The organism is Neomesorhizobium albiziae, from assembly GCF_900114255.1.
GTDB lineage: Bacteria > Pseudomonadota > Alphaproteobacteria > Rhizobiales > Rhizobiaceae > Neomesorhizobium > Neomesorhizobium albiziae.
In genome coordinates this window covers 1-55,736 of sequence record NZ_FOSL01000001.1, presented here as the reverse complement: position 1 = coordinate 55,736, position 55,736 = coordinate 1, and the positions used below count along the sequence as shown (strand labels likewise).

The following is a 55,736-nucleotide window of genomic DNA, read 5'->3' as shown; positions in this document are numbered from 1 at the left end:
TGCAAACATGCAATTTCATGCTGATGAGGGAATGACTGGAATGAAGAAAACCGCAATTCTGGCCATGGTGGTTTCGGGGCTGGCTGTCGGCAGCGCCAGTGCGCAGGATTATGGCGATGCCTGCCTGATGTTCGAGCATGCCGGCTTTCGCGGCGAGGTCATCGCCATGGCCCCGGACCAGCGCGTCAGCTTCCGGGCCGGCCAGTTCTGGAATGACGCGGTGTCCTCGGTGAGGGTGGCGCGCGGCTGCACGCTGGTGATCTTCGAGCACGCGCGCATGCAGGGGGCATCCGCCGAAATTTCGCGGCGCGTGCCCAATCTGGGCCGGCGCTGGAACGACCGTATCTCGTCGGCCGAATGTTATTGCGACGACTACGACAACTATTGAGCCTCAGTGTATCGCATAACGCGTCCACGCGGGGGCGCGTTGTGCCCCGGTACTTCTAACGCGAACTCGGTCCGCCGGTGCGCGGCGAGAACAGCAGGATCGCCACCCCCAGCAAGCCTGATACCAGCGAGCCGCTGAGGATACCCACTTTCAGCGCGCCCTGCATGGCAACTGCGTCCGGGAAGGCCAGCAGGCCGATGAACAGGCTCATGGTGAAGCCGATGCCGCACAGGAAGGCGACGCCGAGCAGGTGACGCATCGAGGCATTCGCCGGCATGTCGGCAAGACCGAAGCGGATAGCCAGCCAGGCCGTGCCGAACACGCCGATCAGCTTTCCTAGGACCAGGCCGAGGGTGATGCCGAGTGTCAGCGGCTGGAGAAAGTAAGCCGCCGAGATGCTGCCGAGCGGCACGCCGGCATTGGCGAAGCCGAAGACCGGGATGACAAAGAACGAAACCGGCTTGTGCAGCGCATGCTCCAGCGTGTGCAGCGGCGAATCCGCGGGATGGTCCTGCACGCCCGGCGTGCGGCCGAGCGGGATGGTCAGCGCCAGGGCAACGCCGGCCAGCGTGGCGTGGACGCCGGATTTCAGCACGACCACCCACAGAAGCAGGCCGAGCACGAGATAGGGCGCAAGCCGCATGACGCCGAAACGGTTGAGGGCGACGAGCGCGGCAAGGATGGCGGCGGCCGCCGCCATCCAGGCGAGCGAAAGGCCCGAGGTGTAAAACAGCGCGATGATGATAACGGCGCCGAGATCGTCGATGATGGCAAGCGCTGTAAGGAAAACCTTCAGCGAGGCAGGCACGCGGTTGCCGAGCAGCGACAGCACGCCCAGCGCAAACGCGATGTCGGTGGCGGTGGGAATGGCCCAGCCGCGCAGCGTTTCAGGACTGTCGCTGTTCAAGGCGACGAAGATCAGCGCGGGAGCCGCCATGCCGCCGGCAGCCGCAATGCCGGGCAGAATGCGCCGCGGCCAGGTGGAAAGCTGGCCGTCGAGGAATTCGCGTTTGATCTCCAGGCCGACCAGCAGGAAAAACACCGCCATCAAGCCGTCGTTGATCCAGTGCGCGACGTTGAGCGGGCCGAGATAGGCCGACAGGGCGGAAAAATAGGATGGCGCCAGCGGCGAATTCGCAACCACCAGGGCAAGTGTCGCCGCCACCATCAGCACGATGCCGCCGGCGCTTTCGCTGGTGATGAATTCGCGAAACGCGGATTGGGGGTGTTTGGCGTGTGGGCTCATGCGCCGGCCTTTCCGTCGGGTCGGCCGCTGCGGCCATTCGCGTCGAACCTAGCAGCCCCTCCGGCCCGCTACCACCGGCAGCATCGTCGCAGTTCCGAAACGGCGGGGTTGCGCCGAGCCTCTAAGCGCTGGGATCTCAAGGGTTCACTCCCCGCACTTCAAGTCTTTGATATTTACGCGTGTCGTTTATCGCAAAATCGCTGCGCCTTTTTGCGTGACATGCTTATGCGGCGAGAAGCTGCTTGCGGTCGACGCGCTCCTGCTGCGGCGAGCGGGCGTAGAGTTCGCGGTAGCATTTCGAAAAATGCGACGCGGAGACGAAACCGCAGGCAACGGCGACCTCGACCACCGGCATCGACGACTGGATCAGCAGGTGACGGGCACGGTCGAGCCGGATTTCCAGGTAGTAGCGGGCCGGCGACCGCCCCATCTCTGTGCGGAACAGGCGCTCGATCTGGCGGCGCGAGAGGCCAACCTCGTCGGCGATCTCGATCAGCGACAGCGGCTCGGAGAGATTTGCCTCCATCAGTTCGATGATGGTCAGCACTTTCGCGTTTTGCACGCCCAGACGCGCGCGCAACGGCAGCCGCTGGCGGTCTGTCGGGCTGCGCACCCGGTCGGTCAGCACCTGCTCGCAGACGCGGTTGACGAGATTCTCGTCGAAATCGTCGCCGATCAGCTTCAGCATCATGTCGAGGGCGGCGGTGCCGCCGGCGCAGGTGTAGATGTTCTGGTCGACCTCGAAGAGATCGGCAAAGACATTGGCCTTGGGGAAGGCTTCGGAGAAGCCTGGCAGGTTCTCCCAGTGGATGGCGCAGCGCTTGTTGGAAAGCAGCCCGGCCGAGGCGAGCACATAGGCTCCGGTGCACAGGCCGCCGATGGCGACGCCGCGATTATATTCCTCGCGCAGCCAGGCGAAGGTCGACTTGTTCTGGTAGGTCTCGACATTGATGCCGCTGCAGACGACCACCATCGAGGGGCGGTCGGAGCCGGACATCTTCTTGCGTTCGTCTTCAAGCGAAGTGTTGACCGCGCATTCGACGCCATTCGAGGCCTGCACCGGTTTGCCGTCGAGGCTGGCGAGGCGCCATTTGTAAGCCTCATAGCCGAGCATCCGGTTGGCGATCCGCAGGGGATCGAGCGCCGTCGCAAAGGCGACCATGGTGAAATCGGGGACGAGGAAGAAAACAAGCGATCTTTTGATCGGATGCCTGATGACGTTCAAGGGGTCCTCACACGGCGGCAATGTCGCTGACAGGATGTCGCGATCAGCAAAGCGTCATCAGGAAAGATGTTTGCTGTCAATGGGGTGGGTGACGTTGCGGCATCAATATTTGCGACATTGCCTGGTTTGCCGCACTGCGGCTGCCGACCTGCGAGCAGGCCATGGCGGCACGATGCGGACGACAAAACGCCGCGCCGTGGCAAGGCCAGGGCGCGGCGTTCATGCAGTCGGCCGGCAGGGAAGCGGCCGGAAACGGGATGTCAGTTGACGAGGACGCCGAGACGCGCGCCCGCCATGGCAGCCGTCTGGCCGGGCATGGTCTTGCCGAGGCGCTGGCGCTCAAGGGCGGTGGTCAGGTTGGAGTCGCGGCGGCCGAAAAAGCGAGAGAAAAGTTTCATGACACGTTATCCATGCAGCTGAGTTACACGGGGTGCCTTCGCATAGTCGCCTAAGGAGTGGGGCAGCTCGTTTGATGACGCTGATATAGTGGTTGTGCGGCGCACACAAAGTGGAAAAAGCGAAGCGCTTGATATGAAAAGCGACACGAAAAACGACACTTTTTCGCCAATTCCGCCGAAATGCTGTTTATTTACAAGGCAGTAGGCTGATTTTTAAGGCGCTATGCGCCTATTTCATGTGCGTCATGCGTGCAGTGCATGACTGGGTCGGCGATGCTGCACCGCAGGAAGAGCAAATCCTGCGGTGCAGGCGAGATCGCGACCATCGGCGATCACCGGTAGTCGGACCGGGTCGAATTCCTGGTGAACTGGCGGCCTTCATTGCTGTCGGGCCAGCCGATGTCCTTCTGGATTTCGATCGGCAGCGAGCCGACGATGCGGCGGGTGCGGGCTTCGTCGCGGGCTGAACGCCACTCGGCGGCGATTGTGCTCAATGTTGAATAAACAGACATGTTCCTTCTCCTCTCTGTTGCGGCGGGCATTTCCCAACTCGCATCTTGACTATCTCCCGGTATTGATGTTCAATCAATCGAAATGAAGTGATCGTCCTGTTCAGAAAAATTGAAGAGCAAAGCCGATGACCGCACCACTCAATCACCCGCTGCCATTGCTCGATCTCGACGTGCTGCGCACCTTTGTGGCGATTGCCGAGACGGGCAGCTTCACCACCGCCGCGAATGCCGTGTTCCGCACGCCCTCGGCGGTCTCGATGCAGATCAAGAAGCTTGAAGATATCCTTGGCCGTTCGGTGTTCGCGCGCGACGCGCGCTCGGTGACACTGACGACGGATGGCGAGATGCTGCTCGGCTATGCCCGCCGCATGCTGGCGGTGAACCGGGAGGCGGTGTCGAAATTCATCATTCCCGACATCACCGGCGTGGTAAGGCTGGGGTCGCCGGACGACTACGGCGAGCGTGTGCTGCCCAACGTTCTCAAGCGTTTTGCGCAATCGCATCCCTCGATCGCCGTCGACGTCATCATCGACCAGAGCAGCAATCTGCGCCGCCGCATGGACGACAGGGCCCTGGACATCACGCTGCTCACCAATTCCAGCAAGATCGATGCCGCGGGCGCCGAAGTGCTGCTTACCGAACCGATTGTCTGGGCGGGCGCCAAGGGCGGCTGCGCACATATGCGCGAACCGCTGCCGGTCTCGGTTTGGGAGGAGGGGTGCGCCTGGCGGGCAGGGGCGCTCGAGGCGCTGGGTCGCGACGGACGCAATTATCGCATCGCATATATGAGTGCGCATACGGCGGGCCAGCGCGCCGCGATCATGGCCGACCTTGCGGTCGCGCCGCTGCCGAAATCCTTTATCACCAACGATATGGTGGAACTCGGCCCCAAGGCAGGCCTGCCGACGATCGGCAACTACAGCCTGGCGATGCTGGTGGCACCCGACGCGCAGGCGCCGGTAAGGGCTGCGGCCGACCATATCCGCGCTACCTTCGAGACGTTCAAGGAAACGGGGAAGTTCTGACCATGGACGCGGGGGGCGGAGCACGCCGCCTCCGCCTCGCGAATCGGCGGCGGGATGGATCGCTGTCCTGAAGAGGGGATGGTGGGCGATGACAGGCTCGAACTGCCGACATCTTCGGTGTAAACGAAGCGCTCTACCAACTGAGCTAATCGCCCTATCCGCGCGGACGTTTAAGCGGTTCCAATCGCGACCGCAAGGATAAATCGAAGTGCCGCAGGGTGAGCTTCATGCGGCTTTGCCGACTTCTCAAAAAAGCGTGATAGAGATGTCGGAAAGCGTGTTTGGCACGCTTGACACTCCACATCGAACCCCTTAATCCACCGCTCACCGACGCAACGCCTTGTTGCCGCCGGTAATGCGCGGGTGTAGCTCAGTCGGTTAGAGTGCCGGCCTGTCACGCCGGAGGTCGCGGGTTCGAGCCCCGTCACTCGCGCCATTTCTCCTCAAGGGTTTTGGACCCTTGCCTCCAGTAAGCTTCAGCTTTTAGCCGTCCTGGTACGACATTGGTTCGCCGGTCGCGGGTTTGTTTCGGTCCGCCTGCCGGCGTGTCCGTGCATCTGCTTTGCAGCGGAACCGCGTTCGCAAGTCGTTGATTTGGCCAATAAAGTTGAGTGAAAAAGTCCATATTTATTTGGGTCATGGTTCGGCCATGATGGACTTGCGCTGCCATGTCGCCTGCGCTAACCCTCGCCGCACTGCAGCAAGGCCGACGCGCGAAGGGCTGTTCCAGCCAAACTGTCGCGGTTCCGAAATCCGGTCCGATGCTGTAGTTATGGCGGATCGACCGCCAACGGAAAGTTGGACCATGAACGAACTCCTCAGTTCATATCTGCCCATCGTGATCTTCATCGGCGTCGCGCTCGCCGTGGGTCTGGCGCTTATTGTGGCGCCGTTCCTGGTCGCCTACCGCAACCCGGATCCGGAAAAGCTTTCGGCCTACGAATGCGGCTTCAACGCCTTCGACGACGCGCGCATGAAATTCGACGTGCGCTTCTATCTCGTGTCGATCCTGTTCATCATCTTCGACCTCGAAGTGGCGTTCCTGTTCCCGTGGGCGGTGTCGTTCGGCCAGATCGGCATGCTCGGCTTCTGGTCGATGATGGTGTTCCTCGCCGTGCTGACCATCGGCTTCATCTACGAATGGAAAAAAGGAGCGTTGGAATGGGATTGAACGACGCTTCCAGCACGCTTGTCGCACCGCGGCCGAAGGGCATCATCGACCCCAATACCGGCAAACCGATCGGTGCGGACGACCGCTTCTTCGGCGACCTCAACAACGAACTGTCCGACAAGGGTTTCATCGTCACCTCGTCTGAGGCGCTGATCACCTGGGCGCGCACCGGCTCGCTGATGTGGATGACCTTCGGACTGGCCTGCTGCGCCGTCGAGATGATGCATATCTCGATGCCGCGCTACGATGCCGAGCGCTTCGGCATCGCGCCGCGCGCCTCACCGCGCCAGTCCGACGTGATGATCGTCGCCGGCACGCTGACCAACAAGATGGCGCCGGCGCTGCGCAAGGTCTATGACCAGATGCCGGAGCCGCGCTACGTCATCTCGATGGGCTCCTGCGCCAATGGCGGCGGCTACTATCATTATTCCTATTCGGTGGTGCGCGGCTGCGACCGCGTCGTGCCGGTCGACATCTATGTGCCCGGCTGCCCGCCGACCGCGGAAGCGCTGCTCTACGGCATCCTGATGCTGCAGAAGAAGATCCGCCGCACCGGCACGATCGAGCGCTGAGAGACGATCATGAGCGAAGCCCTCGACACTCTCGCGGCCCACCTCAAGGCTAAGCTGGATGGCAAGATCCGCGATGCGGTGATGGCTTATGGCGAGCTGACCGTTTCGGTCGATGCCGCCGACATCGTCGCGATGCTCACTTTCCTGCGCGACGACAAGCAGTGCCAGTTCGTGTCGTTCATCGATGTCAGCGGCGCCGACTATCCGTCGCGGCCGAACCGCTTCGATGTCGTCTATCATCTGCTTTCGCCGCGCCAGAATGTGCGCGTCCGCGTCAAGCTGACGACCGACGAGGTGACGCCCGTGCCTTCGGTTACCGGCGTCTATCCCGGCGCCGACTGGTTCGAGCGCGAGGCCTACGATCTCTACGGCATCCTGTTCTCCGGCCATCCGGACCTGCGCCGGCTTTTGACGGATTACGGTTTTGAAGGCCATCCGCTGCGCAAGGATTTTCCGCTCACCGGCTTTGTCGAAGTGCGCTTCGACGACGAGATGAAGCGCGTCGTCTACGAGCCGGTCGAGTTGAAGCAGGAATTCCGCAATTTCGATTTTCTCAGCCCCTGGGAAGGCACCGATTATGTGCTGCCGGGGGATGAGAAGGCGAAACAGTGAATAGTGAGTGGTGAATGGTGAATGGACGAAAGGGCGGACCAGATACGCGACTACCGCGATCTGATCGTCTGGAAAGAGGCGATGGAAATCGCCGAACTGGTCTATTCGCTCACTCGCGCCTTCCCGCGCGAGGAGATGTTCGGCATGTCGTCTCAAATGCGTCGCGCCGCCGTCTCTATCCCATCCAACATCGCGGAGGGTTTCGGTCGGGCGCAACGCAGGTCGTTTGTGCATTTCTTGCGGATTGCGCAGGGTTCATTGAAGGAACTCGAAACGCAAACATTGCTATCCGGCCGTGTGGGTCTTCTGTCGGCGGAGCAAACTGCCGATCTGATGACGCGCTCGGAAAGGTTGGGGAAGCGATTCGTGCAGTTCGTCCGATCACTCAGTCAGACGGAGAATGGAGAATGACCATTCACCATTCACCATTCACCATTCACGGCGGATCGATCCATGGCTGAAACCTCTGTCCGTAACTTCAACATCAACTTCGGCCCGCAACATCCGGCCGCGCATGGCGTTTTGCGCCTTGTGCTGGAGCTCGACGGCGAGGTTGTCGACCGTGTCGACCCGCATATCGGGCTTCTGCATCGCGGCACCGAAAAGCTGATCGAAGCGAAGACCTATTTGCAGGCGATCCCGTATTTCGATCGCCTCGACTATGTCGCGCCGATGAACCAGGAACATGCGTTTTCGCTGGCTGTCGAGCGGCTGCTCGGCATCGATGTGCCGAAGCGCGGCCAGATCATCCGCGTGCTCTATTCCGAGATCGGCCGCATCCTGTCGCATCTGCTCAACGTCACCACGCAGGCGATGGACGTCGGCGCTCTCACCCCGCCGCTGTGGGGCTTCGAAGAGCGCGAAAAGCTGATGGTGTTTTACGAGCGGGCCTGCGGCGCGCGCATGCATGCGGCCTATTTCCGGCCGGGCGGCGTGCACCAGGACCTGCCGGATCAACTGGTCGAGGATATCGGCAAGTGGATCGACCCGTTCCTGCAGACGGTGAAGAACCTCGATGACCTGTTGACGCCGAATCGCATCTTCAAGCAGCGCAACGTCGACATCGGCGTCGTGTCGCTGGACGATGCATGGGCCTGGGGTTTTTCGGGCGTCATGGTGCGCGGTTCGGGCGCTGCCTGGGACTTGCGCAAGTCGCAGCCCTACGAATGCTATTCGGAGATGGATTTCGACATCCCGATCGGCAAGAACGGCGATTGCTACGACCGCTATCTCATCCGCATGGAAGAGATGCGTCAGTCGGCGAAGATCATGCGGCAGTGCGTCGATCTCCTGCTTGGCAAGGAGAAGGTCGGGCCTGTGTCCAACACAGACGGCAAGGTGGTGCCGCCGAAGCGTCCGGCGATGAAGCGTTCGATGGAAGCGCTGATCCATCACTTCAAGCTTTACACCGAAGGCTATCGCGTGCCGGCCGGCGAGGTCTATGCGGCGGTCGAGGCGCCGAAGGGCGAGTTCGGCGTCTACCTCGTCTCCGATGGCACCAACAAGCCGTACCGCTGCAAGCTGCGGGCGCCCGGCTTCGCGCATCTGCAGGCGATGGACTTCCTGTGCCGCGGCCACATGCTGGCCGACATCTCCGCCGTCCTCGGCTCCCTCGACATCGTGTTTGGTGAGGTCGACCGTTAAATGAGTGTCCGCCGTCTCGCAGAAGCCAGCGTCCAGCCAGCGTCATTCACCTTCAACAAGGCGATGACCGCGCAGGCGAAAACCTGGATCAAGAAATACCCCAAGGGGCGTGAACAGTCGGCCGTGATCCCGCTGCTCATGCTGGCGCAGGAGCAGGAAGGCTGGGTCACCAAGGCGGCGATCGAAAGCATCGCCGACATGCTGGAGATGCCTTATATCCGCGCGCTTGAAGTGGCGACCTTCTACACGCAGTTCCAGTTGAAGCCGGTGGGCACGCGCGCCCATGTTCAGGTGTGCGGCACCACGCCCTGCATGCTGCGCGGCTCGGAAGCGCTGATGGACGTCTGCCGCTCGAAAATCCATCACGACCAGTTCCACACCAATGAGGCCGGTACGCTGTCGTGGGAAGAGGTCGAGTGCCTCGGCGCCTGCGTCAACGCACCGATGGTGATGATCTTCAAGGACACGTTCGAGGACCTGACGCCGGAGCGCCTGGCCGAGATCATCGATACGTTCGAGGCCGGCAAGGGCGGTTCGGTGACGCCCGGCCCGCAGAACGGCCGCATCTATTCTGCGCCGGAATCGGGCCTCACGTCGCTTAAGAGCGAGAAGCCGATCCTGAAGGCAACGCGCGCGAGGGAGAGCAAGGCGGCCGTCAGGGCAGAGGCACAGGTCCCGCCTTCGAATGCGGCAAAGCCGAAGACCGACGCGCCCGAGACCGATCCGGCCCTGAAGGCGCCAGCCAAGTCGGCCAAGAGGCCCGCACCATCTGCCGAGACGGCGTCGCCGGCACCTAAATTCAGCGCCGTCCAGGCAAACAAGGCCGAACCCGCCGTGGAAGCCGTCGAAAACAGGCAGCGCAAGGGCGCTTCGCGCAAGGCGGCTCCCGAAGGCGCATACACGTCTCCGGAAATGCTGAAGGGCGAGCCGATCGGCGCTGGCGGCAAGAAGGCCACGGCCAAGCCGGCGAAGCCCTCGCTGGAGGACAAGAACCGTCCCGCCGGCATTGCGCGGCCGTCTGCCGTCGATGACCTGAAAATGATCTCCGGCGTCGGTCCGAAGATTGAAAAAACGCTGCATGATCTCGGCATCTTCACCTATGCGCAGGTGGCTTCGTGGAAGAAGGCCGAGCGCGAATGGGTCGACGGCTATCTGAGCTTCCATGGCCGCATCGAGCGCGAGGACTGGGTGAAGCAGGCCAAGGCGCTCGCCAAGGGCGGGGTCGCCGAGTACATCCGGGTTTTCGGCAAGAAGCCGGTCTGAGGGACGAACAATGCTTCAGGACAAGGACCGCATCTTCAACAATATCTACGGCCAGTTCGACAAGTCGCTGGCCGGCGCGATGTCGCGCGGCCATTGGGACGGCACCAAGGGTCTGATCGACAAGGGCCGCGAGTGGATCGTCAACGAGATGAAGGCGTCGGGCCTGCGCGGGCGCGGCGGCGCCGGCTTCCCGACCGGCCTGAAATGGTCGTTCATGCCCAAGCAGAGCGACGGTCGGCCGAGCTATCTCGTCGTCAATGCCGACGAATCCGAACCCGGCACCTGCAAGGACCGCGATATCCTGCGCCACGACCCGCATACGCTGGTCGAGGGCTGCCTTATCGCCGGTTTCGCTATGGGCGCGGTTGCCGCCTACATCTATGTGCGTGGCGAGTTCATCCGCGAGCGCGAAGCGCTGCAGCGCGCCATCGACGAGGCCTATGACGCCAAGCTGATCGGCAAGGGCAACAAGAACGGCTACGATTTCGATATCTACGTCCATCACGGCGCCGGCGCCTATATCTGCGGCGAAGAGACGGCACTTTTGGAAAGCCTCGAGGGCAAGAAGGGCCAGCCGCGCCTGAAGCCGCCATTCCCGGCCAATGTCGGCCTTTATGGCTGCCCGACGACGGTCAACAATGTCGAGTCGATCGCGGTGGCGCCGACCATTCTGCGCCGTGGCGCTGCCTGGTTCTCGTCCTTCGGCCGGCCCAACAATGTCGGCACCAAGCTGTTCTGCATCTCCGGCCACGTCAACAATCCGTGCACCGTCGAAGAGGCGATGTCGATCCCGTTCCGCGAACTGATCGAGACGCATTGCGGTGGCATTCGCGGCGGTTGGGACAATCTTCTGGCGGTCATTCCGGGCGGAGCTTCGGTACCGCTGGTGCCGGCCGAGCAGATCATCGATGCGCCGATGGATTTCGACGCGCTGCGCGACTTGAAATCCGGTCTCGGCACGGCGGCGGTCATCGTCATGGACAAGTCGACCGACATCGTGAAGGCGATCGCCCGGCTTTCCTACTTCTACAAGCACGAGAGCTGCGGCCAGTGCACGCCGTGCCGCGAGGGCACCGGCTGGATGTGGCGGGTGATGGAGCGGCTGGTGCGCGGTGAAGCGCAAAAGCGCGAAATCGACATGCTGCTCGACGTGACCAAGCAGGTGGAGGGCCACACGATCTGCGCATTGGGCGATGCGGCCGCGTGGCCGATCCAGGGCCTGATCCGGCATTTCCGCCCGGAGATCGAGCGCCGCATTGACGAGTTCACCCGCAACGCGCATCGCGCCGAGCCGGTCATGGTGGCGGCCGAATAGACGAAGAACGAAAGTGCGGACCGAAGGTCCGAAAGGAAACGGCAGGAAGAGGGTACCCGGAACGGCAAGGAGGCGAACACCAATGTCGATATTTCCAACTCCCGATGAACTGTTGCCCGATTTGAAAAAACTGGAAGCGATGAACAAGGAAATTTCCGCACTGATGCCGAAGGAGTTCACCGGCGCCGTCAATCTGATGGTGCATCCGGTGGCCAGCGTTGCTGCGGTTTCAGCGCTGGGGCTAGGCGTTGCCAGCCAGGTGTTCGGCGTCTGGATGGGCACTGTCGCCGGCGCCGTCGAAGTGTCGCAGCGCATGTTCCAGCCGTTCCTCGACGAGGCGACGGCCGACGATTTCCGCGACCGCACGAAAACGCCGGCAAAGCGCGCGCGTGACGCAGCGGACACGCTGATCGCCGAAGCGAAGACGGTGACGCGCGATGCGGTGGAGACAGTCGCCAAGGCGGCTGAAGCAAGCGTCAGTGATGTCGAAAAGGCTGGCACGCCCGAAGTCGTGGCGAAGGTTGACGCGCCCGAAGTCGCGGCGAAGCCTGTCAAAGAGCCGAAAATACCGGCTGCTCCCATCGCGAAATCCGTGAGCCAGGCGCCGCAAACCATTGAAAAAATTGCCGAAGAGCCCGCTGCACAAGTCAGCGTCGAAGCCGCTGCCGACCTGATGCCGGAGGATTTCCGGCAGCCGCAGGCGGTGGAGAAGCCGAGGAAGCCAGACGACCTGAAGCTGATTTCCGGCGTCGGCCCCAAGCTTGAAACCGTGCTGAACGGTCTTGGCATCTGGACTTATGGACAGGTGGCCGCGCTCAGCCGCGAGGAAACCGCCTGGCTGGACGACTATCTCGGCTTTAAGGGCCGTATCGGCCGCGACGGCTGGATCGAACAGGCCACCGCGCTGGCCAAGACGACGAAGCGTGCCGGCAAGCCGGCCAAGAACGTGCACTAGGAGGCGGCGAGGCCGCTTCGGGGAAAGACAATGGCGAAACTCAAGGTCGATGGCAAAGAGATCGAGGTACCCGACCACTATACGTTGCTGCAGGCGGCGGAAGAGGCGGGCGCCGAGGTGCCGCGTTTCTGCTTTCACGAGCGGCTGTCGATCGCCGGCAATTGCCGCATGTGCCTGGTCGAGGTGAAGGGCGGACCGCCGAAGCCGGCGGCCTCCTGCGCCATGGGCGTGCGCGACCTGCGTCCCGGTCCCAACGGCGAGGCGCCGGAAATCTTCACCAACACGCCGATGGTGAAGAAGGCCCGCGAGGGAGTCATGGAATTCCTGCTGATCAACCATCCGCTGGATTGCCCGATCTGCGACCAGGGCGGCGAATGCGACCTGCAGGACCAGGCGATGGCCTTCGGCGTCGACGCCTCGCGCTATCACGAGAACAAGCGCGCTGTCGAAGACAAGTATATCGGCCCGCTGGTGAAGACGATCATGAACCGCTGCATCCACTGCACGCGGTGCGTACGCTTCACCACCGAGGTTGCCGGCATTTCCGAACTTGGCCTGATCGGCCGCGGCGAGGATGCCGAGATCACCACCTATCTCGAACAGGCGATGACCTCGGAACTGCAGGGCAACGTCATCGACCTCTGCCCGGTCGGCGCGCTGACCTCCAAGCCCTACGCCTTCCAGGCGCGGCCGTGGGAACTGACCAAGACGGAGTCGATCGACGTCATGGATGCGGTCGGGTCGGCGATCCGCGTCGATAGCCGGGGCCGCGAGGTGATGCGCATCATGCCGCGCGTCAACGAAGAGGTGAACGAGGAGTGGATCTCCGACAAGACCCGCTTCATCTGGGACGGGTTGCGCACCCAGCGTCTCGACCGCCCCTATGTCCGCTCGGGCGGCAAGCTGAAGCCGGCGACCTGGCCGGAAGCCTTCGCGGCGGTGAAAAAGGCCGTCGACAAGGCCAGTGTTGAAAGGATCGGCGCGATTGCCGGCGATCTTGCGACCGTCGAGGAAATGTATGCGCTCAAGCTTTTGATGCTGTCGCTCGGCTCCGCCAACATCGACTGCCGCCAGGATGGCGCCGCGCTCGACCCGACGCTCGGCCGCGCCAGCTATGTCTTCAACCCGACCATCGAAGGCATCGAGCAGGCGGACGCCGTGCTCATCATCGGCGCCAATCCCCGCTTCGAGGCGTCGGTGCTTAATGCCCGTATCCGCAAGCGCTGGCGCATCGGCAACCTGCCGGTCGGCGTGATCGGCGATGTCGGCGACCTCAGATACGATTACGAGCAGCTTGGCGCGGGACCGGAGACGCTGAAGGAACTGGCCGATGGCGCCGGCAAATTCTTCCAGGTGCTGAAGCAGGCGTCGCACCCGCTGATCATCGTCGGGCAGGGGGCTCTGGCCCGCGCCGACGGCAAGGCGGTGCTCGGCCTTGCGGCGAAACTCGCCGCGGCGGTCGGTGCGGCAACGCCGGAGTGGAACGGCTTTGCCGTGTTGCATACGGCAGCTGCCCGCGTCGGTGGCCTCGATCTCGGCTTCGTGCCGGGCCAAGGCGGCAAGGACGCTGCCGAGATGCTCGGATCGTCCGACGTGCTGTTCCTGCTTGGCGCCGACGAGATCGATCTCAAGAAGGCGGTCGAAACCTTTGTCGTCTATATCGGCTCGCACGGTGATGCCGGCGCGCACCGCGCCGACGTCGTGTTGCCGGGGGCTGCCTACACCGAAAAGTCCGGCACCTACGTCAACACCGAAGGCCGCGTACAGCAGACCAACCGTGCCGGGTTCGCGCCTGGCGAGGCCAAGGAAGACTGGGCTATACTCAGGGCGCTTTCCGACGTGCTCGGCAAGAAGCTGCCGTTCGATTCGCTGGCGCAGTTGCGCACCCGGCTGCATGCCGAGTTCCCGCATTTCGCAGGCGTCGACAGAATCGCCCCGGCGGATGCGGGTGCGGTTTCGGCGGCAGCCAAGCTTGGCGGGCGTCTTGGCAAGACAGCATTTGCCTCGCCGGTGAAAGACTTCTATCTGACGAACCCGATCGCGCGGGCCTCCGCCGTCATGGCCGAATGTTCGGCCCTGGCGAAGGGCGGCTTCAAGCAGGCAGCCGAGTAAGGGCGGGGCATGGAAGACACATTTTTCTCCTTCTACGTGCTGCCGGCGCTGATCATCCTGTTGAAGTCGGTCGTGCTGATCGTCGTCCTGCTGATCTTCGTGGCCTACATCCTTTATGCCGACCGCAAGATCTGGGCGGCGGTGCAGCTGCGCCGCGGTCCCAACGTCGTCGGGCCATGGGGCCTCCTGCAGGCATTCGCCGACCTTCTGAAGTTCGTCTTCAAGGAGCCGGTCATTCCGTCCGGTGCCAACAAGGGCGTCTTCCTGCTGGCCCCGGTGGTTTCGGCGGTGCTGGCGCTGGCCGCCTGGGCGGTCATTCCCGTTGCTGACGGCTGGGCCATCGCCAACGTCAATGTCGGCATTCTCTACGTCTTCGCCATCTCGTCGCTGGAAGTCTACGGCGTCATCATGGGCGGCTGGGCGTCGAACTCGAAATATCCGTTCCTCGGCGCGCTGCGCTCCGCCGCGCAGATGGTGTCCTACGAAGTCTCGATCGGCTTCGTCATCGTCTGCGTTCTTTTGACCGTCGGCTCGCTGAACCTCACCGACATCGTGCTTTCGCAAGGCGACGGCCTCGGCACCCGTCTCGGCCTGCCCAACACGTTCCTCGACTGGAACTGGCTGGTGCTGTTCCCGATGTTCATCGTCTTCTTCATCTCGGCGCTGGCCGAGACGAACCGCCCGCCTTTCGATCTGGTCGAGGCCGAGTCGGAACTCGTGGCCGGCCACATGATCGAATATTCGTCGACGCCGTTCCTGCTGTTCTTCCTCGGCGAATATGTCGCGATCGTCCTGATGTGCGCGCTCACCACGATCCTGTTCCTCGGCGGATGGTTGCCGCCGTTCGACTTCGCGCCGTTCACCTGGGTGCCGGGTGTCATCTGGTTCGTGCTGAAAGTGTGCATGGTGTTCTTCATGTTCGCCATGGTGAAGTCCTTCGTGCCGCGCTACCGCTACGACCAGCTGATGCGCCTGGGCTGGAAGGTATTCCTGCCGATCTCGCTGGCGATGGTGGTCATCACGGCGGTAGTCCTCAAACTCGCGGGGGCGGCGTGATGTCGGCTTCGCTGGTCGGCGCATTGGTGGGTTTGGTGATAGCGGCTGTCGATTTCGCGCTGCTTCGCCTGCTCGCCAGCCGCGTCGATCTGCCTGAGACCAAACGCGTCCTCAATATTACCGGCCTCAGCCAGTTCGTGCTGATGCCGCTCGTGGGCTGGTTCGTCGGCCCGCTATTTGCTGGAGAATGACATGTCAGCGCTAGCCCAAGCCGCCAAGTCGCTGCTTTTGAAGGATTTCGTCGGCGCCTTCTTCCTGTCGATGCGGCAGTTCTTCGCGCCCAAGGCGACGCTGAACTATCCGCACGAGAAGGGGCCGATCTCTCCGCGCTTCCGCGGCGAGCATGCGCTGCGCCGCTATCCCAACGGCGAAGAGCGTTGCATTGCCTGCAAGCTGTGCGAAGCCATCTGCCCGGCGCAGGCCATCACCATCGAGGCTGGCCCGCGTCGCAATGACGGCACCCGCCGCACCGTGCGCTACGACATCGATATGGTGAAGTGCATCTATTGCGGCTTCTGCCAGGAGGCCTGCCCGGTCGACGCGATCGTCGAGGGGCCGAATTTCGAATTCGCGACGGAAACGCGCGAAGAGCTCTATTACGACAAGGACAAGCTGCTGGCGAACGGCGACCGGTGGGAGCGCGAGATCGCGCGCAACATCGCTTTGGATGCGCCGTACCGGTGAACTTTGAACGATGGACGGGCGCGGGATGCTCGTCTAAGGAACACGCGGCTCGGCAACCGGAGGCGGGGTGCAGGGCCAGAGAGGAGCAGGGTGCTTCGGCATCCTTCTCAGGAAGATCGGGAAACCCATGCTGAACGGACTAGAGGCGGCATTTTTCTACCTCTTTGCCTTCATTCTGATCGGAGCGGCCTTCATGGTCATCTCCGCGCGCAACCCCGTGCATTCGGTGCTCTACCTCATCCTCACCTTCTTCAATGCGGCGGGCCTGTTCCTTCTGATGGGGGCCGAATTCCTGGCGATGATTTTGCTCGTCGTCTACGTCGGCGCGGTCGCCGTGCTCTTCCTCTTCGTGGTGATGATGCTCGATGTCGATTTCGCCGAACTGAAGAGCGGCGCGCTGCAATATGCGCCGGTAGGCGCGCTGGTCGGGCTCATCCTGGCGGCTGAATTGATCGTCGTGCTCGGCGGTTACGCGTTCGCGCCGCAGCTTGCCGGCGGCGTCGCCGCGCCAACCCCGGATATCGCAGTGAGGCACAACACGGCAGCCCTCGGCGACATCCTCTACACGGACTACATCTTCTTCTTCCAGATCGCCGGCCTCGTGCTCCTGGTCGCCATGATCGGCGCCATCGTGTTGACGCTGCGCCACAAGGAAGGGGTCAAGCGCCAGTCGATCCCGGCGCAGGTGGCGCGCACGCCGGCCACCGCGATCGAGGTCAAGAAGGTCGAAACGGGCAAGGGAATCTAACGATGGTCGTCGGCATCGCACACTATCTGACCGTTTCGGCCGTGCTGTTCACGCTTGGCGTGTTCGGCATCTTCCTGAACCGCAAGAACATCATCATCATCCTGATGTCGATCGAGCTCATCCTGCTTGCCGTGAACATCAATTTCGTGGCGTTTTCGGCCGCGCTCGGCGATCTCGTCGGGCAGGTCTTCGCGCTGTTCGTACTGACGGTCGCCGCCGCCGAAGCGGCGATCGGGCTTGCCATTCTCGTCGTCTTCTTCCGCAACCGCGGCTCCATCGCGGTCGAAGACGTCAACATGATGAAGGGCTGACGGGGTCAAGATGCTTTACAACGCCATCGTCTTCCTTCCGCTTCTCGGCTTCCTGATCGCCGGCCTGTTCGGCAATCAGATCGGCGCCAAGGCCTCGGAATACATCACCTCGGGTTTCCTGGTGGTGTCGGCCGTGCTGTCCTGGGTCGCCTTCTTCTCGGTCGGCTTTTCCGAGACCGAAACCTTCACCGTGCCGGTGCTGCGCTTCATCCAGTCGGGCTCGTTCGAAGCCGACTGGGCGCTGCGCATCGACACGCTGACGGTAGTCATGCTGGTGGTGGTCAACACCGTCTCGGCGCTGGTGCACATCTATTCGATCGGCTACATGCACCACGATCCGGACCGGCCGCGCTTCTTCGCCTATCTGTCGCTGTTCACCTTCGCCATGCTGATGCTGGTGACGGCCGGAAATCTCGTCCAGATGTTCTTCGGATGGGAAGGTGTCGGCCTTGCCTCCTATCTGCTGATCGGCTTCTGGTACAAGAAGCCGTCTGCCAATGCCGCCGCAATCAAGGCGTTCGTCGTCAACCGCATCGGCGATTTCGGCTTCATCCTTGGCATTTTCGGCGTCTTCGTCCTGTTCGGCTCGGTCAATCTGGACACGATCTTCGCCAACGCGGCGTCGTTCATTCCGGCTGCCCCGCATGGCGCGGAAGCCGGTGCGGCGGCGGCCGAACATGGCGAGACGGTGCTGAATTTCCTCGGCTATGCGCTGGACAAGCAGTCCGCACTCACCGTCGTCTGCCTGCTGCTCTTCATGGGCGCGATGGGCAAGTCGGCGCAGGTGCCGCTGCACACCTGGCTGCCGGACGCCATGGAAGGCCCGACGCCCGTGTCGGCGCTGATCCATGCCGCCACCATGGTGACCGCCGGCGTTTTCATGCTGGCGCGCCTGTCGCCGCTGTTCGAGCTGTCGCACACCGCGCTGGTGGTGGTGACGTTCATCGGCGCCTTCACGGCTTTCTTCGCGGCGACCGTTGGCCTCGTGCAGAACGACATCAAGCGGGTGATCGCCTATTCGACCTGCTCGCAGCTCGGCTACATGTTCGTGGCGTTGGGCATGGGCTTCTATTCGGCCGCGATCTTCCACCTGTTCACCCACGCCTTCTTCAAGGCGCTGCTGTTCCTCGGTTCCGGCTCGGTCATCCACGCGGTTTCCGACGAACAGGACATGCGCAACATGGGCGGGTTGAGGAAGCTGATCCCCTATACCTACTGGATGATGATCATCGGCACGCTGGCGCTGACCGGTGTCGGCCTCCCGCTCACCATCATCGGCACCGCGGGCTTCTTCTCCAAGGACGCCATCATCGAAGGCGCCTTCATCGCCCACAGCCCGATCGCCGGCTTCGCTTTCATCATGCTGACGATCGCCGCCTGCTTCACCAGCTTCTATTCGTGGCGCCTGATCTTCATGACCTTCCATGGCAAGCCGCGCGCCAGCCACGAGGTCATGCACCACGTGCATGAATCGCCGCCGGTCATGCTGGTGCCGCTGGTCATCCTGGCCGCCGGCGCGCTGTTTGCGGGCGTGCTCTTCCACGGCGCCTTCATCGGCGAAGGTTATGAGGATTTCTGGAAGACCGCGCTGTTCACGCTACCTGACAACCATATCCTGCACGATTTCCACGATGTGCCGGTGTGGGTGAAGCTGGCGCCCTTCGTCGCCATGCTCGCCGGCTTCTTCGTCGCCTATCAGTTCTACATCCGCTCGCCGGAAACGCCGAAGCAGCTCGCCGCCCAGCATCGCGGGCTCTATGCCTTCCTGCTCAACAAGTGGTACTTCGACGAGCTCTACGACTTCCTGTTCGTCAGGCCGGCCAAGCGGCTCGGCACCTTCCTGTGGAAGAAGGGCGATGGCTGGTTCATCGACGGCCTGGGGCCGGATGGTGTATCGGCGCGCGTCATCGACGTCACCCGCAATGTCGTCAGGCTGCAGAGCGGCTATCTCTACCACTATGCCTTTGCAATGCTGATCGGGGTCGCGGCGCTGGTCACCTGGATGATGCTCGGGAGCTCGTTCTAGATCATGACCGACTGGCCAATCCTTTCCGCGGTCACATTCCTGCCCCTGGTCGGCGTGCTGCTGATCCTGTTCGTGCGCGACGACAATGAAAGCGCGCGCCGCAATGTGCGCATGATCGCGCTGTGGACGACGATCGTCACCTTCGTGCTGTCGCTCTTCATCTGGACGGGCTTCGATAATGCCGATCCGGGCTTCCAGTTCGTCGAAAAGCGCGAATGGCTGGATTCGGGCATCTCCTACCACATGGGCGTCGACGGCATTTCGATGCTGTTCGTCATTCTGACGACGTTCCTTATGCCGCTCTGCATCCTGGCCAGCTGGGAAGCGGTACAGAAGCGCGTCAAGGCGTACATGATCGCCTTCCTGCTTCTGGAAACGCTGATGATCGGCGTCTTCTGCGCGCTCGACATCGTGCTCTTCTACGTGTTCTTCGAAGCCGGCCTGATCCCGATGTTCATCATCATCGGCGTCTGGGGCGGCAAGCGCCGCGTCTATGCGAGCTTCAAGTTTTTCCTCTACACGCTGCTCGGCTCGGTGCTGATGCTGCTCGCCATCATGGCGATGTTCTGGCAGGCCGGCACCACGGACATCCCGACGCTGTTGACGCACGACTTCCCCGCCAACATGCAGACATGGCTATGGCTCGCCTTCTTCGCCTCGTTCGCGGTGAAGATGCCGATGTGGCCGGTGCATACCTGGCTGCCCGACGCACACGTCGAGGCGCCGACGGCGGGCTCGGTGATTCTGGCTGCGATCCTGTTGAAGATGGGCGGTTACGGCTTCCTGCGCTTCTCGCTGCCGATGTTCCCGCTTGCCTCGGAATATTTCGCACCGTTCGTGTTCACGCTGTCGATCGTCGCCATCATCTACACCTCGCTGGTGGCGTTGATGCAGGAGGACATGAAGAAGCTGATCGCCTATTCGTCGGTAGCCCATATGGGCTACGTGACCATGGGCATCTTCGCGATGAACCAGGAGGGCATCCAGGGTTCGATCTTCCAGATGCTGTCGCACGGCCTGGTCTCGGGCGCGCTGTTCCTGTGCGTCGGCGTCGTCTACGACCGCATGCACACCCGCGAGATCGCCGCCTATGGCGGGCTGGTCAACAACATGCCGAAATACGCCGTGGTGTTCATGATCTTCACCATGGCCAATGTCGGCCTGCCGGGCACCTCGGGCTTCATCGGCGAATTCCTGACGCTGCTCGGCATCTTCAAGGTGAACACCTGGGTGGCGCTGTTCGCCGCCAGCGGCGTCATCCTGTCGGCGGCCTACGCACTCTGGCTCTACCGCAAGGTGATCTTCGGCGCGCTGACCAAGGAAAGCCTGAAGGGACTGCTCGATCTGTCCGTGCGCGAGAAGGCGATCATCTATCCGCTGGCGGTCCTCGTCATTTTCTTCGGCGTCTATCCGGCTCCGGTGTTCGATGCGACATCGGAATCGGTCAAGTCGCTGGTCAACAACATCACCGTATCGCTGGGTGCTGCGCAGAGCGCGGCGGCGAACTGACAAGGCCGGACCATGGATCTTTCAACGAGCCTTTCGCTGGCGACACCGGAACTGATCATCGCGGTCGGCGCGATGGTGCTCTTGATGCTCGGCGTCTATTCCAGCGAGCGCATGAACACGACGATCAGCGTGCTTGCAGCCGTGCTGCTGCTCGTCGCCGCCGGCTGGATGCTGCTTAATCCGCAGGACGGCTCCGCTTTCAACGATGCCTTCGTCAGCGATCCGTTCTCGCGCTTCATGAAGCTCCTGGCGCTGGTCGGCTCGGCAATCACGCTGATCATGTCGCTCTCCTTCGCCCGGCAGGAAAAGTTCGACAAGTTCGAATTCCCGGTGCTCATCCTTTTGTCGACGCTTGGCATGATGCTGATGATCTCGGCCAACGACATGCTGACGCTCTATCTCGGCGTTGAGCTGCAGTCGCTGGCGATCTATGTGCTGGCCGCCATCAACCGCGACAGCCTGCGCTCCACCGAAGCGGGCCTCAAATATTTCGTGCTGGGCGCGCTGTCGTCGGGCATGCTGCTCTACGGCATCAGCCTCGTCTACGGCTACACCGGCAATACCGGCTTCGAAGCCATCGCCGAGGCGCTGACCGGCGCGGAGCGGCAGCTCGGCCTGGTGTTCGGCCTGGTCTTCGTGCTCGCCGGCCTGGCGTTCAAGATCTCGGCCGTGCCGTTCCACATGTGGACGCCCGACGTCTATGAGGGCGCGCCGACGCCGGTGACAGCCTTCATGGCCGCGGCTCCCAAGATGGCGGCGATGGCGCTGACCGTGCGCGCCACGATGGGGGCGTTCGAGCCGATCGCCGCCGACTGGCAGCAGATCGTCGTCTTCATCGCCATCGCCTCGATGGCGCTCGGCTCCTTTGCCGCGATTGGCCAGACCAACATCAAGCGGCTGATGGCCTATTCGTCCATCGGCCATGTCGGTTTCGCGCTCGTGGGCCTGGCTGCGAATTCCGAGGCCGGCGTGCGCGGCGTCGCCATCTACATGCTGATCTACCTGGCGATGACGCTCGGCACCTTCGCCTTCATCCTGGCCATGCGCCGCAACGACCGGAATGTCGAGCAGATCAACGAACTGGCCGGCCTTGCTGCCACCAACCCGGCGATGGCGACGGTCCTCACCATTTTGATGTTCTCGCTGGCTGGCATCCCGCCGCTCGCGGGCTTTTGGGGGAAATGGTACGTGTTCCTGGCCGCCATCGACGCCAAGCTCTACGCGCTGGCTGTGATCGGCGTGCTGACGTCGGTGGTTGGCGCTTATTATTATCTGCGCATCATCAAGATCATGTGGTTCGACGAGCCGGTCGGCGCTTTCCAGCCGATGGCCGGCGAACTCAGGGTGGTGCTCGGCCTCTCCGGCGCCTTCGTGCTGTTCTATGTGCTGATCGGCGGCCCGATCGGCGCCATGGCGGGCGCGGCCGCCAAGACCTTCTTCTGATGGCGAAGCTGCCCTTTATCCCTTCTCCCCGTTCACGGGGAGAAGGTGACCCGAAGGGTCGGATGAGGGGCAGCGCCGGCCTTGGGGAGTTAACGCAGCCCCTCATCTGCCTGCCGGCATCTTCTCCCCGTAAACGGGGAGAAGAGAGCTGATCCGATGACCTTCGCGCTCGCTCCCACGGCCGAAAACTATCGCCTCGAAGCCTTCGACACGATCGGCTCGACCAACGCGGTCGCCCTGCAGCGTGCGCAGGCGGGCGATCCGGGCAAGCTCTGGATCGTCTCGAAGAAGCAGGAAGCGGGCAGGGGACGGCGCGGTCGGCCGTGGCAGACGCCGGAGGGGAATCTCGCCGCAACGGTGCTGGTCGTCGGCCGCTACGAGCCGAAGATTGCAGCGACCCTTGGCTTCGTCGCGGGTCTGGCGCTTGCCGATGCGCTCAACGCGGTCGTGCCGCAAAAAAAGCTTTCCGTTGGCATCGACGGCGGCGGGGCAGGGCGAAATCGCTTCGAGCTGAAGTGGCCGAACGACGTTCTGGCGCATGGGGCGAAGCTCTCCGGCATATTGCTGGAATCGATGCTTTTGCCCGATGGGCGTTTTGCCATCGCGGTCGGCATCGGGGTGAATGTCGTGGCCTACCCCGATGATGTGCCTTATCCGGCGACCTCGCTGCGGGCGCTCGGCGCGGATTGCGACGCCGAGACCCTGTTCCTGGCGCTGTCGGACGCTTGGGTGGACAACCATGCGCGCTGGGCGGAAGGGCGTGGCCTGGACGACATCAGGCGGCGCTGGCTGGACCAGGCGGCCGGGCTCGGCAGCGAAGTGGCGGTGAGGCAGGATGGCCGCATCGTCCGGGGAATTTTTGAAACGATCGACAGCGATTGCCAGTTCGTGATCCGCGACAGGCAAGGCGTTGAATTGCGGATTGCCGTTGGCGACGTCCATTTTGGCGCCGTCGCCTCCGCGGACGCGGATTGAAAGGCTGAACATGGCAAAAGGCGACAACAACGAGCTGGTGTTTGTCCCGTTGGGCGGTGTCGGCGAGATCGGCATGAATTTCGCGCTGTATGGCTACGGTCCGGCATCGAAACGCGAATGGATCATCGTCGATGTCGGCGTGACGTTCCCCGGACCCGAACTGCCGGGCGTCGATCTGGTGCTGCCCGACATCCGCTATATCGAGGAGCAGCTCGGCAGCCTCAAAGGCATCGTCATCACCCACGCGCATGAAGATCACTACGGCGCGCTGCACGATCTGTGGCCCAAGCTCAAGGCGCCATGCTGGATGACGCCGTTCACGGCCGGCCTGCTCGAAGCGAAGCGGCAATCGGAGCAGGGGGCGCCGCAAATTCCGGTGAACATCTACCGGGCCGGCGAAACGTTCACGGTCGGACCGTTCGAGATAGAAGCGGTGGCGGTCACCCACTCCATTCCGGAGCCGGTGTCGCTGGCGATCACCACGCCCGCCGGCACCGTCGTCCATACCGGCGACTGGAAGATCGATCCGGCGCCCGAAATTGGCCCGATGACCGACGAGGCGCGTTTCCGCGCGCTCGGCGACAAAGGCGTGCTGGCGCTTGTCTGCGATTCCACCAACGCCATGCGCGAAGGAGATTCGCCGGCCGAACAGGAGGTGGGCAAAGGCCTGCGCAAGGTGATCGAGGAGGCCAAGGGCCGCGTGGCCGTCACCACCTTCTCCTCCAATGTCGGGCGCATCCGTTCGATCGCCGAAGCCGCGCGTGATTGTGGGCGGCAGGTTCTGATACTTGGCCGTTCGCTGAAACGCGTCATCAGCGTTTCGGACGAGCTCGGCTACATGGACGGCCTGCCGGAATTCATCGCCGAGGAGGATTATGGTTTCATCCCGCGCGAGAACCTGGTGATCATCTGCACCGGCAGCCAGGGCGAGCAGCGCGCGGCGCTCGCCAAGCTCGCCCGCGACGAAATGAAGACGGTCGCGCTGTCGCCGGGCGACACGGTGGTGTTTTCCTCGCGCACCATTCCCGGCAACGAGAAGGCGATCCTCGAAATCAAGAACGGCCTGATCGACCAGGGCGTTAAGATCATCGAAGACGGCGACGCTCTGGTGCATGTGTCCGGCCACCCGCGCCGCAACGAACTGAAGCGCATGTACGAATGGGTGCGGCCCAGGATCGGCGTGCCGGTTCACGGTGAAGCCGCCCATCTGGTGGCGCAGGGTTCTCTGATGGCCATGTCGGGCATCAAGGAGGTGGCCCAGGTGCGCAATGGCGACATGCTGCGGCTTTCACCGGGAGCGGCCGAGATCATCGACCAGGTGCCGTTCGGCCGCATCTACAAGGACGGCAAGTTGATCGGTTCCGACGAGGCCGTCGGCATTCGCGACCGGCGCAAGCTGTCGTTTGCCGGGCATGTCGCGGTGAATGTCGTGCTCGACGAGAAATACGAGCTCGCCGGAGACCCGGATCTGGTCGCCATCGGCGTCGCGCTTGAAGATGCGCGGGGCGAGGATCTCGAAGACCTGATGCTCGATGCGGCAATCGGCGCGGTGGACTCCATACCGCGCCAGCGCCGAAAAGACCTGGACCTCGTTTCGGAGGCTGTGCGCCGCGCCGTTCGTGGCGCCGCAAACGAAGCGTGGGGCAAGAAGCCGCTGGTGACGGTGTTTGTCACAAGGTGAATGGAAAAATGGTGAATGGTGAATGGTCTAAACGACCGCTCACAGTGGATCGTAGATATGGATTACGTTGCCTGGCTAAGGCTGCGACAGTCCAATCCATTCACCATTCACCATTCACCATTCATGGTAACGGAACCCACTGATGCTCGGACGCCTCAACCATGTCGCCATTGCCGTGCCTGACATCGCCGCGGCAAGTGCTGTCTATCGCGACACGCTGGGTGCCAGTGTGACTGCGCCGCAGGCGTTGCCGGAACATGGCGTCACCGTTGTCTTCATCGACCTCGGCAACACCAAGATCGAGTTGCTGGAACCGCTGGGCGATTCGCCGATCGCGGCGTTCCTGGCCAAGAATCCGGCTGGCGGCATGCACCATGTCTGCTACGAAGTAGATGACATCATCGCCGCGCGCGATCGTCTCACCGCCGCCGGCGCCCGCGTTCTGGGCGACGGCAACCCGAAGATCGGCGCACACGGAAAGCCGGTGCTTTTCCTGCATCCCAAGGATTTTATGGGTACGCTCGTCGAACTGGAGCAAGCTTGACCTTCGCTCGCAGGAAAAAGATCAGGACGAACCGATGACCTGGGTATCGTTTCTCGCGGTTTTCTTCATCATCTGGTGGACGGTCCTGTTTGCCATGCTGCCGTTCGGCCTGCGCACGCAGGATGACGAGAAGGACGTGACGCTGGGCACTGTGTCCAGCGCGCCGCGCGGCGCCCATATGCTGAAGGCGGTTATCCGCACGACCATCGTTTCCGTGCTGATCGTCGCGGTTTTTTACGGGCTGACCAAAGGTCTGGGTTACAGCTTCGACGATATTCCGCGTTTTGTGCCGAAGGGCAACTGAGCGGATGCATTGTTACTTGCCAGCATAAGGCAAGTAACCAAAGCCGGCAAAGCAACGAACAGCCCAAAAAAAATGCAAGGCACAAGGCCTTGCAGTTAAACGCGTCCGATCCGATTTCCGGTGATCCGGCGGCTGCGAGTTACCGCGCCAGGATCGCATCCTCCCAAGACTTTGACCGCGCAGGAGAGTAGATTTGCCTCTACTCTCTCAGTTATCGGGGCACATTAGCCTAACGCAAAACAAAATGTCACGCAGAATTTTGCTTCGAAACGGGCAATCATGTGCTGCAATGCACAATGGAAAGGCAGCGAATGCCCGCACTTTAGGCCGCAGCCGCGTTGCGCGGGATCGGGTTTCCATTCCGCCACGAAATGGCTATGAAGCGCTTGCATTCATGTTCTGACATGAGACCGCCGATTCCGGCGGTTTTATCCCACTTTCGACGGAATTCCTCATGCGGCTTTCGCGCTATTTCCTGCCTATTCTGAAAGAGAACCCGCGCGAAGCGGAGATTGTTTCGCATCGGCTGATGCTGCGGGCCGGCATGATCCGTCAGCAGGGGCAGGGATCCTTCACCATGCTGCCGCTCGGCAAACGGGTGCTGGACAAGGTCTGCCAGATCATCCGCGAGGAGCAGAACCGGGCAGGGGCGCTGGAGATCCTGATGCCGACGATCCAGTCCGCCGAACTGTGGCGCGAAAGCGGCCGCTACGACGACTACGGCAAGGAAATGCTGCGCATCAAGGACCGGCAGGACCGGGACATGCTGTACGGCCCGACCAATGAGGAGATGGTGACGGAAATCTTCCGCTCCTACGTCAAGTCCTACAAGGACCTGCCGCTCAATCTCTACCATATCCAGTGGAAGTTCCGCGACGAGGTGCGGCCGCGCTTCGGCGTGATGCGCGGCCGCGAGTTCCTGATGAAGGACGCTTATTCCTTCGACCTGAACTTCGAGGGCGCCAAGGCGGCCTACAACCGCATGTTCGTGTCCTATCTCCGCACCTTCACCCGGATGGGCCTGAAGGCGATCCCGATGCGCGCCGACACCGGCCCGATCGGCGGCGATCTCAGCCACGAATTCATCATCCTGGCCGAGACTGGTGAAAGCCAGGTCTATTGCCACAAGGACTATCTCGACCTGCCGGTGCCGGGCGAAGCGACCGACTTCGCCAACGACGGCGAGATTGCCGGCATCGTCAAGGAGTGGACCACGCCCTACGCGGCGACCGACGAGATGCATGACGAGGCGGCCTGGACGGCAGTGCCCGCGGACAAGCAGCTTTCGGCGCGCGGCATTGAGGTCGGCCACATCTTCCACTTCGGCGAAAAATATTCGAAGCCGATGAACGCGAAGGTGCAGGGGCCGGACGGCAAGGAGCATTTTGTGTCCATGGGCTCCTACGGCATCGGCCCGACGCGCCTGATCGCCGCGATCATCGAGGCAAGCCATGACGACAACGGCATCATCTGGCCGGAAAGCGTGGCGCCCTTCGACGTCGTCATCAATAACATGAAGCCGGGCGATGCCGATTGCGATCGCATCAGCGAGCATCTTTATGCTGCGCATCAAGCTGCAGGGCTGGACGTGCTCCTCGACGATACCGACGAGCGCGCCGGCGCAAAATTCGCCAAAGCCGACCTGATCGGCATTCCGTGGCAGGTCATCGTCGGACCGCGCGGCGTCGCTGCCGGCGAAATCGAGGTCAAGCGCCGCGCAACCGGAGAGCGCGACACCAAGAAAATCGAGACGCTGCTGGCGTCGCTCGGACCGACGCCATGAGCGCGGCATCCGCAGGAACCGCGTCGGTGCAGGCCAAAAGCCCCAAGGGCGCCGGGCCGTTCTCGTATTTCGAGCGCATGGTCGCCTGGCGCTATCTGCGCTCGAAGCGCAAGGAAACGGTGATCTCGGTGATCGCCTCGATTTCCTTCATAGGCATAATGCTGGGCGTCGCCACGCTGATCATCGTGATGGCGGTGATGAACGGCTTTCGCGCCGAGCTTTTGACCCGCATTCTCGGCATCAACGGCCACCTCATCATGCAGCCGGTCGATACGCCGCTCGAGGATTACGAGGCGGTCGCGGCACGCATTGCCGGCGTTCCCGGCGTCAAGCTCGCGATGCCGCTGATCGAAGGGCAGATTTTTGCCAGCGGCCAGATCGGCCCGGGCACCGGCGCGCTGGTAAAGGGCATTCGCGGCGACGATCTCGCTAAGATCAAATTGGTCGCCGACAACATCAAGTATGGTTCGATCGTCGGCTTCGACGGCAGCGAAGGCGTGGCGATCGGCACCCGCATGGCCGACAATCTGGGGCTTTCGCTGGGCGATACCATTTCGTTGATTTCGCCCGACGGCGACGTCACGCCGCTTGGCACGACGCCGCGCGTGAAAGCTTATCCCGTTGTGGCGATCTTCGAGATCGGCATGTCGGAATACGACGCGTCGATCATCTTCATGCCGTTTGCCGAGGCGCAGCTCTACTTCAATCAGGAGGGCAAGGCGCAAACCATCGAAATCTACGCGGACAATCCCGACGGCATCGACACGCTCAAGCCTCTGGTCGAAGCGGCGGCGCAGCGGCCGCTCTATCTGGCCGACTGGCGGCAACGCAACCAGACCTTCTTCTCGGCCCTGCAGGTCGAGCGCAACGTGATGTTCATGATCCTGACGCTGATCGTGCTGGTGGCGGCGCTCAACATCATTTCCGGCCTGATCATGCTGGTGAAGGACAAGGGCGGCGACATCGCGATCCTGCGAACGATGGGCGCCTCGAGCGGCTCGGTGATGCGTATCTTCCTGATGACGGGAGCCGCGATCGGCGTCACCGGCACGCTTGCCGGCGTGCTGCTCGGCGTCGTCGTATGCCTCAACGTCGAATCGATCCGGCAGTTCTTCTCGTGGCTGTCGGGCACGACCATCTTCAACCCGGAACTCTATTTCCTGAGCCAGTTGCCCGCGATCATGGATTTCCGTGAGACGGTTTCGGTGATCCTGATGGCGCTGGTACTGTCCTTCCTCGCTACCCTGTTTCCTGCCTGGCGCGCCGCCAAGCTCGATCCGGTCGAAGCGCTGAGGTACGAGTGACGTGACCGACGCCATCATCGAACTCAAGGGCGTCGAACGCCATTACGTTCAGGGGTCGCGCAAGCTGACCATCCTGAACAATGCCGACTTTTCGCTGAAGCGCGGTGAGATGGTCGCCCTGGTTGCGCCGTCGGGTGCGGGCAAGTCGACGCTGCTGCACACGGCGGGCCTCCTGGAAAAGCCGGACGCCGGCGACGTCCTCCTGGCGGGCAGGGCGTGCGGCCGGCTCTCCGACGACGAACGCACGGCGATCCGCCGCAACGACATCGGCTTCGTCTATCAGTTCCACCATCTGCTGCCGGAGTTTTCGGCGCTGGAAAACATCATGATGCCGCAGCTGGTGCGCGGCCTCTCCGTCGCCGAAGCGCAGGGCAGGGCGGCCCAGTTGCTCGACTACATGAAGATCGGCAAGCGGGCGCATCATCGCCCGTCCGAGCTTTCCGGCGGCGAACAGCAGCGGGTGGCCATCGCGCGCGCAGTCGCCAATGCGCCGCTGGTGCTTCTGGCCGACGAGCCGACCGGCAACCTCGACCCGGTGACGGCATCCTATGTGTTCGAGGCGCTGGAGGCGCTGGTGCGCCAGTCCGGCCTTTCGGCTCTCATCGCCACCCACAACCACGAACTCGCCGGCCGCATGGACCGGCGGGTGACGCTTGCCGAGGGCAAGGTCGTCACGCTGTAGCCGGCGCGTCACCGTGCCGGGTTACGCTCTTATTCTCAACCGTTCGCGCGCAGCCAGTCGGCAAGCGAGGGCCGCAATCGCCGATCACGCCCGCGCATCGCCTCGGCGGCGCACATCGAATTGAGCACAGCCTCCTGCGTGGCTTCGGTCGCGGCGCGGAACACGGAGTCGATGCGGTTTTCGTTCAGCACTTTCATCGTAACGAAGTCGTTCGGCTCGTCGTGGTCGAAGCGCACGCCGGTGCTGAAACCGATGGCGATATCGCCGCTGCCGTGGCCCCAATAAGCGCCAAGGCGTGCGAGGCCTGCCCCGCAGCGGCGCGTCACGCGCCTCAGCTGGCGGTGCTCCATTGGAATGTCGGTCGCCAGCACGGCAATCACCGAGCCTTTCTCGGCGGCGGCCGTTGCCTTCGGGTGAGGGCGGCGCCCGTCCGGCAGCACAAGATCGCCCGCCCTGCCGAAATTGGAAAGAACGAGCACGCCAAGATGAAAGGTCCCGCCATCCAGCGTCAGCCGGCGCGACGCAGTCCCGATGCCGCCCTTGAAGCCGAAGCAGCTCATGCCTGTTCCCGCGCCGACATTGCCTTCCGCGACCTCGGCGCTCGCGGCAGCGAGCGCCATGCGGGCGTGCTCCTCGCCGACGGCCATCGCCTGGATGTCGCTCAGCGCGCCGTCGTTGCATTCGCAGACCACGGGATTGACGGTCGCGGTCTCGCGGCCAATGTCCGGGTTCGCCGCGATCGCCGCTCTTATCAGCGCGTTGGCGCAGGCGCCGACGCCAAAGGTGTTGGTGAGCAGGATCGGCGTTTCCAGCGTGCCCAGTTCGTCGACCTGCACCAGGCCGGTGCTCTTGCCGAAGCCGTTGAACACCTCGCTCGCGGCAAGCACCTTGCTGCGGTAGAGGTTTCCGCCATGCGGCAGGATGGCGGTGACGCCGGTGTTGATCTCGCCATCGCGGATCGTGTGGTGTCCGACCAGCGCGCCCGGAACATCGGTGATGGCATTGTCGGCGCCGGTGGGCAGGGTGCCGCAGACGATCCCGAATTCGCGTGCAAACATCGACATGGCGAATTTCCCCCGTTGCGTCCGCTCGGCGTCGCCCAGCTGCCTCGATTAGCTCCTGAGGCCCGGCGCTTCCTGGCCGGTGCGTTCCACATATTCGGTGTAGCCGCCGCCATAGGTGTGGATGCCGTCGGGCGTCAGTTCCAGAACGCGGTTCGACAGCGCCGCCAGGAAGTGGCGATCGTGCGAGACGAACAGCATCGTGCCCTCATACTGCGACAGCGCAGTAATAAGCATCTCCTTGGTCGCGATGTCCAAATGGTTGGTCGGCTCGTCCAGAACCAGAAGGTTCGGGGGATCGAACAGCATCATCGCCATCACCAGCCGCGCCTTTTCGCCGCCCGAAAGCACCCGGCATTTCTTCTCGATCTCGTCGCCGGAAAAGCCGAAGCAGCCGGCGAGCGCCCGCAGCGGCGCTTGGCCTGCCTGCGGGAATGCATCTTCCAGCTCTTGGAACACGGTGCGGTCGCCGTCGAGCAGATCCATGGCATGCTGGGCGAAATAGCCCATCTTGACGCTCGGGCCGCGTGCGACCGAGCCGTCGTCGGGCTCCGAGGCGCCGGCAACCAGCTTCAGCAGTGTCGACTTGCCGGCGCCGTTGACACCCATGATGCACCAGCGTTCCCGGCGGCGAACCTGGAAATCCAGCCCTTCATAGATGGTCCGGCTGCCATAACGCTTGTGCACGTTCTTCAGCGTCACCACGTCCTCGCCAGAACGCGGGGCCGGCTGGAACTCGAATGAGACGGTCTGGCGGCGCTTCGGCGGCTCGACCTTGTCGATCTTCTCCAGTTTCTTGACGCGGCTCTGCACCTGCGCTGCATGCGAGGCGCGCGCCTTGAAGCGTTCGATGAAGCTGATTTCCTTGGCCAGCATCGCCTGCTGGCGCTCGAACTGGGCCTGCTGCTGCTTGTCCGCGATGGCGCGCTGCTGCTGGTAGAATTCGTAGTTGCCGGAATAGGCGGTCAGCGAGCCGCCGTCGATCTCCACCACCTTGTTGACGATGCGGTTCATGAACTCGCGGTCGTGCGAGGTCATCAACAGCGCGCCGTCGTAACCCTTGAGGAAGTCTTCAAGCCAGATCAGGCTTTCCAGATCGAGGTGGTTGCTCGGTTCGTCGAGCAAAAGCGCGTCGGGACGCATCAGCAGGATCCTGGCGAGCGCCACGCGCATCTTCCAGCCGCCGGACAGCGCGCCGACGTCGCCGTCCATCATCTCCTGCGAGAAGCCGAGACCGTCGAGCACCTCGCGCGCCCGGCCGTCGAGCGAATAGCCATCCAGCTCCTCGAACCGTCCCTGCACCTCGCTGTAGCGTGCAATGATGTCGTCCATTTCGCCGGCGCGCGCCGGATCGCACATCGCGGCTTCGAGCTCGGTCATCTCCGCGAGCAGGGCGCTCACCGGGCCGGCGCCGTCCATGGTTTCGGAAACCACGCTGCGGCCGGACATTTCGCCGACATCCTGGCTGAAATAGCCGATGGTGACGCCGCGATCGACGGCGACCTGTCCCTCGTCGGGCAGTTCCTGCCCGGTGATCATGCGAAAAAGCGTTGTCTTGCCCGCACCGTTGGGGCCGACAAGTCCGACTTTCTCGCCTTTCTGGAGCGCGGCTGAGGCCTCGATAAAGACGATCTGCCGGCCGTTCTGCTTGCCGATATTTTCGAGACGAATCATGATTTCTTGGGGACCCAGGGCATTGCGGGGCGGTTATTTCTGAGAGCCCTGCGGAGAAGCTTGCCCGTAAATCATTCAACGCTTTTCGACGCAAGCGTCCTTGTTGCCGCAACGCTGGCGACTGGCGGCGACATCCCTCCTTTCGTCATCCACGGCGGAGCAGGCCGAAGCTCTGTCGCTGAAACTGCCAATCTCCCCACCCGTGGGGGAGATGGCCGGCAGGCCAGAGGGGGGCGCGAGGGAACTCGAGTTCTCCGGAAACCGGCCTCTCTTTCGCGCCTCCACCAGCCCCATTGGTCAGCATCTGTCAGCAGTCTTTGTTTTCCTTTTATCCACATCCCTTTCGGGCTGCCGCATAGTTGTCGGCAGTTTCTCCTGCGGGAACGCCGATCATGACGGTGGTTTGCGGGGAGGAACCGGCGCTTCGGGCAAGCGGCTAACGTGGCCGTGGAGACGAAGGGCTGTCCCAGAGTCTCTACGATTTCCCGCGTTGACGGGAACCAGGCGCGGTATGATCTGGCGCTGACACGTAGAAACCACCGGTGCATACCGGAAGGTCCGATGTTGGGAGATGGGATGGCCGAAAAACGCCGGCGGGGCGCTGGGAAGGCGCCAGATTACTTACTTACGAGGTGCTGACCCAGCGCCCCGCTTCCCGACTATCTTTCATGCAATGGCCAGACGCGAAAGCGGGCGTGGCAACGGAGAGGCTTGTGCTGATGAAAAGACCCCCTCTCCGTCTCGGCTTCGCCTCGACACCTCTCCCCCGCTTCGCAGGGGCGAGGAACCGCTGCCGCGATGCCAGCGCCCTTCCAGCTTGGGTTCCTCGCCCCTGCGAAGCGGGGGAGAGGTGGTTTGCGCAGCAAACCGGAGAGGGGGCCTGAAGCCTATCAGCAAACCCCCCAGGCCGGAGCGCGTGCGAAGGAATGCCTCCCGAAAAACCGTCATCCCCGCTCACCCCGCCTTGCATCGTTCAGAGATGCGGTTTACGCCCTTTCCGCCTTGTTTGAGGAACAGACCATGCTTGACATCAAATGGATTCGCGAAAACCCGAAAGCTCTCACCGAAGCGCTCACCAAGCGCTCGTGGTCGTCGGATGACGCGCAGTCCACGGTCGACGATCTGATCGCCAAAGACGAGGCGCGCCGCGCTCACGTGGCGAAGCTCCAGGAGGCGCAGGAACGCCGCAACGCCGCCTCGAAGGAGATCGGCAAGGCGATGGGCGCCAAGGACACCGCGCTTGCCGAAAGGCTGAAGGTCGAAGTCGCGGAGATCAAGGGTTTCATCCAGTCGGGCGAAGCGACCGAGCGCGAGCTCGACAAGGCGCTGAACCACGCGCTGGCCGTGCTGCCCAACGTGCCGCTGGATGAAGTTCCTGTCGGCAAGGACGAGCACGACAACGTCGAGGTCCGCCGCTTCGGCGAGGAGTTGATCGCCAGGCGGCAGCCGCGCATGGGCAACAAACCCAAGGAGCATTTCGAGATCGGCGAAAAACTCGGCCAGATGGATTTCGAGCGCGCCGCCAAACTATCCGGATCGCGCTTCACAGTGCTCAGCGGCCAGATCGCGCGCCTCGAACGCGCGCTCGGCCAGTTCATGCTCGACCTCCACACCACCGAGCACGGCTACACCGAAGTGCAGCCGCCGCTGCTGGTGCGCGATGACATTATGTACGGCACGGGGCAGCTGCCGAAGTTCGAAGAGGATCTGTTCTTCGTGCCGCATGGCGAAAGCCGGCTTGGCCTCATCCCCACCGCCGAAGTCTCGCTCACCAATCTCGTGCGTGAGGAAATCACGGCGCATGAAAAACTGCCGCTGCGCTTCACTGCACTGACGCCGTGCTTCCGCTCGGAAGCAGGCTCGGCTGGGCGTGATACGCGCGGCATGCTGCGCCAGCACCAGTTCTACAAGGTGGAGTTGGTCTCGATCACCGACCAGGAATCGTCGCTCGAAGAACACGAGCGCATGACCGAATGCGCCGAGGCCGTGCTGAAAAAGCTCGAGCTGCCGTTCCGCACCGTGACGCTGTGCACCGGCGACATGGGGTTCGGCGCGCGCAAGACCTACGACATCGAGGTTTGGCTTCCGGGGCAGAACGCCTACCGCGAAATCTCGTCCTGCTCGGTCTGCGGCGATTTCCAGGCGCGCCGCATGGACGCCCGCTACAAGGACAGGGATGGCAAGGGCAACCGCTTCGTCCACACGCTGAACGGGTCGGGCACCGCCGTCGGCCGCGCGCTGATTGCCGTCATCGAAAATTACCAGAACGAGGACGGCAGCGTAACCATTCCTGAAGTGCTGCGGCCTTACATGGGCGGTCTGGAAAAAATCGAATCGAAGTAGAACGATGCGCATCCTGCTCACCAACGATGACGGCATTCACGCGGAAGGTCTGGCGGTGCTGGAGCGCATCGCCAGGCAGTTTTCCGACGATGTCTGGGTCGTGGCGCCGGAAACCGACCAGTCCGGCTTTGCCCATTCGCTGTCGATTTCGGAGCCGCTGCGGCTGAGGAAGATCGGCGACCAGCATTATGCGGTGCGCGGCACGCCGACCGACTGCGTCATCATGGGCGTGCGCAAGATCATGCCGGAGCCGCCGGATCTCATCCTTTCCGGCGTCAATTCCGGCGCCAACCTCGCCGACGACGTCACCTATTCGGGCACCGTCGCCGGCGCCATGGAAGGCACCATGCTCGGCATCCGTTCGATTGCGCTGAGCCAGGCATACAATGTCCAGGACGGCGCCCGGCTGGTGCCGTGGGATACGGTGGAGGCGCTGGCGCCCGCGCTCCTGCAAAAACTGATCGGCGCCGAACTGCCCGCCGGCACCTTCCTCAATGTGAATTTTCCGAACTGCCCGCCGGACGAGGTCGAGGCCACCCTGGTCACCACCCAGGGCAAGCTGGTTCACAGCCTGTGGATAGACGAGCGGGCCGACGGCCGCGGCTTTCCCTATTTCTGGCTGCGCTTCGGTCGCGAGCCGCCGGAATTGAAGGAGGGCACCGACGTGCATGCGGTCAGGAGCAAATCGGTGTCGGTGACGCCGCTGAAGCTCGATCTGACCGCCCATGAGGTCAGGGACAGTCTGGCGAAGGCGCTCGCATGAATACCATGCTCGACGACCGCGAAGGTTTTGCTGCTTTCCTGCTCCGCCTGCGGGCGCTGGGCACCCCGCCGCGCGATCTGGTCGCGGCGATGGAGGCGACGCCGCGCAAGACATTCGTGCCGGGGGCCTGGCAGTCGGTCGCCTGGTCGGACCGCATGGTGCCGATCGAGTGCGGCGAGACCCTGGAGGGCGCCGACCTGCAGGCGGCGGTGATCGCGGCCCTTCAGCTTGAACCCGGCCATCGTGTTCTGGAAGTCGGCACCGGTTCCGGATTTACCGCCGCGGTGATGGCGCGGCTGGCCGCCCGGGTGGTCACCGTCGACCGCTACAAGACGCTTGCCGAGCAGGCCAAGCAACGCTTCGAGGCGCTCGGCATCACCAACGCTTTCGCTCGCCAGGCCGACGGCTCCAACGGGCTGCCGGGCGAAGGGCCCTTCGACCGCATCGTGGTGTGGGCGGCGTTCGACAACCTGCCGCGCGCCTTCGTCGATCAGCTTTCCACCAACGGAATCATGATCGCGCCGATCGGTGCTGCCGAGGACACTCAGCTTCTCGCCAAGCTCACCAAGATAGGCAGCCGCTTCGAGCGCGAGGACATCGCCAAGGTTCGGCTTCAGCCAGTCATCAAGGGCGTTGCCGCGGTAATCTGAGCAGACATTTGGATTCACAAAGAAATTTCTATCCGTGATCGGCGTCTTAACCGACCAGTAACATTAACGCGCTTTAATCATACCAGTTGTGTTGGGTACGCGCGGGTTAAAGCGATGCGGTTGAGTGATTTGAATAAGAGCCAGCGCACTTTGATGCGGAGTGCAGCCGTCCTTCTGATAGGCGGTCTGGCGACAGGTTGCAGTTCCAGCGTGGCGCGCTTCGGCGGCGTCGACGACATTTTCACCGCCACCACGAATCAGCGCCAGATCATTCCGCCGGCCAGCCAGCCTTATCCGGCGGAACAGACGGCCCAGGTCGACACTTCGGCCGCCAATCGCGGCGCGGTGCAACCGGCCAACGTCTCAAGCGGTCCGATCGGGCGCTCCGCACTTGCACCGGTCGCTGGAACGCAGGTCGCGAGCGCCGATCAGCGCCCGGCCATGGCGCCGGTTCTGGAGCCGGCGCGCAACGCCGCCCCGGCTCTCGCTCCTGCGGCTTCCGCCCGGATCGACAGCACCGCCACTGGCGCTGTCATGCAGGCGGAACCCGCCGTTCATGCGGCCGGCGAAGAGATCAAGGGATGGTCGCGGGCAGGCGGCAGCCAGATCACCGCCAAGGAAGGCGAGACGGTCTACAATCTGTCGCGGCGCTTCGGCGTTCCTGCCGACGTCATCATGAAGGCCAACGGCCTCAACCAGCAGGCCGGCCTGCAGGCCGGCCAGAAGATCATCATCCCGACCTACGTCTACTCCGACAAGGCCGGCGTTTCGGCGCCTGACAACAATCCGAAGGTCGCCGAAGCCAAGTCATCGCGCGGCACCAAGAGCGATGTGCCGGCAAACCAGGTACCTGCCGGAGCGCCGGGCGAAAAGGTAGCCATGCTGCCACAGCCGCCGAAGGTCAGGGAAGCCGAGGCGACACAGCCGTCCACCGCTGCCACGCCCAATGCCAAGACCGCCGGTGCGCCGGGCACCTACAAGGTCCAGGAAGGCGACACGCTTTCCCGCATCGCCAAGAAGACTGGCGCCAGCGTCGGCGCCCTGAAGCAGGCCAACAATCTGCAGGACGGGTTGATCCGTGTCGGCCAGACGCTGACCGTTCCGGCCGCAGGCGCCACGCAGGTAGCAGCTGCGGCACCCGCCAAGGTCGACAAGACGACCACCGGTGCGACGAACCCGACCGCGAAAGTCGAGCCCGTCTCAGCCTACACGCCGCCCAAGAAGGCGGAAAAAGTGATCGAGCAGGCCGAGCAGGATACGGCTGCCGCACCCGACGCTACGGGCATCAGCCGCATGCGCTGGCCGGTGCGCGGACGCGTCATCTCCGGCTATGGCGCAGGCAGCGGCAAGAATGGCGACGGCATCGACATCGCCGTGCCGGAGGGCACGCCGGTCAAGGCCGCCGAAAACGGCGTCGTCATCTATGCCGGCGACGGGCTGAAGGAATTCGGCAACACCGTTCTCGTCCGCCACGAGAACGGCCTGGTTACCGTCTACGGCCATGCCAGCCAGCTGAAAGTGACGCGCGGCGAGAAGGTGAAGCGCGGCCAGGAGATCGCCACCTCAGGCATGAGCGGCACCACGGACATGCCGAAGCTGCATTTCGAGGTGCGCAAGAACTCGGCGCCGGTCGATCCGTCGACCTTCCTCGAATAATCCGTACAAGGACATCGCTATTGAAATCAGGCCGGCCAAGTCCGGCCTGATTTCGTTAGAGTTTGGCGGGAATTGCTCGGTCAGTCCTTCAATGTCTGGCCGAGGCGCCCGGCGAGATCCTGGGTGAACTGCCAGGCAACGCGGCCGGAACGGCTGCCGCGCGTCGTCGCCCACTCCAGCGCATCGGCGCGCAGAACGTCCGGCTCGATCTGCAGTCCGTGATAGCGGATGTAGCCATCGATCATGTCTAGATATTCGTCCTGCGAGCATTTGTGGAAGCCGAGCCACAGGCCAAAACGGTCCGACAGCGAGACCTTCTCCTCCACGGCTTCCGACGGATTGATGGCGGTGGAGCGCTCGTTGTCGATCATGTCGCGCGGCAACAGATGCCGCCGGTTCGACGTGGCGTAGAAGATGACGTTTGCCGGCCGGCCTTCGACCCCGCCTTCAAGTGCCGCCTTCAGTGATTTGTAGGACGTGTCGTCATGGTCGAACGAAAGATCGTCGCAGAACAGGATGAAACGGTGCGGCGCCGTCTTGAGGATGCCCATCAGCTTTGGCAGCGTGTCGATGTCCTCCCGATGAATCTCGATCAGCTTGAGCGCTTCGCTGCCCTTGCGCTCCACATTGATGGTGGAATGCACTGCCTTCACCAGCGACGACTTGCCCATGCCGCGTGCGCCCCACAGGAGGACGTTGTTGGCCGGCAGGCCGGCGGCGAACCTCTCGGTGTTGTCGACCAGGATATCGCGCACCCGGTCGACGCCGCGGATCAGGCCGATATCGACGCGATTGACGCGGTGAACAGGCTCGAGAAAGCCGGGATCGGCGGCCCAGACGAAGCAGTCGGCTGCCTCGAAATCCGTCGGCGGAGCCTCGCGCGGCGCCAGCCGCGATACGGCGGCGATCAGCCGGTCGAGTTTCTCTTCAAGGGATTCGCTCTGCTTTTTGGGCATCAATCTAAATGCGTCCTGGTCGAATGCTGTGACTAATCCGCTCTAACATGCTCAAACCAGCCGGAAAAGCGCCGCCGAATAGGCCAGCCGCAGTTGCAAAGGTGGCTTTAGCGACTATATTCCGGCCACATTTCAAGGGGGGTCGTGCGCGGCCCGCAAAATCACGTCTCAGGAGTTTTCGATGTTCGTCACGCCGGCCTATGCCCAGACCCCGGGCGCAACGCCCGACATGCTCATCAGCATTTTGCCGTTTGTCCTGATTTTTGTGATCATGTATTTTCTGATCATCCGCCCGCAACGTACTCAGTTGAAGAAGCGCGGCGAGATGCTTGCCGCAATCCGTCGTGGCGATACCGTTGTCACCGGCGGCGGTCTGATCGGCAAAGTGACGAAGGTCATCGACGACAATGAACTCGAAGTCGATCTCGGCGGCGGCAACAAGGTGACCGCGCTGCGCTCGACGATTGCCGACGTAAGGGTCAAGGGCGAACCGGTCGCCAACCAGAACGCCAAGAAATAACCGCATTCAAGGCGGAACCGGAACGGTCGGCCCTACTGAAGAGGCACAATGCTTTATTTTTCGCCCTGGAAGACGTTCTCGATCTGGTTCGTCGTTTTAATCGGCATCGTGTTCACGCTGCCGAACATGTTGCCTCAATCGGTTCTCGATTCATTGCCGAGTTGGGCGCCGAAGAAGACCATGACGCTCGGCCTCGACCTGCAGGGCGGCTCGCACATCCTGCTTCAGGTCGATAAGCAGGATCTTATCAATGAGCGCCTGCAGGCAACGCGCGACGACATCCGCACCATGCTGCGCGACGCCAAGATCGGCTACACCGGACTTTCGGGAACCGGCCGTACGGTTCAGGTGCGCATCCGCGAGGCCAACGAGGTCGACCAGGCAAAGACAGCGCTCGCTTCGCTGACACAACCGGTTGCTTCGGGTGTATTCGGCACCGGCTCCACCACGGAGCTGGAACTTGACGAGCCGGAACCCGGCCTGCTCCGCTTCACGCTGACCGAAGAGGGCGTCACCTACCGCACCAGTTCGGCCGTTACCCAGTCGATCGAGGTCATCGGCCGACGCGTCAACGAACTTGGCACCACCGAGCCAATCATTCAGCGCCAGGGCGTTGACCGCATTCTGGTCCAGGTGCCGGGCTTGCAGGATCCGCAGCGCCTTAAGGAAATTCTTGGCCAGACCGCCAAGTTGACCTTCCAGATGGTCGACCAGACCATGCCGGTGCAAGAGGCGATCGAGGGACGCCCGCCATCCGGCTCCACCGTACTTTACTCGATGGACGACCCGCCGGTGCCGTATCTCATCGAGAGCCGCGTCATTGTCTCCGGCGAAAACCTGGTGGACGCGCAGGCGACATTTGATCAACGCACCAGCGAACCGGTGGTTTCGTTCCGCTTCGACGCCAAGGGCGCCCAGCGCTTCGGCCAGGCGACGCAGCAGAATGTCGGCAAGCTTTTCGCCATCATCCTCGACAACCAGGTGATTTCGGCGCCGCAAATCCGCGAACCGATCCTTGGCGGAACCGGTCAGATTTCCGGCAATTTCACCGCCCAGAGCGCCAATGACCTGGCTGTTCTGCTGCGCGCCGGCGCCTTGCCGGCTGACCTGACCATCGTCGAAGAACGCACCGTCGGCCCGAGCCTCGGCGCAGACTCCATCGAGGCCGGCAAGTTTGCATCGCTGATCGCCGGTATTCTCGTCGTCAGCTTCATGGTTATCGCCTACGGCACGCTGGGTGTGATCGCCAACATCGCGCTTGCTGCCAACGTCGCGTTGATCATCGCCATCCTCACCGTCCTTGGCGCGACGCTCACCATGCCCGGCATCGCCGGTATCGTGCTGACGGTCGGCATGGCGGTCGATTCCAACGTCATTATTTACGAACGTGTGCGGGAAGAAAGGAGGGGCGGGCGATCGCTCGTGCAATCGCTGGATTCCGGCTTCGCCCGTGCATTGTCGACGATCGTCGATGCCAACTTCACCACTTTCATCGCCGCCATCATCCTTTTCTATCTCGGTTCCGGGCCGGTTCGCGGCTTTGCAGTGACCCTGGCGATCGGTATCGTGACGACGGTATTCACGGCGTTCACACTGACGCGCTGGCTGATCGCCGTCTGGCTGAAGCGTATGAAGCCGAAGGAACTTCCAAAAGGGCTGGTCAGATTTGTGCCGGACGACACCAGGGTTCCTTTCATGTCGTGGCGCAAGTACGCATTCGCACTCTCCGCGGCGCTGTCCATCGCGGCGATGGTGCTGTTCTTCACAGTTGAGATGAACTACGGCATCGACTTCCGCGGCGGTTCCAGCATCGAGGTGCAATCGAAGGCCGAAGCCGCCGACCCGGGCAATGTGCGCGAGCGGTTGAACGAGCTCAACCTTGGCGATGTCCAGGTGCAGGAATTCGGCTCGGCGCGGGATCTCCTGATCCGTATCGAAGGGCAGGGCGGCGGCGACAATGCCGAACAGAGCGTTGTCGAAAAGGTCAGGACGGAGCTCGCGTCCGACTATGACTTCCGCAAGGTCGAATCTGTCGGTCCCACTGTGTCGGGAGAGCTGGCATTCTACGGCACCATGGGCATTCTTGCCGCGCTGGTGGCAATGCTGATCTACATCTGGTTCCGGTTCGAGTGGCAGTTCGGTCTCGGCGCCGTCATCGCTACGGTACACGACGTCACCATGATGGTCGGGCTTTATGTCATCTCCGGACTGGAGTTCAACCTGACCAGTATCGCGGCCATCCTGACGATCGTCGGTTATTCCATCAACGATACGGTCGTCGTCTACGACCGGGTGCGCGAGGATCTGCGGCGATACAAGAAGATGCCGATCGAGCGACTGCTCGATTTGTCGATGAACCAGACATTGTCGCGAACGGTTCTGACCGGCATGACCACGCTGCTTGCCCTCGTCGCGCTCTACCTGTTCGGCGGCGAAGTCATCCGCTCGTTCACCTTCGCGATGATCTTCGGCATCCTGGTCGGCACCTATTCGTCGATCTTCGTGGCCGGGCCGCTGCTGATCCTGTTCAAGCTCCGGCCTGACAGCGTCAATGAAGGCGAGAAGACCGAGGTTCCGACGTCCGCGCAGATTTCGAAGCCCTGACGTCATGGCCGGGGGAATTGTGATCCGTGAGGCGCATTTTCCCGGCCGTCCGCCAATCGACGCTTACGGCAATGGCGGCTTCCGTTTCGCCGGTATGTCGCATCGCGGTTCGATCCTCTGTCTGCCTTCCGGCGTCTATGGTTGGGAACCGGCAGACCCGAAGGCTCTCGCCGCGGGCGACTTCGCCAAACTTCTCGCGGAGGCCGCGGGCGTGGAAATCCTGCTTGTCGGCATGGGCAAGGAGCTGAAGCCGTTGGCGGCCGATTTGCGCGCCGCCTTCAAGGAGGTGCGCATCTCGGCCGACCCGATGGCGACCGGGGCCGCCGTCAGGACTTACAACGTGCTTCTGGCGGAAGACCGTGCAGTCGCTGCCGCGCTTATCGCCGTTGAGTGACATGCCCAAGGCCGATACGCACGCAATGGAAGCCGTCCGCGCGGCTGACCACGATCGTTATCTCAGCGCGCTTTATGCTCCGGACGACAAACGCCAAAGCCTGTTCGCGCTCTATGCGTTCAACGCTGAAATCGCATCCATCCGCGACCGCATCCGCGAGCCGCTGCCGGGTGAGGTGAGGTTGCAGTGGTGGCGCGACGTGCTTGACGGTCGCACCTCGGCCGACGGTCACCCTTTGGCGGAAGATCTGCTTGAGGCGATCCGCACGCACGCTCTGCCCGTTGCTACGTTTCAGAATTACCTCGATGCCCGCATCTTCGATCTCTACGACGACCCGATGCCTTCGCGGAACGATCTGGAAGGCTATTGCGGCGAAGTCGCCTCGGCGCTGATCCTGCTTGCGTCGATGGTCCTCGATGCGTCGGCCGCGCCCAGGTTTGCCGAAGCTGCCGGCCATGCCGGCTGCGCGCAGGCGATCACCGGCCTGCTGCGCCTTTTGCCGATTCATCGGGCGCGCGGCCAATGCTATGTGCCCGGCGATATACTTGCTGCGGCCGGCGTTTCGCCGCATGAGTTTTTGACTTCAGACGGCGAAGCCGGCGCGGCGCGCGCTGTCTCGGCGATGGCGGCGCTGGCCAGGCAGCATCTTTCGGCCTTCGAAAGCCAGGCTGTGACCTTGCCCGAAACATTGCGCCCGGCCTTTCTGCCGCTCGCGCTTGCCGGCGCCTATCTCGATCGCATCGAGAAGAACCCCGCGGCGATTTTGGCCCAAACGATCGGCTTGCCCACCTGGCGTCGGCACTGGCTGATGGTACGCAAAGCATCAGTGGGTTGGCGCTAGTGGTCCAATTCCGACATTTGCATCCCGTTGGGAGCGAACGCCCAAGCAATGTCGGAATTGAAGGACCACTAGCTAAATATCTGAATCTAGTGGTCCTTTGAATTTGACATTTGATATCGAGTTCCCCCTCGAGCGGGGATGAAATGTCAAATTCGCTCCACTAGTCCTCCTTTGACGTAAACGTCAATCATGCTAGTCTCGCAATATCGCCGGTGTTCCGGCGGTGCGGGAGGAAATTATCGGGATGAGCTTGCCCATTCTTGTGGCGATGGTTGTCGTCGGCATCACTGCGGCCGTGCTTGCCGTGCATCTGACCGGCGGCAGCGCGAAGGCGAGGCTTGTCGAGCCGGATCAGGCGCGAGGCCGCTTCGCGGAGGATTTTCCGGACGAGGCGGTCCTTGCCGTTCACATCACCAGCGACGCCGAGACGGCATTTCTTGAATTGGCGGGAGGACGCATCGGCATCGTGCAGGTGCTGGGCGACAAATTCCTGACCCGTATCGTTGCGCCCAAAGATATCGCCCACATTGATGGCGCCGCAGGGGCGACAGTCTCGATAAGCCTGAGCGATTTTACCTGGGGTGGCGGCATCTTCCGCTTCCCGGACGAAGCCGCCGCAGGTGCCGTATTGCGGGCGCTTGGCACGCGCCAAGCAACCAAGAAAGCCGGAGAGCTTGCCTGATGGAAACCTATGATTTTCCGAAAGTGACGGAACTGGCGATCCCGTTTTTCGTCATCGCCATCCTGATCGAACTGTGGCTGGTTCGCACAGGCCGCGCCAAGGGCGAGTTCGAAACGCGCGATACGTTGACCAGCCTGATGATGGGGACAGGCAACGTCGTCGCCGGCATCCTGCTCGGAGTTGTCTCCTACACGGCGCTGGTCTGGGTGTGGCAGTTTCGGTTTTTCGACCTTGGCCTGTCCATCTGGGTCTTCATCGCGGCCTTCCTGCTCGATGACCTCCGCTACTACTGGTATCACCGGATCGCGCATCGCGTGCGCTGGGTCTGGGCCGAGCACGTCAACCATCATTCCAGCCAGCATTACAATCTGTCGACGGCGCTGAGGCAGAGCTGGACCGGGCTCTTCACCGGCATGTTCATCCTGCAAGTGCCGCTGGTGCTGCTCGGATTGCATCCAGCGGTGATCGCCTTCGTCTTCGGGTTCAACCTGGTCTGGCAGTTCTGGATACACACTGAAACGATCGGCAAGATGTGGGGCTGGTTCGAGTTCGTCTTCAATACGCCGTCGCACCACCGGGTGCATCACGCCACCAACCCGCGCTATCTCGATGCCAACTATGCCGGCACATTGATTATATGGGATCGCATGTTCGGCACCTTCGTGGAGGAGTTGGAAGAGGACCGGCCGCGCTATGGCATCGTGAAGAACCTCGGCACCTTCAACCCGCTGAAAGTGGCTTTCCACGAATATGTCGGCATCTCTCGAGACGTGTTTTCACCGGGCCTGACACTGCGCCAGCGCCTGAATTACCTGATCAAGCCGCCCGGCTGGAGCCATGACGGCTCGCGCGACACCTCGGAGAGCCTGAAGGCGGCCTATGTCAGGAGAAATCCAGGCGAGGCGGGCAAGCCGGGGCTGCCGACGTCTGAGAATGTTCAACCGGCAGAATAACCGCGAGGCGACGCTTCATTCGGCTGCTTCGGCCGCAGCGCCAAGTCCCAGCCATTCCCGGCAATGGGCAAGCGCGCGGCCGGTCATCGCCTTCTTCCGGGCGACGGATTTATCCTTGCCGCGGAAACGGCCCTCAAAACCTTCTGGACGCAGGTTCGTTCCCGGCTCAAGTGGCGGAAACAGCCCGAAATTGACGTTCATCGGCTGGAATGAACGTTTGCCCGGCTCGTCGTCGGAAACGATATGGCCGCCGGTGATGTGGTTGAGCAGCGCTCCGAAAGCCGTGGTGACCGGCGGCAACGACGGCTGCTTGCCAAGCCGCTCGGCGGCGGCAAAACGCCCGGCGAGCAGGCCGATGGCGGCGCTCTCGACATAACCTTCGCAGCCCGTGATCTGACCGGCAAAGCGCAGGCCTTCGCGCCCCTTGAGCTGCAGCGACGTGTCGAGCAGCGTCGGCGAATTGATGTAGGTGTTGCGGTGCAGGCCTCCCAGCCGGGCGAATTCGGCGTTCTCCAGCCCCGGGATCATCCGGAAGATGCGCACCTGCTCGCCATGCTTCAGCTTGGTCTGGAAGCCGACCATGTTGTAGAGAGTGCCCAGCGCGTTGTCCTGCCGCAGCTGCACCACCGCATAGGCCTTGACCGACGGATTATGCGCATTGGTGAGGCCCATGGGCTTCATCGGCCCGTGCCGCAGCGTTTCGACGCCCCGTTCGGCCATCACTTCGATCGGCAGGCAGCCGTCGAAATAGGGCGTGCCTTCCCATTGCTTGAATTCAGTTTTCTGGCCGTCGAGCAGGGCCTGGACGAAGGCCTCGTATTGCGGCTTGTCCATCGGGCAGTTGATATAATCCTTGCCGGTGCCGCCGGGCCCAACCTTGTCGTAGCGCGACTGGAACCAGCAGGTGTCCATGTCGATCGTCTCGAAATGCACGATTGGCGCGATCGCGTCAAAGAAGGCAAGCGCGTCGGCCCCGGTCCTTTCCGCGATTGCCTGCGCCAGGGAGGGCGCCGTCAGCGGGCCGGTTGCGATGATCGCCTGGTCCCAATCGGTGGGCGGGAGGCCGGAGACTTCTTCGCGGGCAATGGTAATCAGCGGATGCGCCTCGATCCTTGCGGTGACGGCAGCCGCGAAGCCGTCGCGGTCGACGGCGAGCGCGCCGCCCGCCGGAACCTGGTGCGCATCGCCGGATGACATGATCAGCGAGCCGGCAAGCCGCATCTCGGCATGCAGCAGACCGACGGCATTGGTCTCAGCGTCGTCGGAGCGGAAAGAATTGGAGCAGACAAGCTCGGCCAGGCTGTCGGTCTTGTGGGCGTCGGTGCCGCGCACCGGCCGCATTTCGTGCAGGACTACCGGCACGCCGGCCTGTGCTGCCTGCCATGCGGCTTCGGAGCCGGCGAGACCGCCGCCGATCACGTGAATTGGTTTTGTCGTCATGCTGGGGAAATAGGCCGTTGGCCGAGCGAAAGCAATCGGCGGGAATGTCGAGGGTAGCCCAAAACGACAACACCCGCCGCGGGAGGAGGTGCGGCGGGTGTCGTTAGGGTGGTCAGCGCTCGGGAGGAGGAGAGGCTGACCGTATTCGTCATCGCCCGGGAGGAGGTAGGCTTTGACGAAATTCTTTTCGCCATTTGAGGGTGCGAAGGCCCTTGGTTTAACAGCACCCGCCGAGGGAGGAGGTTCGGCGGGTGCCATTAGAGTGGTCAGCACTCGGGAGGAGGGGAGGGCTGACCGTATTCGTCATCGCCTGGGAGGAGGTAGGCTTTGACGAAATTCTTTTCGCCATTTTGAGGGTGCGAAGGCCCTTGGTTAACAGCACCCGCCGAGGGAGGAGGTTCGGCGGGTGCCGTTTTGTGTGGTCAGCGATCGGGAGGAGGTGAAAGCTGACCGTATCCGTCGGGACCTGGGAGGAGGTAGGTCCCGGCGGAATTCCTAGTTAGGCCGACTTGCGGGCGACGTAAGGAATGTCGCTGCGGCTGATGCCGAGGTCCGAGAGTTCGCGGTTCGACAGACGATCCAGCTCGTTGACCGTTTCACGGTAACGACGCCAGTTGCGGTAGTTGCGGATCAGGTTCATTTTCTTTGCTCGTTTCTTAATTCGATCAGATCGACTTACGCGCGACAAACGGAATGTCGCTGCGGGTGATGCCGAGATCGGTGAGTTCACGGTTCGACAGGCGGCTCAGCTCGGATACGGTGTCACGATAGCGGCGCCAGTTGCGGTAGTTGCGGATCAGGTTCATCGTCTTTCTCGTTTCGTCTTTAGTTCGTTTTTGCTTCGTCGTTTTGTGTGACCCTGAAATAGGTGCACCCGATCGGTTTTTGAAGCGCCAATGACGCATGGCAGCAATGCAATTGTGCATTGCAACATTAATCGATTTTAGGCGGTGCGGCGGAATTGCGGCTGAAAAAAAGAAAACTGCGGCAGGGTCAAAGGCTTGGGTAGATTTTCTGAGCGTCTCCACGACCCTTTGGATTCCGCGGGCGGAATTCTGGCGACAGCGTCGCGGGCTCTTCCTATACGACGAAAGTAAAAGGAAAATGCAGCCTGCCGTGAGTGAGGATTTGATCGATTCAATCGCGGACGGAGAAGAATCATGCACCGCCGGTATGCGCGGGCAATTCAAAAAGCGACTCTGTTGCCGATCGGTGAACGCAGCACTCATAATAAAAAGCAGAATGGGAGATGACGCGGCGCAGAAGTGACCGACCGGCAAACCATTCGACATTCATTATTAGGAGGAGAACGGTGCGCTTCGCCGGCGAGGACAGGGCTACTGATCCATAGGCCGTTTGCGAAGGGTTGGGGATCAGGAAATGGTGCGGATGATAGGAATAGCAAATCAATCAACGCATTGATTTAACATTCTTTTCTGGTGGTGGAGTGTACCGCCAGATAGATAATTTTGTACCGTCCGATGTACCACTGTGGGCGGCCTGAAGCCCTTGTCTCACTATTGGTCGACGCATGGATGGTCAAAGGACACGTCAACAAAGCGACCAAAACGCAAATTTCCTACAGCGCTGGTCGCTGCGGCCGCCCTGGTCGCCTATGTTCTGGCCTGTCCTGACGGCAGGCTGATCTCAATCCCCGTTCTTCGGGTTCCGCCGCCGGCCGGTTGCCGACCTTTGCTCTCTGTGTTGCCGCCGTGCCTCACCGGTGATCAGGTCAACCCGTCGATAGTCGTCAGCCATAAGCCTGTGCTTGAGCATAACCCCAAGCCTCCCGCATTATGCCAACTGTCCGGTCGAAATGGGGGCCAGTTCAGTAAGAATTCCGCGACCCCAACGTGTGACGAACGTATGGACTAAACGCCCACTAGCGTCTCCGGGCGAGGCCTCCATCTGTGTGGCAATGAGATCGTTCGTCAAATGTTCATTAGGGGCTGATTGTGGAAGGTGGCTCGCAGGGGAGCGAATTAGACACCATTGTTAGTCCAAGCGATTTGAGGTTCCATAGGTGACTAAACTACCATTGGAGCCGACACAGCGGTGGAGGGTTGTGGTGTAGGTGCGGACGAAGTCGTCCAACATGGTAATGTGAGCTACGCTGAAGGGTTCGAGTTTGCTCGTTGGAACTTCACTATCGTCGCCATCTGGCCAGGGCGTCTGATACGCCTCTTGAGAGGCTACATGAGCCAGTGTGAGTTTAGCGTTTTCTAACGAGCGAAAAAACCGCACTTCAAGGCGGATGTGTTCCCTAAATCCGGGCTCGCTAATTGAAAGGGCCGGACTTTTCCCCTTAGCACTCAAGTCGAATGCCACGCCGGTGGGGTCCGCCACATTCACCTTGTGCGTAGCCCCACTTCTTTCAGAAAAGAAAAGAAGCGTACAACGAACCAGCTCTGGCTCATAGTTGGCCACGGTCAATTCTGCGACCTCTGCAGTAGCCGTCGACGCGGGCCTGTTGACACCGAGAGACTCGAGGGGATCCGCGAGAGTAATCTCATAAGCAGGCAGGGGCGTCGTCATTAAACGAACAGGTTGTTTTTCACGGGCAATTCCAAGCAAGTCTTTCGAGTTGCCCATGAAGCCACCGCCCATGCCGCCACCGCCACCACCTATGCCGCCACTGCTCTCACCTAAGGCATTCGGTGGCATGAGGAGAAGTATCGCGTAGGCTAGCGCAATCGCACTTCTGCGCGAATTGTTCGCCAACTCTATGCCTCCGCTTGAAGCGGCGTCTCTGGCTTCTGAGGTAGAGGAGAGACCTTGCCGAACAGGGTTTCCACGATCAAACCCAGAAACGCACCTAATGCGGTCTCGATTGTTGAAAGCGAGATTTTAAGGTCATCAGCAGACTGAGCGTTTCCTCGCGCATAGTCCCAGATCGTGTATAGAACCGCCAACGAAAACGCGAGTGTGAACATAATAGAGAGTGTTGAAAAGCGGGTTGCTACCAACTTTTGGTCGATTTCGTCAGTGGTTCCCACCAACATAACTCTCGCCACTTCTCGTACGTAGGCAAGGGCGAAAATCGCCGTAATTGGCGTGAGGATTAAAACTGTTAAATGGAAGTCTTCCGGCGTTAGTCTAGGCTTCAACAGCCAGAAGCACAGGCCAATTGCCAGCAAATGAAGGCCGACGAGAGAAAAACCGATGATATCCTTTAATCGCCCTAGCCTCATCGGATCCACGTGATCAAGAACAACAATAAGGTACTAATACAACACAAAAGTTAGAATAAGTCTATGAGATGATCGGAGCAACAGAGTTCCATGTTTCCCGACTTGCAGCTCATTGCGCTTTAATGCGATCTTCAAGACGTGCAAGCAGGTCAGATGCATCAACTTGAACCAAGGGTGCGCACTTTATCACCAACGCTTTTAAGCCAATCCATGGACCTGTGGCATTTGGTGCTGCAGCAGCTTCACGTTCGGTTGCATCGGCGATGTCGGCTTTGCAAACAGCGGTCTGGGATGCGCGTTCTTCGTCACCCTTGCGTGTGGCCTCGGCGGCTTTGCTTTGTTTTTCGGCTTCCTGCTTCGCCTTTTCGGCTGCCACGACCGCGTCAAGTTGCGGCAATTCGGCGATGGCGCGGGCCACGAAATCAGCAGCGGCTTGGCACGCGTTCTGGTCGCCGCGGAGATGCTTGGCGGCATTGTCTGCAATCGTCGAAAGGCTGCTTCCGCTGATCCCGGCCAGCGCCGCCTGTGCAACGGCAGCCGGCTCCAGGCGCTCGTCCGGGGCATCGCCAAAACAATAATCCTCAATCGCCTGTGCGTATGCCCATGCCTTGATATATGGCATCTCGTCGATCTGACCGGCATACGCCGGCAGAGTGAAGGCGGCAGCGATGGCGGCCGCGGCAAGTAAAGGGCACCGGAAGGCTTGGCCTTGTGATCCTTTAGGCATTGTCCGCCAACCAAATAAAAACATCACCACGCTCGATGGCATCAAAAACTTGGTCAGAACTTGCACCCTTATAGGGTTCGTCACCTCGCTTCAGATTGACCGTACCTGTTGCAAACCACCAGCCAGACTCTGGCCAGTCAGGGTCTTGCTCCTCAGCAAGCGCTGCCTGCTGGCCAGTCTTCTCTTTGAACTCATAGAGCTTCATTTCATCTCCCGTGCTTTCCGGCAAGCAATACATCCAAATTGCAACTGACTTGGCATCACTCAATCGTTCGGCTTGTCCAATATGCTTGGATCGTTTGGCCCCCAGTCGAGTAGCGCGTCGCGGCAGAATCGCTCGTGTGCGCCAGCAGGAAGGAGGAAGTTCGCGGACCGAATACCCAGGAGGTATATTTGGTCGTGTAGGGCATCAAACCCTATCTCTGCCTTGGCCGTCTCGAACGCCTCTTTGTGAGCCTCGCGCATGCGCTCGTTGTCAATATCGCAGGCGAGGGTAACAGTGTTGAGATGAACGACCTTTTCGGCGTGACGGTTGAACGGCTTATTCGCTTCGAACAACGACTTCACAACACGAGAGGGAGAGTCGTCAGCGTGGGCGAGGCCCGCCGTCAATGAGGCCGCGAGCATTGCGGCCGGGATGAACAGTTTCTTCAATTTAGTAAGACCCCCAGTTAGTGGCTGCCGATGTGACGGGAGCGCAGTCCGGTGACAGAGAGAGCACGTAGGCGGCTTCAGGTACGCTGTAGGCGAGTTTTTCGACCTTCTTGTCTTTTTCCGTTTCCAATTTTTTCCCGTTTAGCGAAAGCCCTCACCTTATATCAAGCAGCGCTCCGGTGGGGGTAGAGGGTGGGGTCGGTTTTTCTCCGTCTAAAAAGAGCCTGCCAATATATGACCCTGCACCCAGTGTTACCCCCGGGCGGGGGGTCAGGAGCAAGTTCTCACCTCGCCCGCCTTGACCATCTTTTGCCAGTCCGGCCCAAGTGTGTCGCGTGCTGACACGGCCTGCGAAGCCCCCGGTTGGGTATCCTTGAACATCCGGACGGCAAGTGCTTGGTGGTGTCCGCCTGAAACAATGGACGGCCCCGGGATATACCGGGTGTTGGATTGGAATGTCCCGTAGTTGCCGTAAACTGAGGCGGTTCCTGTGGTCTGGTAACTGCCTGGTAGCTGGCTGACGCTCACGTCGTTACTCGCCACAGCATCGGCGATGATATAGCGGTCATACCCAGCTTTGAGCGTTTCAATTGCAGCTTGTTTCTGCGCCACCTTCGCAGCGCCGATACCGCCACAAACTGGCGCGGCGGATGACTGAATGATCGCGGTGTCGGCGGACGTGCGTATGGTGCTACTCGCCGCGCACGCCGTTAGCAACGATGACAGCGCCATCGCTCCGATAATTTCGGCCTTCATTGTACCCCCCATTGCCCAAGCCGTTGTCAATCAACGCGGCGGCGAGCGCCCTGTCAAATACATTTGCAAGAACAGGCTAAGAGGAGAAGGTTGGGTAGGGCTGCTGCGATCACGCCTTAATGATCGCCTGAACTGTCGCCGTGCTGTACCCGACAGCCGCCGCAATCGCCCTCAACGAGCCGCCTTCGGCCCGCATGTCGCGCACCTTCTGCTCCACCGCATTGGTCACCGTCTTGGGACGGCCCCATGTGGGCCCCCCCTCGGCTCTGCGCTTGGCAATGCCTTCCATCTGGCGTTCCTTCCGCAGTGCTGTCTCAAACTCGGCGATGCTGGCGAGGATACCGAACAACAGCTTGCCGTGCGGCTTGGTAGTGTCGAGCGAGGGGTCGTTCAGCACCTTGAACTCGACACCTCGCTTGGTCAGTTCTTCAACGATCTGGTGGAGGTGCGCCGCTGATCTGGCCAACCGGTCGACCTTGGTCACAACGAGAATGTCCCCCTTGCGAACGAACCGCAGCGCCTCAGCTAACTTCGGCCTGTCCTTGTCCAGTCCTGACAGCCGATCTTGGAAGATCGTGTCGTCTGTAGCCCCGGCAGCCTTAAGCAGGTCAATCTGAACTGCGGTGTTCTGGTCGGTCGTGCTAACCCGAGCGTATCCCACGATTGCCATGATGTGAACTATCCCCTGAGACCAATGTTCACATGACTTATCTCACGCTAAGTTCACATGTCAACGGCAATGTGAGAAAAGGATTACCTTAGTTCACAGAGACGAGAGCAGCTTGGTAGGGCTAGTGGTGGTGGTTTGGGACAGCGGGCCAGCGATGAGCCGCTTCGTAGAGCCAGTGGGGTGGTTTGGGACAGTCCCGCAAGGCCCTCGGCTCAGGACCGCCTCGCCCTACTCGCCGCCACCGGCCTTCAACGACGTCAGCTCATATTCGTGATATTATGGCTCCTACTTTGAGAGGAGTACGGCCCCATGAAATCGCAAATCGTGTCATGCGCCATGCTTACCTTGGCGCTCAGCGTCTCCTGTGCTTTAGCCGAAGAGATCAAGCCGATCAAAGGGCCTGGATTTGTCACAAAGGATACTGCCGTCGCCAGCAAGATCATTGGAAACGGCCTCATGCCGGATGGTCGGGAATGCATCGTCGGCACCACACCTGACTGCGCCGCGAAAGCGGAAGAGATCGCAAGCAAGATCATTGGAAATGGCTTCATGCCGGACGGTCGGGAGTGCATCGTCGGAACCACGCCGGACTGCGCCGCCAAAACCAAAGCGATCGCCAGCAAGGCCACTGGGAAAACCGTCGCAGCCGCCAAATAGAGCGCATCGGCGGGTTGTCGTCACTCAATCTCTGCGGTTGCGTTAGGAGCCGCCGCCGGAAGCCTCTTGGCGAGGCGTGCCAAGGTTGAACGCGAGCAGCCCGTGGCCAGCGCAATCCGGCTCCAACTCCGTCCGGTACGGAGCATGCCAAGATGGCATCGTTCAGCTTGGCGTCCTCATCAGGGCGGCCTTTCATGCGCCCCTCAGCCTGTGCCTTCGTGCCTTCGCGATGCCCTGCGCTTGTCGCCGTCTGCGGTCCTCATCGTCCTTGCGGGCGATAGCCGCGAGCATCGAGGAGCATACCCAAATGAAATCGGGCTTAGTACCGCCGCCGGAGTCTTGGGTAAGCACGAATTGGCTGCTGTGGGTCACGCATCACCACGATATTCTGCAACGGGCTTCCGTTGAGGCAGAACTGTATGAAGCTCTCTCGCGTGACCGCAGCGACGACAGTGGTTCTAGTCCCCGGCCGCAGAAGCAACTGCCAGAGGATGGGGACATTAAGGGGAAAGCCCGCGACGTGAAACTTTTCATCGCCGAAATCCATGAAAACGGGGCATTGGCGGGGCGTCCAGCGCTGGAATATCCCAGCATCTCCAGTGAAGGGGTCTAGGTACAAAGGGTTGTCTTTGACTATGAGTGCCTCGGTGACGGCACGACGAAATGCGCCCAGATCACGTTTGTAGCGCAAGCCATCCACGACCCACACCATGGGTCGATAGAAGCCCTCACGGGACACACGTTCTTCGAGGGAAATTGGTGAGAGCTGGAGTTCGATCACCCAGCCCGTGCCCGTCTTAACATCCGCAATATGACGTTCGCCATCGGCGGCGATATGCGGGACCTCTTGCCACTCCTTCGGAAACTGATCCTTCCACATGCGGTGCCATTCGGTCTCCGGTTCCCACCAATGATCACATTCGAGCTTCCCTAGGTGAGACCAATGCCAAATCCGCTGTTGTCCGCACTTGGCGACCATCTCTCGGTCGCAGTTCACGCAGACTCCACGCAGCTTCGGCTGGGCTTCCTGCCGAACTCCGTTGACCAATGCGTATCTCATTTTCATGTGCTTCGCATGTTCGATTGCCAACGTCGGACCAGCGCGGTCGGCCTTCGATTTTGAGCCTCCAAACGTTAATCAAGTAGAGGACAGACGATGATCCGGTCAGGGCCTAACTAGGATTGGGCGTTGATCTCGCTAACGGCGTTACCCCCCACTGGGGAGATCGCGCGAGCACCTTATCTGATCCCCCGCTCGGAGATTTCTTCCAAACATTCCGGCACGCCCCAATCGACAGTCGCTTCAAGGTCCGCTTTGTGGCGTCTTCTGGCTTGGGTTCAGGCGTCGATGTCACGAGTAATCACGTCCCTCAAAACCAGAACCGACGCTGCATCCGCTCAGGGTTCGGGGCCTGCTTTGGCATTGCTCCAGGCCGCGCCTTTGCCATCTGGTCAAGCTGGTCACTGAGGTGCGCGTTCAGCACAATCACCTCCTTAAGGGCTCTCCTGACGTTGCCGTCGTACAAGGCAATGAAGCGGTCTGCGGCATCGTCCAATATGGCTTCCTGTTGGCTGTTCAGTCGTACGATCTGGTCCATGATGACCCCCTGGTGCCACTGGTCCGCTCAGTGAACAAAATAAGAACAAAGGTGTCAAGAAGGCGTTGGCTGGAAGAGGGATTTGTTCCTATCCTGATCTCACTCAGACAACAGGAGAGAGCAGTGACCAGCCGACACAAACGGCCCAAACACCTTACACGCCCCGATCTCTTCGTGGTCGATGCGGAAAGGATCACCAAGACATTGATGAACTACGCGCACAATATCGACCCGGCATCGCCACACCACCATGCCGTCATGCGCGTACATGCTGCGCTGCTTGAAGCGGTGCGAGAGATAACGGGAGGGGACGCACCGTGGATGATGCCAACGCCAGCTTCGTGGGGACCTAAACGTTAGGGCCGCCCCGGATGACGCGCACCATCTGGACCCTTGGAGATGCCGTCCGCCGCTTCCCGCTGATGCGCGTCGATTGTCATTGTGGAACGTGGGGTTCTTCAGCACGGCGGATGTGATCAGCGAGGTTGGGTACGAACGATTTAAAGGCAGCCCCCCGCTTGGGGGTAGGTGGCGGGGGGTGATGCATCGTCATTCAACGTCGATGTGATCCTTGTAATCCGCCTTGACCAAGCAGCGACCTTCAGAATCGTCTTCGACGCAGGTGGAGGTCGAGGCTCTGGACCTGCACGTGATATGCGCCGACATCGCTGCCGGCGGAACACTTCCCATAGCCGGGCTGCGGTAGCCGCACACGGGGTGGCCGCCTTGTTGATTAGCCGCAATTGCCTTCGCCCTTTCGATAATGCGCAAAGATCGTCCTGTTTCCGTTATGGGTACTGTCGCTGTCTTACTTGCTAAATCTCATGTGTAACGATTCAAAACGTGGATTATTCGTGAATTTCTCGCTTTAATTTTTACGATGTATATTTTGCAAGGCGATGACCGATACTTTGAATGAAAATTGACATGCCTGAACTAGATTGTTACGCTTTAGCATCGAGACACGGCTTCTAATTGACACCATAGTGTTCATCAGAGAGGCGTAGTTTGTTTCGTCGCGAGGATTGAGGAGGATCTGTTCATGCGGCCCAATCCAATTTTAATTATGCTGAGTTCTTTTGCCGCATCAGCTGCCTCAACGGCCTTCGCTCAGAGCCCGTCCCGAAATTTCGGAGCGTGGCTTTGCTGGCAGACGCTCATGGTTGTGAGGGGCGTGGCTTAAGGATTGATGTGATTCGGACGTTTAATCCCAAGCGACCTTGGTCTGGGACCGCTTCGGAAAATTTGTATCACATCTTTTCGTATCCTGCCAAATCGAGAAACGGCCATTTTGCTGTGGTTATGTCATTGTAGTTCAATGTGTTAGTGGGTTCGTGTGAATCTACATCCACACCGACATGGGCTCAATTTGGATCGCGCCAAGGGGGGTTGAGCAGCTGGCGCGGTCGTGATTCCAACGGGTTGTCGAAGCCTGATTGGAGAGACCTGATGTGGACG

Annotated in this window: 56 protein-coding genes, 2 tRNA genes and 1 pseudogene; 38 read left to right on the top strand and 21 right to left on the bottom strand. The window is 61.5% G+C overall.

Annotated features, from left to right (window positions below):
- The first annotated feature begins 40 nt into the window (after positions 1 to 40).
- Positions 41 to 388 carry a beta/gamma crystallin family protein gene (locus F3H98_RS00290; protein ID WP_149757114.1) on the top strand — a complete coding sequence of 116 codons (348 nt, stop codon included), beginning with the start codon at positions 41 to 43 and terminating at the stop codon, positions 386 to 388.
- Between the two features lie 55 nt (positions 389 to 443).
- On the opposite strand, the gene nhaA is transcribed toward F3H98_RS00290, so the two are convergent.
- From nhaA to F3H98_RS00275, 4 genes are all read right to left on the bottom strand, one after another.
- Positions 444 to 1,634 carry a Na+/H+ antiporter NhaA gene (gene nhaA, locus F3H98_RS00285; RefSeq protein WP_149757112.1) on the bottom strand — a complete coding sequence of 397 codons (1,191 nt, stop codon included), beginning with the start codon at positions 1,632 to 1,634 and terminating at the stop codon, positions 444 to 446.
- Positions 1,635 to 1,857: 223 nt separating this feature from the next.
- On the bottom strand, positions 1,858 to 2,796 hold the full coding sequence (locus tag F3H98_RS00280) for a GlxA family transcriptional regulator (RefSeq protein ID WP_348524431.1): 939 nt from the start codon (positions 2,794 to 2,796) through the stop codon (positions 1,858 to 1,860).
- A 323-nt stretch (positions 2,797 to 3,119) separates the two neighbouring features.
- Positions 3,120 to 3,257: a hypothetical protein gene (locus tag F3H98_RS30940; protein ID WP_188130290.1), complete on the bottom strand. Its 138-nt coding sequence runs from the start codon at positions 3,255 to 3,257 to the stop codon at positions 3,120 to 3,122.
- A 332-nt stretch (positions 3,258 to 3,589) separates the two neighbouring features.
- Positions 3,590 to 3,769 (bottom strand): hypothetical protein, encoded by a 180-nt coding sequence (locus F3H98_RS00275; RefSeq protein ID WP_149757108.1) that lies wholly within the window; start codon positions 3,767 to 3,769, stop codon positions 3,590 to 3,592.
- A gap of 125 nt (positions 3,770 to 3,894) precedes the next feature.
- Here F3H98_RS00275 and F3H98_RS00270 point away from each other — a divergent pair, with 125 nt between their 5' ends.
- Entirely contained in the window at positions 3,895 to 4,794 is a 900-nt protein-coding gene (locus tag F3H98_RS00270; RefSeq protein ID WP_149757106.1) for a LysR substrate-binding domain-containing protein, read from the top strand.
- Between the two features lie 79 nt (positions 4,795 to 4,873).
- On the opposite strand, the gene F3H98_RS00265 is transcribed toward F3H98_RS00270, so the two are convergent.
- Positions 4,874 to 4,949: transfer RNA gene (locus tag F3H98_RS00265), tRNA-Val, on the bottom strand.
- Positions 4,950 to 5,153: 204 nt separating this feature from the next.
- Here F3H98_RS00265 and F3H98_RS00260 point away from each other — a divergent pair.
- The 25 genes from F3H98_RS00260 (at position 5,154) to F3H98_RS00140 (ending at position 29,488) form a co-directional block, all read left to right on the top strand.
- Positions 5,154 to 5,230 (top strand) — tRNA-Asp (locus F3H98_RS00260).
- A gap of 369 nt (positions 5,231 to 5,599) precedes the next feature.
- On the top strand, positions 5,600 to 5,965 hold the full coding sequence (locus F3H98_RS00255) for an NADH-quinone oxidoreductase subunit A (RefSeq protein WP_149757104.1): 366 nt from the start codon (positions 5,600 to 5,602) through the stop codon (positions 5,963 to 5,965).
- On the top strand, positions 5,956 to 6,537 hold the full coding sequence (locus tag F3H98_RS00250; RefSeq protein WP_149757102.1) for a NuoB/complex I 20 kDa subunit family protein: 582 nt from the start codon (positions 5,956 to 5,958) through the stop codon (positions 6,535 to 6,537). Before F3H98_RS00255 ends, F3H98_RS00250 begins: the two co-directional genes overlap by 10 nt.
- Positions 6,538 to 6,546: 9 nt before the next feature.
- On the top strand, positions 6,547 to 7,149 hold the full coding sequence (locus F3H98_RS00245; RefSeq protein WP_149757100.1) for an NADH-quinone oxidoreductase subunit C: 603 nt from the start codon (positions 6,547 to 6,549) through the stop codon (positions 7,147 to 7,149).
- A 21-nt stretch (positions 7,150 to 7,170) separates the two neighbouring features.
- Entirely contained in the window at positions 7,171 to 7,560 is a 390-nt protein-coding gene (locus F3H98_RS00240) for a four helix bundle protein (RefSeq protein ID WP_149757098.1), read from the top strand.
- A gap of 42 nt (positions 7,561 to 7,602) precedes the next feature.
- Complete coding sequence (locus F3H98_RS00235) at positions 7,603 to 8,793, top strand: NADH-quinone oxidoreductase subunit D (RefSeq protein ID WP_149757096.1); 1,191 nt, start codon at positions 7,603 to 7,605, stop codon at positions 8,791 to 8,793.
- Positions 8,794 to 10,056 (top strand): NADH-quinone oxidoreductase subunit E, encoded by a 1,263-nt coding sequence (locus F3H98_RS00230; RefSeq protein ID WP_149757094.1) that lies wholly within the window; start codon positions 8,794 to 8,796, stop codon positions 10,054 to 10,056. It begins immediately after the preceding gene.
- Between the two features lie 10 nt (positions 10,057 to 10,066).
- A complete protein-coding gene (nuoF, locus tag F3H98_RS00225; RefSeq protein ID WP_149757092.1) occupies positions 10,067 to 11,371 on the top strand; it encodes an NADH-quinone oxidoreductase subunit NuoF in 1,305 nt (434 codons plus the stop codon).
- A gap of 82 nt (positions 11,372 to 11,453) precedes the next feature.
- Positions 11,454 to 12,326, top strand: coding sequence for an NADH-quinone oxidoreductase subunit E (locus tag F3H98_RS30935; RefSeq protein ID WP_188130289.1), 873 nt, complete (start codon positions 11,454 to 11,456; stop codon positions 12,324 to 12,326).
- Positions 12,327 to 12,356: 30 nt separating this feature from the next.
- Entirely contained in the window at positions 12,357 to 14,438 is a 2,082-nt protein-coding gene (nuoG, locus tag F3H98_RS00215) for an NADH-quinone oxidoreductase subunit NuoG (RefSeq protein ID WP_149757090.1), read from the top strand.
- Between the two features lie 9 nt (positions 14,439 to 14,447).
- Positions 14,448 to 15,494, top strand: coding sequence for an NADH-quinone oxidoreductase subunit NuoH (nuoH, locus tag F3H98_RS00210; protein ID WP_149757088.1), 1,047 nt, complete (start codon positions 14,448 to 14,450; stop codon positions 15,492 to 15,494).
- Positions 15,494 to 15,685 (top strand): hypothetical protein, encoded by a 192-nt coding sequence (locus F3H98_RS00205; RefSeq protein WP_149757086.1) that lies wholly within the window; start codon positions 15,494 to 15,496, stop codon positions 15,683 to 15,685. Before nuoH ends, F3H98_RS00205 begins: the two co-directional genes overlap by 1 nt.
- A 1-nt stretch (position 15,686) precedes the next feature.
- Entirely contained in the window at positions 15,687 to 16,178 is a 492-nt protein-coding gene (gene nuoI, locus F3H98_RS00200) for an NADH-quinone oxidoreductase subunit NuoI (protein WP_149757084.1), read from the top strand.
- 127 nt (positions 16,179 to 16,305) lie between these two features.
- Entirely contained in the window at positions 16,306 to 16,926 is a 621-nt protein-coding gene (locus F3H98_RS00195) for an NADH-quinone oxidoreductase subunit J (RefSeq protein WP_149757082.1), read from the top strand.
- Between the two features lie 2 nt (positions 16,927 to 16,928).
- Complete coding sequence (nuoK, locus tag F3H98_RS00190; RefSeq protein WP_149757080.1) at positions 16,929 to 17,237, top strand: NADH-quinone oxidoreductase subunit NuoK; 309 nt, start codon at positions 16,929 to 16,931, stop codon at positions 17,235 to 17,237.
- Positions 17,238 to 17,247: 10 nt separating this feature from the next.
- Complete coding sequence (nuoL, locus tag F3H98_RS00185) at positions 17,248 to 19,263, top strand: NADH-quinone oxidoreductase subunit L (protein ID WP_149757078.1); 2,016 nt, start codon at positions 17,248 to 17,250, stop codon at positions 19,261 to 19,263.
- A gap of 3 nt (positions 19,264 to 19,266) precedes the next feature.
- Positions 19,267 to 20,772 carry an NADH-quinone oxidoreductase subunit M gene (locus F3H98_RS00180; RefSeq protein ID WP_149757076.1) on the top strand — a complete coding sequence of 502 codons (1,506 nt, stop codon included), beginning with the start codon at positions 19,267 to 19,269 and terminating at the stop codon, positions 20,770 to 20,772.
- A 12-nt stretch (positions 20,773 to 20,784) separates the two neighbouring features.
- Positions 20,785 to 22,215, top strand: a complete 1,431-nt coding sequence (nuoN, locus tag F3H98_RS00175) for an NADH-quinone oxidoreductase subunit NuoN (RefSeq protein WP_149757074.1) — start codon at positions 20,785 to 20,787, stop codon at positions 22,213 to 22,215.
- A 156-nt stretch (positions 22,216 to 22,371) separates the two neighbouring features.
- Positions 22,372 to 23,190 (top strand): biotin--[acetyl-CoA-carboxylase] ligase, encoded by an 819-nt coding sequence (locus tag F3H98_RS00170; RefSeq protein ID WP_149757072.1) that lies wholly within the window; start codon positions 22,372 to 22,374, stop codon positions 23,188 to 23,190.
- Positions 23,191 to 23,200: 10 nt separating this feature from the next.
- On the top strand, positions 23,201 to 24,871 hold the full coding sequence (locus tag F3H98_RS00165; RefSeq protein ID WP_149757070.1) for a ribonuclease J: 1,671 nt from the start codon (positions 23,201 to 23,203) through the stop codon (positions 24,869 to 24,871).
- A 142-nt stretch (positions 24,872 to 25,013) separates the two neighbouring features.
- Entirely contained in the window at positions 25,014 to 25,415 is a 402-nt protein-coding gene (gene mce, locus F3H98_RS00160) for a methylmalonyl-CoA epimerase (RefSeq protein WP_149757068.1), read from the top strand.
- 34 nt (positions 25,416 to 25,449) lie between these two features.
- The gene (locus tag F3H98_RS00155; RefSeq protein WP_149757066.1) at positions 25,450 to 25,719 is read left to right on the top strand and encodes a DUF1467 family protein; all 270 of its coding nucleotides are present in this window, start codon (positions 25,450 to 25,452) and stop codon (positions 25,717 to 25,719) included.
- A 454-nt stretch (positions 25,720 to 26,173) separates the two neighbouring features.
- The gene (gene proS, locus F3H98_RS00150) at positions 26,174 to 27,502 is read left to right on the top strand and encodes a proline--tRNA ligase (protein ID WP_149757064.1); all 1,329 of its coding nucleotides are present in this window, start codon (positions 26,174 to 26,176) and stop codon (positions 27,500 to 27,502) included.
- The gene (locus F3H98_RS00145; protein WP_149757061.1) at positions 27,499 to 28,806 is read left to right on the top strand and encodes a lipoprotein-releasing ABC transporter permease subunit; all 1,308 of its coding nucleotides are present in this window, start codon (positions 27,499 to 27,501) and stop codon (positions 28,804 to 28,806) included. Before proS ends, F3H98_RS00145 begins: the two co-directional genes overlap by 4 nt.
- A gap of 1 nt (position 28,807) precedes the next feature.
- On the top strand, positions 28,808 to 29,488 hold the full coding sequence (locus F3H98_RS00140) for an ABC transporter ATP-binding protein (RefSeq protein WP_149757059.1): 681 nt from the start codon (positions 28,808 to 28,810) through the stop codon (positions 29,486 to 29,488).
- Between the two features lie 35 nt (positions 29,489 to 29,523).
- On the opposite strand, the gene F3H98_RS00135 is transcribed toward F3H98_RS00140, so the two are convergent.
- Together F3H98_RS00135 and F3H98_RS00130 are read right to left on the bottom strand one after the other, a co-directional pair.
- A complete protein-coding gene (locus tag F3H98_RS00135; RefSeq protein WP_149757057.1) occupies positions 29,524 to 30,552 on the bottom strand; it encodes a DmpA family aminopeptidase in 1,029 nt (342 codons plus the stop codon).
- 48 nt (positions 30,553 to 30,600) lie between these two features.
- Positions 30,601 to 32,223: an ABC-F family ATP-binding cassette domain-containing protein gene (locus F3H98_RS00130; protein WP_149757055.1), complete on the bottom strand. Its 1,623-nt coding sequence runs from the start codon at positions 32,221 to 32,223 to the stop codon at positions 30,601 to 30,603.
- A gap of 1,020 nt (positions 32,224 to 33,243) precedes the next feature.
- Between F3H98_RS00130 and serS the strand changes: the two genes are divergently transcribed.
- The 4 genes from serS (at position 33,244) to F3H98_RS00110 (ending at position 37,635) form a co-directional block, all read left to right on the top strand.
- A complete protein-coding gene (gene serS, locus F3H98_RS00125) occupies positions 33,244 to 34,566 on the top strand; it encodes a serine--tRNA ligase (RefSeq protein ID WP_149757053.1) in 1,323 nt (440 codons plus the stop codon).
- Between the two features lie 4 nt (positions 34,567 to 34,570).
- Positions 34,571 to 35,329: a 5'/3'-nucleotidase SurE gene (surE, locus tag F3H98_RS00120; protein WP_149757051.1), complete on the top strand. Its 759-nt coding sequence runs from the start codon at positions 34,571 to 34,573 to the stop codon at positions 35,327 to 35,329.
- The gene (locus tag F3H98_RS00115; RefSeq protein ID WP_149757049.1) at positions 35,326 to 35,979 is read left to right on the top strand and encodes a protein-L-isoaspartate(D-aspartate) O-methyltransferase; all 654 of its coding nucleotides are present in this window, start codon (positions 35,326 to 35,328) and stop codon (positions 35,977 to 35,979) included. The genes surE and F3H98_RS00115 overlap by 4 nt, the downstream gene beginning before the upstream one ends.
- A 114-nt stretch (positions 35,980 to 36,093) precedes the next feature.
- Positions 36,094 to 37,635 carry a LysM peptidoglycan-binding domain-containing M23 family metallopeptidase gene (locus F3H98_RS00110; protein ID WP_149757047.1) on the top strand — a complete coding sequence of 514 codons (1,542 nt, stop codon included), beginning with the start codon at positions 36,094 to 36,096 and terminating at the stop codon, positions 37,633 to 37,635.
- A gap of 80 nt (positions 37,636 to 37,715) precedes the next feature.
- Here F3H98_RS00110 and F3H98_RS00105 read toward each other — a convergent pair whose 3' ends face one another.
- Positions 37,716 to 38,591 carry an ATP-binding protein gene (locus F3H98_RS00105; protein WP_149757044.1) on the bottom strand — a complete coding sequence of 292 codons (876 nt, stop codon included), beginning with the start codon at positions 38,589 to 38,591 and terminating at the stop codon, positions 37,716 to 37,718.
- A gap of 181 nt (positions 38,592 to 38,772) precedes the next feature.
- On the opposite strand from F3H98_RS00105, the gene yajC reads away from it, so the two are divergent.
- The 6 genes from yajC to F3H98_RS00075 all read left to right on the top strand — a co-directional run bounded on the left by yajC (position 38,773) and on the right by F3H98_RS00075 (position 44,585).
- The gene (gene yajC / locus F3H98_RS00100; protein ID WP_149757042.1) at positions 38,773 to 39,111 is read left to right on the top strand and encodes a preprotein translocase subunit YajC; all 339 of its coding nucleotides are present in this window, start codon (positions 38,773 to 38,775) and stop codon (positions 39,109 to 39,111) included.
- Positions 39,112 to 39,159: 48 nt separating this feature from the next.
- Positions 39,160 to 41,715 carry a protein translocase subunit SecDF gene (gene secDF, locus F3H98_RS00095; RefSeq protein ID WP_149757040.1) on the top strand — a complete coding sequence of 852 codons (2,556 nt, stop codon included), beginning with the start codon at positions 39,160 to 39,162 and terminating at the stop codon, positions 41,713 to 41,715.
- Positions 41,716 to 41,719: 4 nt separating this feature from the next.
- Positions 41,720 to 42,109, top strand: a complete 390-nt coding sequence (locus tag F3H98_RS00090; RefSeq protein WP_149757038.1) for an Mth938-like domain-containing protein — start codon at positions 41,720 to 41,722, stop codon at positions 42,107 to 42,109.
- Between the two features lie 25 nt (positions 42,110 to 42,134).
- A complete protein-coding gene (locus F3H98_RS00085) occupies positions 42,135 to 42,950 on the top strand; it encodes a phytoene/squalene synthase family protein (RefSeq protein WP_149757036.1) in 816 nt (271 codons plus the stop codon).
- 244 nt (positions 42,951 to 43,194) lie between these two features.
- Positions 43,195 to 43,632 carry a hypothetical protein gene (locus F3H98_RS00080; RefSeq protein ID WP_149757034.1) on the top strand — a complete coding sequence of 146 codons (438 nt, stop codon included), beginning with the start codon at positions 43,195 to 43,197 and terminating at the stop codon, positions 43,630 to 43,632.
- A complete protein-coding gene (locus tag F3H98_RS00075) occupies positions 43,632 to 44,585 on the top strand; it encodes a sterol desaturase family protein (protein WP_188130288.1) in 954 nt (317 codons plus the stop codon). Before F3H98_RS00080 ends, F3H98_RS00075 begins: the two co-directional genes overlap by 1 nt.
- A 15-nt stretch (positions 44,586 to 44,600) precedes the next feature.
- Here the strand turns inward: F3H98_RS00075 and trmFO are convergent, their stop codons facing one another.
- From trmFO to F3H98_RS00025, 10 genes are all read right to left on the bottom strand, one after another.
- Complete coding sequence (gene trmFO / locus F3H98_RS00070; RefSeq protein ID WP_149757030.1) at positions 44,601 to 46,025, bottom strand: methylenetetrahydrofolate--tRNA-(uracil(54)-C(5))-methyltransferase (FADH(2)-oxidizing) TrmFO; 1,425 nt, start codon at positions 46,023 to 46,025, stop codon at positions 44,601 to 44,603.
- 499 nt (positions 46,026 to 46,524) lie between these two features.
- Entirely contained in the window at positions 46,525 to 46,665 is a 141-nt protein-coding gene (locus F3H98_RS00065) for a DUF1127 domain-containing protein (protein WP_149757028.1), read from the bottom strand.
- A gap of 25 nt (positions 46,666 to 46,690) precedes the next feature.
- Positions 46,691 to 46,831, bottom strand: a complete 141-nt coding sequence (locus F3H98_RS00060) for a DUF1127 domain-containing protein (RefSeq protein ID WP_149758296.1) — start codon at positions 46,829 to 46,831, stop codon at positions 46,691 to 46,693.
- Positions 46,832 to 48,020: 1,189 nt separating this feature from the next.
- Positions 48,021 to 48,746 (bottom strand): hypothetical protein, encoded by a 726-nt coding sequence (locus tag F3H98_RS00055; protein ID WP_149757026.1) that lies wholly within the window; start codon positions 48,744 to 48,746, stop codon positions 48,021 to 48,023.
- Between the two features lie 2 nt (positions 48,747 to 48,748).
- Complete coding sequence (locus F3H98_RS00050; protein WP_188130287.1) at positions 48,749 to 49,225, bottom strand: hypothetical protein; 477 nt, start codon at positions 49,223 to 49,225, stop codon at positions 48,749 to 48,751.
- A gap of 100 nt (positions 49,226 to 49,325) precedes the next feature.
- Positions 49,326 to 49,967 carry a hypothetical protein gene (locus F3H98_RS00045; RefSeq protein ID WP_149757022.1) on the bottom strand — a complete coding sequence of 214 codons (642 nt, stop codon included), beginning with the start codon at positions 49,965 to 49,967 and terminating at the stop codon, positions 49,326 to 49,328.
- On the bottom strand, positions 49,936 to 50,148 hold the full coding sequence (locus tag F3H98_RS00040) for a hypothetical protein (protein ID WP_149757020.1): 213 nt from the start codon (positions 50,146 to 50,148) through the stop codon (positions 49,936 to 49,938). Before F3H98_RS00040 ends, F3H98_RS00045 begins: the two co-directional genes overlap by 32 nt.
- Positions 50,149 to 50,207: 59 nt before the next feature.
- Complete coding sequence (locus F3H98_RS00035; protein WP_149757019.1) at positions 50,208 to 50,597, bottom strand: hypothetical protein; 390 nt, start codon at positions 50,595 to 50,597, stop codon at positions 50,208 to 50,210.
- A 270-nt stretch (positions 50,598 to 50,867) separates the two neighbouring features.
- Positions 50,868 to 51,353 carry a hypothetical protein gene (locus F3H98_RS00030; protein WP_149757018.1) on the bottom strand — a complete coding sequence of 162 codons (486 nt, stop codon included), beginning with the start codon at positions 51,351 to 51,353 and terminating at the stop codon, positions 50,868 to 50,870.
- Positions 51,354 to 51,462: 109 nt separating this feature from the next.
- Positions 51,463 to 52,023: a recombinase family protein gene (locus tag F3H98_RS00025; protein WP_149757017.1), complete on the bottom strand. Its 561-nt coding sequence runs from the start codon at positions 52,021 to 52,023 to the stop codon at positions 51,463 to 51,465.
- Positions 52,024 to 52,332: 309 nt separating this feature from the next.
- Between F3H98_RS00025 and F3H98_RS00020 the strand changes: the two genes are divergently transcribed.
- Positions 52,333 to 52,680, top strand: coding sequence for a hypothetical protein (locus F3H98_RS00020; RefSeq protein WP_149757016.1), 348 nt, complete (start codon positions 52,333 to 52,335; stop codon positions 52,678 to 52,680).
- Between the two features lie 20 nt (positions 52,681 to 52,700).
- Here F3H98_RS00020 and F3H98_RS31665 read toward each other — a convergent pair.
- The 3 genes and pseudogenes from F3H98_RS31665 to F3H98_RS00005 form a co-directional block, all read right to left on the bottom strand.
- A pseudogene (locus F3H98_RS31665) lies at positions 52,701 to 52,971 on the bottom strand (recombinase family protein); the annotation flags it as partial.
- 28 nt (positions 52,972 to 52,999) lie between these two features.
- Complete coding sequence (locus F3H98_RS00010; protein ID WP_210249647.1) at positions 53,000 to 53,746, bottom strand: competence protein CoiA; 747 nt, start codon at positions 53,744 to 53,746, stop codon at positions 53,000 to 53,002.
- A 304-nt stretch (positions 53,747 to 54,050) separates the two neighbouring features.
- Entirely contained in the window at positions 54,051 to 54,278 is a 228-nt protein-coding gene (locus F3H98_RS00005; protein ID WP_149757015.1) for a hypothetical protein, read from the bottom strand.
- Positions 54,279 to 55,736 lie beyond the last annotated feature (1,458 nt).

Bases quoted from the DNA above. Each gene is read 5' to 3' on its own strand.
- F3H98_RS00195 (WP_149757082.1), top strand. From the start codon at position 16,306: ATGCTGAACGGACTAGAGGCGGCATTTTTCTACCTCTTTGCCTTCATT.
- nhaA (WP_149757112.1), bottom strand. From the start codon at position 1,634: ATGAGCCCACACGCCAAACACCCCCAATCCGCGTTTCGCGAATTCATC.
- F3H98_RS00090 (WP_149757038.1), top strand. From the start codon at position 41,720: ATGGCCGGGGGAATTGTGATCCGTGAGGCGCATTTTCCCGGCCGTCCG.
- F3H98_RS00280 (WP_348524431.1), bottom strand. From the start codon at position 2,796: ATGGTCGCCTTTGCGACGGCGCTCGATCCCCTGCGGATCGCCAACCGG.
- F3H98_RS00250 (WP_149757102.1), top strand. From the start codon at position 5,956: ATGGGATTGAACGACGCTTCCAGCACGCTTGTCGCACCGCGGCCGAAG.
- F3H98_RS00080 (WP_149757034.1), top strand. From the start codon at position 43,195: ATGAGCTTGCCCATTCTTGTGGCGATGGTTGTCGTCGGCATCACTGCG.
- F3H98_RS00010 (WP_210249647.1), bottom strand. From the start codon at position 53,746: ATGAAAATGAGATACGCATTGGTCAACGGAGTTCGGCAGGAAGCCCAG.
- F3H98_RS00025 (WP_149757017.1), bottom strand. From the start codon at position 52,023: ATGGCAATCGTGGGATACGCTCGGGTTAGCACGACCGACCAGAACACC.
- nuoL (WP_149757078.1), top strand. From the start codon at position 17,248: ATGCTTTACAACGCCATCGTCTTCCTTCCGCTTCTCGGCTTCCTGATC.
- F3H98_RS00165 (WP_149757070.1), top strand. From the start codon at position 23,201: ATGGCAAAAGGCGACAACAACGAGCTGGTGTTTGTCCCGTTGGGCGGT.
- F3H98_RS00235 (WP_149757096.1), top strand. From the start codon at position 7,603: ATGGCTGAAACCTCTGTCCGTAACTTCAACATCAACTTCGGCCCGCAA.
- mce (WP_149757068.1), top strand. From the start codon at position 25,014: ATGCTCGGACGCCTCAACCATGTCGCCATTGCCGTGCCTGACATCGCC.
- F3H98_RS00040 (WP_149757020.1), bottom strand. From the start codon at position 50,148: ATGAAGCTCTATGAGTTCAAAGAGAAGACTGGCCAGCAGGCAGCGCTT.
- F3H98_RS00245 (WP_149757100.1), top strand. From the start codon at position 6,547: ATGAGCGAAGCCCTCGACACTCTCGCGGCCCACCTCAAGGCTAAGCTG.
- F3H98_RS00105 (WP_149757044.1), bottom strand. From the start codon at position 38,591: ATGCCCAAAAAGCAGAGCGAATCCCTTGAAGAGAAACTCGACCGGCTG.
- F3H98_RS00230 (WP_149757094.1), top strand. From the start codon at position 8,794: ATGAGTGTCCGCCGTCTCGCAGAAGCCAGCGTCCAGCCAGCGTCATTC.
- F3H98_RS00075 (WP_188130288.1), top strand. From the start codon at position 43,632: ATGGAAACCTATGATTTTCCGAAAGTGACGGAACTGGCGATCCCGTTT.
- F3H98_RS00180 (WP_149757076.1), top strand. From the start codon at position 19,267: ATGACCGACTGGCCAATCCTTTCCGCGGTCACATTCCTGCCCCTGGTC.
- nuoH (WP_149757088.1), top strand. From the start codon at position 14,448: ATGGAAGACACATTTTTCTCCTTCTACGTGCTGCCGGCGCTGATCATC.
- nuoF (WP_149757092.1), top strand. From the start codon at position 10,067: ATGCTTCAGGACAAGGACCGCATCTTCAACAATATCTACGGCCAGTTC.
- F3H98_RS00135 (WP_149757057.1), bottom strand. From the start codon at position 30,552: ATGTCGATGTTTGCACGCGAATTCGGGATCGTCTGCGGCACCCTGCCC.
- F3H98_RS30935 (WP_188130289.1), top strand. From the start codon at position 11,454: ATGTCGATATTTCCAACTCCCGATGAACTGTTGCCCGATTTGAAAAAA.
- F3H98_RS30940 (WP_188130290.1), bottom strand. From the start codon at position 3,257: ATGAAACTTTTCTCTCGCTTTTTCGGCCGCCGCGACTCCAACCTGACC.
- F3H98_RS00065 (WP_149757028.1), bottom strand. From the start codon at position 46,665: ATGAACCTGATCCGCAACTACCGCAACTGGCGTCGTTACCGTGAAACG.
- F3H98_RS00030 (WP_149757018.1), bottom strand. From the start codon at position 51,353: ATGAAGGCCGAAATTATCGGAGCGATGGCGCTGTCATCGTTGCTAACG.
- F3H98_RS00155 (WP_149757066.1), top strand. From the start codon at position 25,450: ATGACCTGGGTATCGTTTCTCGCGGTTTTCTTCATCATCTGGTGGACG.
- nuoN (WP_149757074.1), top strand. From the start codon at position 20,785: ATGGATCTTTCAACGAGCCTTTCGCTGGCGACACCGGAACTGATCATC.
- nuoG (WP_149757090.1), top strand. From the start codon at position 12,357: ATGGCGAAACTCAAGGTCGATGGCAAAGAGATCGAGGTACCCGACCAC.
- surE (WP_149757051.1), top strand. From the start codon at position 34,571: ATGCGCATCCTGCTCACCAACGATGACGGCATTCACGCGGAAGGTCTG.
- F3H98_RS00170 (WP_149757072.1), top strand. From the start codon at position 22,372: ATGACCTTCGCGCTCGCTCCCACGGCCGAAAACTATCGCCTCGAAGCC.
- yajC (WP_149757042.1), top strand. From the start codon at position 38,773: ATGTTCGTCACGCCGGCCTATGCCCAGACCCCGGGCGCAACGCCCGAC.
- F3H98_RS00145 (WP_149757061.1), top strand. From the start codon at position 27,499: ATGAGCGCGGCATCCGCAGGAACCGCGTCGGTGCAGGCCAAAAGCCCC.
- F3H98_RS00005 (WP_149757015.1), bottom strand. From the start codon at position 54,278: ATGGACCAGATCGTACGACTGAACAGCCAACAGGAAGCCATATTGGAC.
- F3H98_RS00110 (WP_149757047.1), top strand. From the start codon at position 36,094: ATGCGGTTGAGTGATTTGAATAAGAGCCAGCGCACTTTGATGCGGAGT.
- nuoI (WP_149757084.1), top strand. From the start codon at position 15,687: ATGTCAGCGCTAGCCCAAGCCGCCAAGTCGCTGCTTTTGAAGGATTTC.
- F3H98_RS00240 (WP_149757098.1), top strand. From the start codon at position 7,171: ATGGACGAAAGGGCGGACCAGATACGCGACTACCGCGATCTGATCGTC.
- F3H98_RS00085 (WP_149757036.1), top strand. From the start codon at position 42,135: ATGGAAGCCGTCCGCGCGGCTGACCACGATCGTTATCTCAGCGCGCTT.
- trmFO (WP_149757030.1), bottom strand. From the start codon at position 46,025: ATGACGACAAAACCAATTCACGTGATCGGCGGCGGTCTCGCCGGCTCC.
- F3H98_RS00290 (WP_149757114.1), top strand. From the start codon at position 41: ATGAAGAAAACCGCAATTCTGGCCATGGTGGTTTCGGGGCTGGCTGTC.
- F3H98_RS00020 (WP_149757016.1), top strand. From the start codon at position 52,333: ATGAAATCGCAAATCGTGTCATGCGCCATGCTTACCTTGGCGCTCAGC.
- F3H98_RS00275 (WP_149757108.1), bottom strand. From the start codon at position 3,769: ATGTCTGTTTATTCAACATTGAGCACAATCGCCGCCGAGTGGCGTTCA.
- secDF (WP_149757040.1), top strand. From the start codon at position 39,160: ATGCTTTATTTTTCGCCCTGGAAGACGTTCTCGATCTGGTTCGTCGTT.
- F3H98_RS00130 (WP_149757055.1), bottom strand. From the start codon at position 32,223: ATGATTCGTCTCGAAAATATCGGCAAGCAGAACGGCCGGCAGATCGTC.
- F3H98_RS00255 (WP_149757104.1), top strand. From the start codon at position 5,600: ATGAACGAACTCCTCAGTTCATATCTGCCCATCGTGATCTTCATCGGC.
- F3H98_RS00205 (WP_149757086.1), top strand. From the start codon at position 15,494: ATGTCGGCTTCGCTGGTCGGCGCATTGGTGGGTTTGGTGATAGCGGCT.
- F3H98_RS00270 (WP_149757106.1), top strand. From the start codon at position 3,895: ATGACCGCACCACTCAATCACCCGCTGCCATTGCTCGATCTCGACGTG.
- F3H98_RS00115 (WP_149757049.1), top strand. From the start codon at position 35,326: ATGAATACCATGCTCGACGACCGCGAAGGTTTTGCTGCTTTCCTGCTC.
- serS (WP_149757053.1), top strand. From the start codon at position 33,244: ATGCTTGACATCAAATGGATTCGCGAAAACCCGAAAGCTCTCACCGAA.
- F3H98_RS00045 (WP_149757022.1), bottom strand. From the start codon at position 49,967: ATGTTTTTATTTGGTTGGCGGACAATGCCTAAAGGATCACAAGGCCAA.
- proS (WP_149757064.1), top strand. From the start codon at position 26,174: ATGCGGCTTTCGCGCTATTTCCTGCCTATTCTGAAAGAGAACCCGCGC.
- nuoK (WP_149757080.1), top strand. From the start codon at position 16,929: ATGGTCGTCGGCATCGCACACTATCTGACCGTTTCGGCCGTGCTGTTC.
- F3H98_RS00060 (WP_149758296.1), bottom strand. From the start codon at position 46,831: ATGAACCTGATCCGCAACTACCGCAACTGGCGCCGCTATCGTGACACC.